This is a genomic window from Ancylobacter polymorphus (genome assembly GCF_022836935.1).
GTDB lineage: Bacteria > Pseudomonadota > Alphaproteobacteria > Rhizobiales > Xanthobacteraceae > Ancylobacter > Ancylobacter polymorphus_A.
Genome location: NZ_CP083239.1, coordinates 1,425,172 through 1,481,333, shown reverse-complemented (window position 1 = coordinate 1,481,333; position 56,162 = coordinate 1,425,172). Strand labels below are relative to the sequence as shown.

The window sequence follows — 56,162 nt, the reverse complement described above, 5'->3', positions numbered from 1 at the left end:
ATGACCGACGACGCCCTCACCGCGCTGGCCGACAAGGTGGCCAACCAGAAGGCCCTCAAGGCCGCGTGACGCGACGGACAGGAGGCGCCGGCTCGCCCGGCGCCTCGTGACCTCCCCGCCGGCCAAGGGCATTGATTGCCGGCAAATGAATCCGTTTATCCGAGAGGGGAATCCATGGCCCCAGCGCACCGCCCTGAGCTTCGCGCTCGGCCTGATCGCCGCCATAGCCGTGATCTGGTTCATCAACTCCTTCTTCGTGCTGGATGACGAGAATCCACGCAGCAGCCTGAGCCAGCCGCAGCCGGCCCTCACCCGGAGCGCCGCGCTTTAGCCAGCGGACGGCGCCCTTCGGCTTCACCCAGGCGGGAACGCATCGCCCGCTCGCCCGTTAGCCCGGCATCCGCGCCGCTCCGGCGACGCGGCCCCGTCGCGATGAGCGACGGCTCGGGCCGGTCTCGCCGTCCAGGGTCGGGCGCCTCGCACCCTTCTCCCGGACCGGAAGGCTGGCCGATGCGCGTTTCCCCCTCCTCCCTCGTCACCGCCCTGCTTCTGGGGCTGATCGGCCTGTTTCTGGCTGGGGGCGGAGGCTGGCTCGTAACCCTGGGCGGCAGCCCGTTCTACCTGGCACTCGGGCTCGGGCTGATCCTCTGCGCCGTGCTGGTCTGGCGGCAGCGGACAAGCGCGCGGCTGGTCTATGCGCTTCTGCTCGCAGGCACGCTCGGCTGGGCGTTATGGGAGGTGGGGCTCGATTGGTGGCCGCTGGCCACGCGCGGCGGGCTGCTGGTGCTGCTCGGCCTGTGGCTGCTCACGCCCTGGGCGGTGGGATCGCGCGGATGGAACGCCGGCCGCGCGGTGCTGGCGCTAGTCGTGGTGGGCTGCGTCGGTGTCGCTGGCGCGGCGCTGCTGCGCGACCCGCATGTCATTGAGGGCCAGTTGCGGGCACAGACCGGCGGCGCGACGGCGCCAGACGGGAACGTGCCCGCTGGCGAATGGCATCATTACGGCCGCACCCTCGCCGGCCAGCGCTACACGCCACTCGCTGAGGTGACACCGGCCAATGTCGAGGCGCTGGAAGTCGCCTGGACCTACCGCACCGGCGATGTGCGCGGCCCGGACGATGTCGACGAGACCACCTATCAGGTGACGCCGCTGAAGATCGGCAATCTGCTCTATCTCTGCACCCCGCACCATATCGCCATCGCCCTCGACGCCGAGACCGGCGCGGAACGCTGGCGCTTCGATGCCAAGGACGGGCTCGACCCCAACCGGCAGCACCAGACCTGCCGCGGGCTTTCCTATTACCGCGACAGCGCGGTGACCGAGGCCGACCTCGCCGCCGCCCCGGCCTGCACGGCGCGGGTGTTCCTGCCCACCTCGGACGCGCGGCTGATCGCGCTCGACGCGCTCACCGGCGCGACCTGCCCCGGCTTCGGGGAGAACGGCACCGTGAATCTGTGGGCGAACATGCCCAACCAGAAGAGCGGGTTCTACTATTCCACCTCGCCGCCCACCGTGGTGAACGACCTCGTCATCATCGGCGGTTCGGTCAACGATAATTACGACATGGAATCGCCTTCCGGCGTCATCCGCGCCTATGACGCGCGGAGCGGCACGCTGGTCTGGGCGTGGGATTCCGGCAATCCCGAACGCACCACCCTGCTGGGGCCGGACGAGACCTACACGGCCAACTCGCCCAATAGCTGGTCGGTGTTCAGCGCCGATCCCGCGCTCGGCCTCGTCTATATCCCGCTCGGCAATGCGACGCCGGACCAGTTCGGTGCGCATCGCAGCCCGGCGGTGGAGCGCTTCTCTTCCTCGGTCGTCGCGCTCGACATCGCCAGCGGCGCCGTGCGCTGGGTGTTCCAGACCGTGCATCACGACCTCTGGGACATGGACGTGCCGGCGCAGCCGGTGCTGATCGACCTCGCCACGGCCGAGGGCACCACGCCGGCGCTGGTTCAGCCGACCAAGCAGGGCGACATCTATGTGCTCGACCGTCGCAGCGGCACGCCGATCTTGCCCGTGAGCGAGGTGCCCGCGCCCGGCGGCGCCGTCGAGGGCGACTGGACCGCGCCGACCCAGCCGGTCTCGGCGCTGAGCTTCGCCCCCGAACCGCTGCGCGAGACCGACATGTGGGGCGCGAGCCTGCTCGACCAGCTCGCCTGTCGCATCAAGTTCCGCCAGCTGCGCTATGAGGGCCGCTACACGCCGCCCTCGCTGCAAGGCACGCTGGTCTATCCCGGCAATTTCGGCACGTTCAACTGGGGCTCGGTGGCGGTCGATCCGGTGCGGCAGGTGATGTTCGGCATGCCGACCTATCTCGCCTTCACCTCTCAGCTGGTGCCCTCTGACGAAATCGATGCCGACGAACAGGTGAATGCCGGCGAGGCCGGGCTGAACGTCAATGCGGGTGGCAAATACGGCGTGCGTATGGGCCCCTTCGTCTCGCCGCTCGGCCTGCCCTGCCAGGCGCCGCCCTGGGGCTATGTCGCGGGCGTCGACCTCCGAACCGGCGCGAAGATATGGATGCACAAGAACGGCACCATCCGCGATGCCGGACCGTTCCCGCTGCCGCCGATCCCGATGGGGGTGCCGGGCATTGGCGGGCCGCTGCTCACCGGCTCCGGCGTCGCCTTTCTCGCCGCCAGCATCGACGACTATATCCGCGCCTATGATGTCACCACCGGCGCCCAGCTCTGGCAGCAGCGCCTGCCGGCCGGCGGGCAGGCGACGCCGATGAGCTATGAGGCGGGCGGACGCCAGTTCATCGTGCAGGTGGCGGGCGGGCATGGCTCCATCGGGACAAAGGCGGGCGATTATGTCATCGCCTACACTTTGCCGCGCTAAGGTGCGGACCCGAGCGGTCAACCGGGGGAAGACGAGTGAGCGAGGCTGAGAAAAGCGCGGCGGCGCGCCCGCATGTCGTCATCGTCGGCGCCGGGTTCGGCGGGCTGGAGGCGGCGCGCGGGCTGGCCAAGGCGCCGGTGAATGTGACGCTGATCGACCGGCACAATTACCACTGCTTCCAGCCCCTGCTCTACCAGGTGGCGACCGCCACCCTCTCCCCGGCGGATATCGCCTGGCCGATCCGCCATATCCTCTCGCGCCAAGCCAACATCACCATGGTGATGGCGCGGGCGGAGGGCGTGGACCGCGCGCGCCGCGAACTCCTGACGAGTGAAGGCCCGATCCGCTTCGATTTCCTCGTGCTGGCCACCGGGGCGACGCACTCCTATTTCGGTCAGCCGGAATGGGCGCGCTTCGCGCCGGGGCTGAAGGACATCGAGGACGCCACCCAGCTACGCCGGCGCATCCTCCTCGCGTTCGAGCGGGCGGAGGTCGCCTCCGCGCCGGAAACCCGCCGGCGCCTGCTCACCTTCGCCATCATCGGCGGCGGGCCGACGGGCGTGGAACTGGCTGGCTCCATCGCCGAGATTTCCCGCCACGCGCTGGCGCCCGACTTCAAGCGCGTCGACCCACGCACCGCCCGCATCCTGCTGATCGAGGCCGGCCCGCGCCTGCTCCCCGCTCTGCCCGAGCGGCTTTCCGCCCATGCGCGCGAGCGGCTGGAAGCGATGGGGGTCGAGGTGATGACCGGGCGCCCGGTGGTCGATATGGGCGCCGACCATGTGACGCTGGAGGGCGGCGACACCATTGCCGCCGCGACCAAGATCTGGGCGGCCGGGGTGCGGGCCTCGCCGGCGGCGGAATGGGTCGGCGTCACCCCCGACCGCGCCGGACGCTGCCGCGTCGCGCCCGATCTCAGCGTGCCGGGCGCGCCCGATATCTTCGTCATCGGCGACACGGCGGCGGTCACGGATCGCGAGGGGCGGCCGGTGCCGGGCATCGCCCCGGCCGCGAAGCAGATGGGCGACCATGTCGCCGCCGTGGTCGCGGCGCGGCTTTCCGGCTACCCCGCGCCGGGCTTTCGCTACCGCCATGCCGGCGACCTCGCCACCATCGGCCGCAATGCGGCGGTGGTGAAGCTCGGGCGGATTGAATTGACCGGCTTTCTCGGCTGGATGTTCTGGGGCCTCGTCCACGTCTATTTTCTGGTCGGCGCGCGCAACCGCATCACCGTCGCCATGTCCTGGCTGTGGAACTACCTCACCTATCAGCGCGCCGCCCGGCTGATCACCGGCGATGTCGAACCCGCGCCGGTGCGCGAGATTGGGCCGGAGCCGGAACATCTGCACCCGCCGGGATGAGGCCGCCCGCGTCAGGCGAAACAGCGGTTGAGCGTCGCCTCGTCCTCCAGCACGCGGAAGGTCAGGCGGTTGCCGGACATCTCCAGCGGGCGGATGGCGATCCAGCGGCCGGCTTCCGTCACCAGATTGGCGCGGCCCGCCGCCTTGGCCTCGGTGAGGACGGCGAGTTCCGACCGCACTTCGCCGACGGCGCCGTCGCTTTCGAAGCGGATCTCGAAGCTGGCCGTCGCCGAGCCGAAGTCGCTGGCGCGCAGCCACCCCTTCGCCTGGATCGTACGGACCATTTCACGCCTCGTTTGACATAGACTTACGCACCTCAAGTGAAACACTACGTGCGAGGTAGCGATGTGGATCACATTCGCGCGTACATTGGCGGCATCACCTGATGGCAGGCGCAATGCCTCCTCTCTTACGGCCGGAGCGGGCGAAGGTTCCCGCATGATCGAAAGGTGTTAGCGGCGAGGGACGATGGCCGCGCATGCGTGCAACCCTGCCGGGCGCGCCCGCGGCCGAAGGCGACGCGATGGTATCCCTCGCCCGCCGGCGGGGCCGGAGCCGTGTTACAGTGGGACATCGTCGGTGATCACCAGCACGCCGGCGACTGGGAGAGTTCGGGCCTGTCTCGTCGCGCTTTCTCTGAACTCCCCCGGCAAGGAGACGGCGCATGTCGTTCGAGATGTCCGCGACCAACAGTCCGTTCGCCATCGACGAGGCGCTGGCCGGGGCCGCCTATGAGCCCGAGGATGTGGCGCTGCTCGACACCGCCTTCACCCGCGCCTGCCAGGAGGCTTCACAGCGCCTCGCCCTCGGCGAGGGCATTCGCAGCCTGCTCGCCTTCGCCGTCCTCGAAGGGGCGAAATCCGGGCTGCGCGATCCCGAGCATCTCACCTCTTTCGCCCTGCGCGCCCTGCCGAGTTTCCGCGCGCAGGAATCGCGCCGCTAGAGCCTGATCCGATCAGGTTGAATCAACCTGATCGGTGAATCAGTCTCTAAAGTATTGATAGAGAACGCGTTACCCGATCAGCTTGCGATGCAAGCTGATCGGCGCGTGCTCTAGCTCGTTTCCCCTGGATGAAGCCCAAGAAAAAGGGCCGCTTGCGCGGCCCTTTCATTGCACGCCCGAGGAGAAGGGCGCTCAGAACTTGTAGTTCAGGCCGGCCTTGACGGTGTGGAAGGTCGTCTTGGCATCCAGCGCGCCATAGACGCCCGGGGCCAGGAAACCGGCAATCGCCGTGTTCTCGCCGAGATCGACATAGAGATATTCGGTCTTCAGCGTCCAGTTGTTGTTGATGGCGTATTCGAAGCCACCACCGGCGGTCCAGCCCCAATTGGTGTCGTCAGCGGACTCGCTGAACAGGAGGCCCGGAGCGGTGATGCCGATGCTGTGCTTCACCTTGCCATAGGCCGCGCCGCCGGTGCCGTAGACCAGCAGATGGTCGAAGGCATAGCCGAGACGGGCGCGAATGGTGCCGAACCACTCGACTTCCGAGCCGGCCGAGACCGACGCGCTGGTCGGGATCAGCGGAACGGACAGGCCGGCATCCGCCTTGCCTTCAATGCCTGACCACTGGAAATCGGCCTCGACGCCGAGCACCACATTGTTCATGAACTGATAGTTGTAGCCGATCTGCGCGCCGCCGAAGAAGCCGCTCGAATCCACCGTCGCCGAACCGCTGGCGACGGGCAGCCCGTCAGCCGTGACCGAGAACGGGTAGTCGAAATCATTGCCGCCGAAGCCGACATTGGCGCCGAGATAGAAGCCGGTCCACGAGAACATCGGCTCGGCTACGATGACTTCGGCCTTGGTCGGATAGGGCAGATCCGCCGCCATCGCCGCCACCGGCATGGCGGCACTCATCAGGACGGCTCCCAGCAGTACATTCTTCATTTCGCTTCCCCCAGTGTGATTGCATTGCGGGAAATGTAACGAATTGACGGGATTCGCGTAGTGCAAATGAGCAACACTCGCCCAGATTGAAATGAAAATCGGAGCGATACCGTACCATGTTACGTCAATCACTACGATTACACCGTACATTTTAGATTGGCATTCGCACAGAATGACTCGGATACGGTATCATGATCTTTATCTTGCGAAGATTATTTTACCTTTCCTCAGCGGAAGCCGCGCAGTGTAGGTCCTAACGCTGCCGGCGCCCGGCATCACCCTGGCACTGGTTTTGCTAGCGTTGGCGTCCCGCCCGGCGCATGAAGGCCGGACGTCCGTACCAGCGTGAACAGGCCATCATGGGACCCCAGGTCGTACCCGTCGCTTCCGACCCCATCTGCCCGACCCATGCCGACGTGGTGATCGTCGGCGGCGGCATCATCGGCACCACCAGCGCGCTCTATCTCGCCGAGCGCGGCCTCAAAGTGGTCCTGTGCGAGAAGGGCCACATCGCCGGCGAGCAATCGAGCCGCAATTGGGGCTGGTGCCGCCAGGCCAAGCGCGACCCGCGCGAATTCGAGCTGATCCGCGAGGCGCTGCGGCTCTGGCGCGGCATGGACGCGCATATCGGCGCGGCCACCGGCTTCACCACGGCGGGCATCCTGTTCGCCGCCAATGACGCGAAGAAGGAAGCCTCCTTCGCCGACTGGGTGAAGGAGGCCGCCGGCGCCGGCATTCATGCCGAGATGCTCAGCGGGTCCCGGCTGGCGGAGCATATACCCGGCGATACGAAGCCGCCGCCGGCCGCGCTCTGGTGCGCGTCCGACGGGCGGGCCGAGCCGCAGAAGGCCGCCCCCGCCATTGCCGAGGCGGCGCGAAAGCGCGGGGCGGTGATCCTCACCGATTGCGCCGTGCGTGGCGTGGAGACCGGCGGCGGAAAGGTCATCGCCGCCGTGACCGAGCGCGGGCGCATCGTCACACCCAACGTCGTGGTGGCCGGCGGCGCCTGGACGCGACGCGTGCTGCGCGATGTCGGCATCGACCTGCCGCAATTGAAGGTGCGGGCCAGCGTGCTGCGCACCTCGCCGGTGGAAGGCGGCCCGACCCCGGCGCTGTGGGACCATGATTTCGCCTTCCGGCGCCGGGAAGATGGGGGTTACACCATCGCCAATGGCCATGTGAACGTGGTGCCGATCGTGCCGGACAGCTTCCGCTTCGCCCTGCCCTTCCTGCCCGCGCTGCAGATGGAATTCGCCTCGCTGCGGCTGCGGCTCGGGCCGCGCTTCGTCACCGAATGGCGCGAGAGCGCGCGGCGTCCCTTCGACGAGCCCTCGGTCTATGAGGCGGCGCGGGTGCTCGATCCCACGCCCGACCAGGGCTATCTCGACCAGGCTTTCGCCGCGCTGAAGCGGCGCTTTCCGGCCTTCGCGCAGGCGCGGATCGTGCAGAGCTGGGCCGGCTTCATCGATGCGACGCCGGACGCGGTGCCGGTGATTTCCCCGGCCGACACGGTGTCCGGCCTCATCGTCGCCACCGGCTTTTCCGGCCATGGCTTCGGCATCGGCCCGGGCGCCGGCCACCTCGTCGCCGATCTCGTCACCGGCGCCACGCCCATCGCCGATCCCGCGCCCTATCGCCTGTCGCGCTTCTTCGACGGCTCGCGGCCGCGCCCGATGGCGGGGCTCTGACCCGCCACCCGTCGAGCCGCCCACCCGCCGATCCGTCACCCCCAGCGGAACACGCCCATGGTCCAGACCCTCGCCCGCCGCCCCCTGCCGCGCTCGCTCTACCGGGAGACGGCCCCGCCCGCGCCGGAAACCGCCGCACTGGCGGGCGACACGGCCGCCCGGGTAGCGATCATCGGCGGCGGCTATACCGGCCTCTCCGCCGCGCTGCACCTCGCCGAGGCCGGCGTCGACACGCTGGTGCTGGAAGCGAGCCAGATCGGCTGGGGCGCCTCCGGCCGCAATGGCGGGCAGGTCAATCCCGGGCTGAAATGGGAGCCGGAGGAGTTGGAGCGCGGCTTCGGCGCCGAGCTCGGCGGGCGGATGGTGCGGCTCGGCGATGAGGCTCCCGGCCTCGTCTTCGACCTCATCGCCCGCCACCGCATCGACTGTGCGCCCAAGCGCGGCGGCACGCTGCGCGCGGCGCTGTCGGAGCGTGCCGCCAAGGGCGTGCGCGAATTCCAGCGGCAATGGGCGGCGCGCGGCGCCGATGTGGTGATCGCCGAGGGCACGGAGATGGCCCGCCTCACCGGCACGGGCTTCTATCCTCTCGGCGCGCATGACCGGCGCGGCGGACAGGTGAACCCGCTCGCCTATTGCCGCGGCCTCGCCCGGGCCGCCCTGAAAGCGGGGGCGCGCCTGTTCACCGACACGCCGGCGCTGCGGCTGGCGAAGGCGGGCAGCGGCTGGCTGATCGACACGCCGGGCGGCCGGGTCACGGCCGAGCGGGTGATACTCGCCACCAATGGCTATAGCGACGACCTCTGGCCCGGCCTGCGGCGCAGCGTGATCCCGGTCTATTCCTCCATCACCGCCACCGAGCCGCTGCCCCCGGCGCTCGCCGCGCCGATCATGCCGAACGGCGTGGTGCTGTACGAGATGTCGGCTTCTTATGCCTATTACCGGCTGGACGATGCCGGGCGCTTCGTCATGGGCGGGCGCAGCGTGCTGCGGCCAGCCACCGCGCCGGAGGATTTTCGCGCGCTCGTCGACCAGGCCACCCGGATGTTCCCGGTGCTCAGGTCAGTGGAATGGACGCATCGCTGGAACGGACAGGTGGCGGTGACCTGGGATCACCTGCCGCATCTGCACGAGCCGGAGCCGGGGCTCACCATCGGGCTTGGCTATAATGGCCGCGGTGTCGCCATGGCCACCGCCACCGGGCGCATGCTGGCCCGCCACGCCGCCGGGGGCGGGGCCGAGGCGCTCGACCTGCCCGTCACCCGCATCCGGCCGATCCTCGGCCATGCCGCCTGGCCGCTGGCGGTGAAGGCGCGGCTGAAATGGGACCGTCTGCGCGAGAGCTTCGGGAGCTGAGGAAAGGCGGCCCCGCCGCCCTTCCCATCGGTTGCCTCTTCTCAGCCGCCCGTGCCGCGCAGCCGCTCGGAGCGGCGGCGCAGCAGTTCCAGGGTCAGCATCAGCAGGGCCGCAAACACCACCAGCAGTGTCGCGGCGGCGGTGATGGTGGGGGAGATCTGCTCGCGTATGCCCGAGAACATCTGGCGCGGCAGGGTGCGCTGGTCCGGGCTGGCGAGGAACAGCGCCACCACCACCTCGTCCCAGGAGGTGACGAAGGCGAACAGCGCTCCCGAGGTGACCCCCGGCGCGATCAGGGGCAGCGTCACCGTGCGGAAAGTGGTCCAGGGCGAGGCGCCGAGCGAGGCGGCGGCGCGGGTGAGCGAGCGGTCGAAGCCGGTGAGCGTCGCCGTCACGGTGATGACCACGAAAGGCGTGCCGAGGATGGCGTGGGCGAGAACCAGCCCGAGATAGGTGTTGTTCAGCCCCACCGCCGCGAAGCCGAAGAACATCGCCACCGCGACGATGACCACCGGCACGATCATCGGCGAGATCAGGATCGAGAGGATGAGCCCGGCGAAGGGCACATTTCCGCGCGACAGGCCAAGCGCGGCGAGCGTGCCAAGCCCGGTGGCGATGAGGGTGGAGAAGACCGCGACGATGCCGCTGTTCTGCAGCGCGATGCGCCAGCGCTCATCGGTGAAGAAATCGATGTACCAGCGCAGGCTGAGCCCCGGTAGCGGATAGGTGAACCAGGGCTCGCTGGAGAAGGAGAGCGGCATGATCACCAGGATCGGGCCGACGAGGAACAGGAACACCAGCGTGCAGAACACGGCGAAGAGGAAATAGGCCAGTTTCTCGCGCGGGGTGGCGTAGGACGGTGCCAGCATGTCGATCAACCCAGCTTTACCTTGTCGATGCCGACCACGCGGTTGAACACCGCATAGAGCACCAGCGTGATCATCAGCAGGATGCCGCCGAGCGCCGAGGCCTGGCCCCAGTTCATCTCGCGGTTGGTGTAGAGCGCGACGAAATAGCTGACCATCTGGTCCTGCGGCCCGCCGACCAGCGCCGGGGTGATGTAGTAGCCGAGCGACAGGATGAAGGTGAGCAGGCAGCCGGCGCCCACGCCCGGCAGGGTCTGCGGCACATAGACCGAGACGAAGGCGGTGAGCGGCCCGGCGCCCAGAGACCGCGCCGCCCGCAGATGCGAGGGCGGGATCGACTTCATCACCGAATAGATCGGCAGGATGGTGAAGGGCAGCTGGATATGGGTCATCGCCAGCACCGTGCCGAAACGGTTGAAGATCAGCTGCACCCGCTCCGTCGTCAGGTGCAGCGCCAGCAGGATGTCGTTGAGCACGCCATTGCTCTGCAGGAGCACGATCCACGCCGTGGTGCGCACCAGAATGGAGGTGGTGAAGGGAAGCAGCACCAGGATCATCAGCACATTGGCGTGGCGAGGCGGCAGGATCGCCAGCAGATGCGCGACGGGATAGCCGAGCACGAGCGTCGCCAGCGTCACCACCAGGCTGATGGAGAGGGTGCGGATGAAGATGTCGATGAAGATGGACTGGTCGGCGAAATTCGTCGTCACCGCCCCGGTGGCGTCCTGCCGGAGGTCGACCGAGGTGAGGAGATAATAGGGGGTGAATGTCTGCCCCGCCCGCTTCATGATCGCCCAGAACTCGACCGAGCCCCATTCGGCGTCGCTGGCGAGGAACTTCTCCTTCCACGGCCCGCCACCGCCGGCATCGACGAGACGGCCGGCCTTGAGAAAGCGCGAGCGGGCGCCCGGCACCTCGTAATTGATGCGCTTGCCCACCAGCGCGGTCGTGCGGTCCTTCTGCGTCTGCACGAGATCGGCGGCGAAGGCGGCAAACACCTCTTCGCCCGGCGTCTCCCGCCCGTCCCACGCGTCGAGCGCGGCGATGGTGCGGGGCATGGTCTCGCGCACCTCGGTGTTCTCCACCGCGCGCACCAGCATCAGCCCGATCGGCAGCGCGAACACCGCCAGCACGAACAGCAGCAGCGGGGCGACAAGAGAGAAGGAGCGCAGGCGGTTCACCCGCTCGGCGCGCCGGAGCTTGGTCTTGAGCGAGGTGCGGTCCCCAGCGGGTCCGGCCTCGCCCGGAAGGGCGGCCACGGCCATGTCGAGAAATCCCCCTCGGTTGCTGCCGCGGCCTTGCCCCGGAGGGCGGCGCGGTCGGTGAGCGGCCGGGGCACCGAGAGCCCCGGCCCGCCTTCCGCCCGCCCCCAAAGGGAGCGGGCGCGTGGTCAGGACGCGCGGCGGCTAGCCGCCGGCGCGCCCGGGGTCACTGGGCGATCCAGGTGTTGAAGCGCTTCAGCAGTTCTTCCTTGTTGTCACCCCAGAAGACGGGATCGTTGGCGAGCGCGGTCTTGGCGTTCTCCGGCGCGGTCGGCAGGTCCTTGAGGATGTCGGGCGCGACCAGCGGCGTGGCGGCGAGCAGCGCCGGGCCATAGGAGATGTACTTGGTCTGCGCGGCCTGCGCCTCCGGGCTGGAGGCGAACTGGATGAACTTGTAGACCGCGTCGAGGTCCTTCACTCCCTTGGGGATCGCCCAGAGGTCATAGTCCATCAGCTGGCCGTCCCAGACGATCTTGAAGTTCTTCTTGTCGACCTTGTTGGCGTTGAAGATGCGGCCGTTCCAGGCGGTCGCCATCACCACTTCGCCGGAGGCAAGCAGCTGCGGCGGCTGGGCGCCGGCTTCCCACCAGACGATGTCCTTCTTGATGGTGTCGAGCTTCTTGAAGGCGCGGTCGACGCCTTCCTTGGTCTTCAGCGTCTCATAAACCTTGTCGGCCGGCACGCCGTCCGCCATCAGCGCGAATTCGAGATTGCCGAAGGGAGTCTTCTGCAGCGCGCGCTTGCCCGGCCAGGTCTTGGTGTCGAACAGGCCGGCAATGGTCTTCGGGCCGTCCTTAATCTTGTCGGCGTCATAAGCGTAGATGGTGGAATAGATGATGGTCGGGATGCCGCATTCGAAGGTGGAGCCCTTCACGAAGGCACCCTCGCCGCCGAATTTGGAATAGTCGATCGGCGTCAGGAACCCCTCGTCGCAGCCCTGCTGCGCGGTGGCGGCGTCAACATCGACGGCATCCCAGGTGGTGTTGCCGGATTCGACCATGGCGCGGATGCGCGCCGCCTCGCCATTATACTCTTCCTGGGTGATCTTGGTGCCGGTCTTGGCGGTGTAGGGCTTGTAATAGGCCTCGTCCTGGCTGGTCTGATAGGCGCCGCCCCAGGAGGTGATGGTGAGGCCGTCCGCCGCGAAGGCGGTGCCGCAGGTCGCCGCGAGGGCGAGCGCGGAGAGGGTCATCGTCAGCGACTTCAACTGCATGGTCATTCCCTTTGGGTCTAGGGGGGCGAAGGTCTGGGGGCGGAGGTCTCAGGCCGCGTCGAGGGCGCGGCAATCCTGCGCGCGCCATGCCAGCGGGATGCGGGAGCCGACGGTGAGGACCGGGCGGTCCTCGACATTGCCGACCTTGACGACCATTTCGGCGCCGCTATCGAGCACGCAGCGCACGCGCACATGGTCGCCGAGATAGATCGTCTCGGCGATCACGGCCTCGAAATGATTGTCGAGCGAACCACCGGGCGGGGCGATCTTCACCCGCTCGGGCCGGATGGAGAGCAGGCAGTTCTCGCCCACCCCGGCCGCTTCGGTCAGGGTGGCGGTGACGACATCGCCATTGGCGAGCACCACCGAGCACAGCGCGCCATTGGCGGCCTCGATGCGGCCGGGCAGCCGGTTGTTCTCGCCGATGAACTGGGCGACGAAGGAATTGGCGGGGTATTCATAGAGTTCGGAGGGCGGCGCCACCTGCTGGATGATGCCGGCATTGAACACGGCGACGCGGTCCGACATGGTCAGCGCCTCGCTCTGGTCGTGGGTGACATAGACCACGGTGATGCCGAGCCGCTCGTGCAGATGGCGGATTTCCATCTGCATGTGTTCGCGCAGCTGCTTGTCGAGCGCGCCGAGCGGCTCGTCCATCAGCACCAGCTTGGGCTCGAACACCAGCGCCCGCGCCAGCGCGACGCGCTGCTGCTGACCGCCGGACAGCTGGCCCGGCATGCGCGCGGCGAAGCTGCCGAGATGCACCATGTCGAGCGCCTTGGCGACGCGGTCGGCGATCTCCGCCTTCGGCCGGCCCCGCACCTTGAGGGGATAGCCGACATTCTGCGCCACGCTCATATGCGGAAACAGCGCGTAGTTCTGGAACACCATGCCGATATTGCGCTTTTCCGGCGGCAGCGCGTCGATACGGGCGCCGTCGAGCATAATGTCGCCGGAGGTCGGCGTCTCGAAGCCGGCGAGCATCATCAGCGTCGTCGTCTTGCCCGAGCCGGACGGGCCCAGCATGGTGAGAAATTCGCCGCGGCGAATGCGCAGGCTGAGGTCCTTCACGACAAGCGTTTCGCCGTCATAGCTCTTCTGCACGCCGGCGAACTCGACGAAACTGTCATTGGCGCTGACCGCAAGCTTCATGCTTCCTCCTCGGACGAGCCGCGCGGAACGGCCCGGAACGGCGAACTTCCATCGCCGACCCGGGCTTCCGCCTGCCTCTGCTTCCGCAAAGGTCGTGCCAAGCGGAAGGGGAAGGACACCGGAGGCGGCGAAGACGATTTTTTGCTGCATTTCCCGTTGCTTAGCGCGGCCGCGTCGTGCTTGACGCTGCGGCAGCCAGAGGGGCCGGCGACCCCACGGCAGCGCGCCGCATTGCCGCCGGTGCCGGGATGGGGAAGGGCGAAAGACGGCGCCGTGCGGCGCGCGGACGCCGCGATTGATGCGCAATTAGGCACGCCTCTTTTGCAGCCTTCACCTCAGGCGACAGGCGGCGAAAGGTCGGTCTTTAAACACCTTCCGCCCCGGCGGGCGCAGCATCCGCCATGGAATGTCGGGCGCATGAGCCCGGCGACGCGCATGCCCGATTCGTCATGCGGACTGAACGTAGGCGACCTTCGCCTAAGCCGGCGGCGGGCCGCGATGAAGAATGAGCCTTTTCGCGGGCAGTCGCGTCGCCCTCCGGCGCGAACGAGACCGCAGGGGCGGGCGGGGCTCAGCGCCCGGCGCCAGAAGGCCCGCGCCCGCCCCCGCCTCGCATCTTCTGCATACAATGCGACCTATTCTGCTTACAGGCTTGGCGGCTGGAAATGGCCTGCCTATTATGACGCCCTCTCTCTTCCGGGAACCAGCCTATGCCGCGTGATCTTGCCTTCACCCTTGCCGGGCTCCGGGCCGCCTATGCGCGGGGGCTGCAACCGGAAGCGGTGATCGCGGAAGCCTTCCGTCGGCTCGACGCGCTGGGCGATCCCGGCATCTTCCTGCACGAGGCGCGCGCGCAGGCGCTGGCCGAGGCAAGGGCGCTGGGCGCGCCGGACGGCCGACCGCTCTGGGGCATTCCCTATGCGGTGAAGGACAATATCGACGTGGCCGGCATGCCGACCACCGCCGCCTGCCCCGATTTCGCCTATGAGGCGACCGCCGACGCCTTCGTGGTGGCGCGGCTGCGGGCCTTGGGCGCGATCTGCCTCGGCAAGACCAATCTCGACCAGTTCGCCACCGGGCTGGTGGGGGTGCGCACGCCCTATCCCGTGCCGCGCAACGCCATCGACCCGGCGCTGGTGCCGGGAGGCTCCTCCTCCGGCTCGGCGGTGGCGGTGGCGCAGGGTCTGGTGGCGTTCAGTCTCGGCACCGACACCGCCGGCTCCGGCCGGGTGCCGGCGGCGCTCAACGACATTGTCGGGCTGAAGCCGAGCCTTGGCGCGCTCTCCTCCGCCGGCATGGTGCCGGCCTGCCGCACGCTCGACACCATTTCGATCTTCGCCGAGAGCGTCGCCGCGGCATGGGAGCTGTTCACGCTGACCGCCGGCGTCGATCCCGCAGACGCCTGGTCGCGTCCTCTGCCGCCCCCGCGCCTCGCATCCCTGCCAGAGGCGGTGACCGTGGCGGTGCCCGATGCGGCCAGTCTGCGCACCTTTGGCGACGAGGCGCAGGCGGCGCATTTCCACGCCACGGTCGAGCGGCTGCGCGCCCAGGGGGCGCGGGTGCGCGCGATCGACCTCTCGCCCTTCTACGCCGTGGCGGAGCTGCTCTATTCCGGCCCCTGGGTCGCCGAGCGCGTGGCGGCAGTGGGAAGCCGGCTAACCACCGCTCCGGAAACCCTGCATGAGGTCACCCGCGCCATCCTCGCGCCGGGGCTTTCTCTCTCCGCCGTCGATGCTTTCAACGGCCTGTACCGGCTGCAGGAGTTGCGGCGGGTCTGCGCGCAGGCGCTGGAGGGCGCGGATTTCCTCTGCGTGCCGACGATTCCCTGCTTCGTCACGCTGGACGAAATTGCCGCCGACCCGTTCGGGCCGAACAGCCGGCTCGGCACCTATACCAATTTCGTCAATCTGCTCGATCTCTGCGGCATCGCCGTGCCGACCGGGCCGCGTGCCGACGGGCGCCCGGGCAGCCTGACGATACTGGCGCGCAAAGGGGAGGACGGGCGCGCCGCCGCGCTGGCGCTTCGGGTCGAGCGGGGTGGCGGGGCGGTGCCGCTCCCCACCGATGCCCCCGGCCACGCGCCCGCCGGCGACGAAATCGCCCTCGCCGTCTGCGGCGCCCACATGGCCGGGTTGCCGCTCAATGGCGAACTGACCGCCCGCGGCGGCCGCCTGCTGCGTCCGGCGCGCACGGCGCCGCATTACCGGCTCTTCGCCCTGCCCGGCGGCCCGCCAGCGCGGCCGGGGCTGCAGCGCGCCACCGAAGGCGGCGCCGCGATCGCGCTGGAAGTGTGGGCGCTGCCGCGCACCGCGCTGGGCGATTTTCTTGCCGGCATCCCCGCTCCACTCGTCATCGGCACGGTGGAACTGGAGGATGGAAGCACGGTGAAGGGCTTCCTGTGCGAGCCGCACGGGCTCACGGGCGCGCGCGACATCACCGCCAGCGGCGGCTGGCGCGCGGCGCTGGCGGAGGCGTAGCGGCACCGCTGCGCGTTCTATCCCTTGGCGCCCTGCCCGCGGGCATAGACATCCTCGTAGCGGATGATGTCGTCCTCGCCGAGATAGGTGCCGGTCTGCACCTCGATCAGCACCATCGGCACCTTGCCGGGGTTCTCCATGCGGTGGACCGCGCCCAAGGGAATATAGACTGACTGGTTCTCGGTGAGCAGCTGCGGCGTGCCGTCAATGGTAACGCGGGCGGTGCCGGAGACGACGATCCAGTGCTCGGAGCGGTGATAATGGCTCTGCAGCGACAGCGCCGCGCCGGGATGGACGACGATGCGCTTGACCTGGAAACGCTCGCCCAGCGCCAGCGTCTCAAACCAGCCCCAGGGCCGGTGATCCCTCGGGAAATGCTCCGCCTGCCGCGCGCCGCGCGCTTTCAGCGCCGTCACTGCCTGCTTCACCTCCTGCGAGCGTGAACGGTCGGCCACCAGCACCGCATCCGGCATGGCGACGACGAGCATGTCCTTGAGCCCGATGCCGACCAGTTCCAGCCCTTCCGCCTCCGAGCGCAGCAGCGAATCGGCGCAGTCGATGGCAGTGACGGGACCATGGGCGACGACATTGGCGGCATCCGCCTCGCCCTCGCGCATGACCGAGGCCCAGTCGCCGAGATCCGACCAGTCGCCGGCGAAGGGCACCACGTCGAGATTGTCCGAGCGCTCCATGATGGCATAGTCGATGGAGATGTCTTCCGCCTTCTGCCATGGGCCGGGAGCGAGGCGCAGGAAATCGAGGTCGCTAGCCGCCTCGTCCAGCGCCTGCCGCACCGGGGCAAGCATGCCGGGGGCATGGGCCTCGAACGCCTTCAGCGCGGTCTCCACCGAGAACAGGAAGATGCCGGCGTTCCAGAGATAATGGCCGTCGGCGAGCAGGGCGGCGGCGCGCGCCGCGTCGGGTTTCTCGACGAAGCGGCGGAGCGGCACCGGCGCGGGCGCGGCGCCCTCCGGGGCATGGGCGAGTTCTAGCCAGCCATAGCCGGTTTCCGGCCGGGTCGGACGGATGCCGAAAGTGACGATGCGCCCGGCTTCCGCCGCCGGCAGGCCGGCACGCACCGCCTCGGAAAATGCGGCGCTGTCCGGCACCACCTGGTCGGACGGCATGACGAGGAGCAGCGCCTGCGGGTCGCGTGCCGCCAGATACTGCACGGCGGCGAGAATGGCCGGTGCGGTGTTGCGCGCGCTCGGCTCGATCAGCACGGCGCCGGCCGGAATGCCGGCTTCGGCGAGCTGTTCAGTGACGATGAAGCGGAAATCGGCATTGGTGACGATGACCGGCGGGCGCACATCCGGCCCGGAAAGGCGACGGGCGGCGGCCTGGAACAGGGTCTCGCCTTCGCCAAGGGTGACGAACTGCTTGGGGAAACTCTTGCGCGACAGCGGCCACAGGCGCGTGCCGGAGCCGCCGCAGAGAAGAACGGGATAGAGATGAGCCATGGAGCCTTGGATGTCGCAGTGCGCCCTGTGGGCGCGGTGGGCCGTGCCGAGGCGCGAAGTGTGGGCGGGGCACGGCGGAAAGGCAAGGCGGCGCAAGCACCTTGATCTCTTCTCCCGGAATCCGTATCGCCGCGCAAGCGGGTCCGCTTCCCGCGCCCGCGCGCATGAAAGGCCCGGCCATGCTCACCTGCTTCAAGGCATACGACATTCGCGGCCGGCTCGGCGAGGAGCTGAACGAGGCCATCGCCCGCCGCATCGGCCGCGCCTTTGCCGAGGGTCTCGGGGCGAAGCGGGTGGTGATCGGGCGCGACTGCCGCGCCTCCTCGGAAGCGCTGGCGGCGGCCTGCAGCGCGGGGCTGGTGGCCGGCGGGGTGGAAGTGCTCGACCTCGGCCTGTGCGGCACCGAGGAGATGTATGCCGCCGTGACCGATCTCAATGCCGATGGCGGCATCGAGGTGACGGCCTCGCACAACCCGATGGACTATAACGGGATGAAACTGGTGCGCGCCGGCTCCGCCCCGCTCGATACCGCGACCGGGCTGGCGGCGATCCAGAAGCTGGCGGAAGGGCCCGACCTGCCGGACCGGCCGGGCGGACGCGTCACCCCGGCCGATGGCGCCCGTGCCGCCTATGTCGAGCGCGTGCTCTCCTTCGTCGACACGTCCGCGCTGCGCCCGCTCACGATTCTCGTCAATGCCGGCAATGGCGCGGCGGGGCCGACCTTCGACGCGCTGGCGCAGGCGCTGGAAGCACGCGGGGCGCCGCTCACCTTCATCCGCCTGCACCACGAACCCGACGGGCGCTTTCCCAACGGCATTCCCAACCCGCTGCTCACCGAGAACCAGCCGGTGACATCGCAGGCGGTGGTAGCGGCCGGTGCCGATATGGGCGTCGCCTGGGACGGGGATTTCGACCGCTGCTTCCTGTTCGACGAGACCGGCCGCTTCATCCCCGGCGAATACATCGTCGGCCTGCTGGCGCAGGTGTTTCTCGCCAAGGAAGCGGGCGCCACCATCGTCCACGACCCGCGGGTAGTGTGGAACACGCAGGACCAGGTGGCCCGCGCCGGCGGCCGGGCGGTGCAGGCGCGCACCGGCCACGCCTTCCTCAAGCAGGCGCTGCGCGACACCGGCGCGGTCTATGGCGGGGAAATGTCGGCGCACCACTATTTCCGCGACTTCATGTGCTGCGATTCCGGCATGATTCCGTGGCTGCTGGTGGCCGAGCTGATGGGGCGCAGCGGGCAAAAGCTGAGCGACCTCGTTTCGGCGCGCATGGCCGCCTTTCCCTCCTCCGGCGAGATCAATTTCCGCCTCGAAGATCCCGCCGGCGCGGTGGCGCGGGTGGAAGCGGCCTTCGCCGGACTCAAGCCGGCGCGTGACGAGACGGACGGACTCTCGCTGGATTTCGGCGACTGGCGGCTCAATCTGCGCCGTTCCAACACCGAGCCGCTGCTGCGGCTGAATGTCGAGGCCAAGGGCGCGCCCGAATTGGTGGCACGGCGTGTGGCCGAGATCACCACCCTGATCAGGGGATGAGCCCCCGAAGCCCGGCGGCTTACACCCGGCTCCAGCCGAGGCAGCCGGCGGGCAGCCCCGCGCCGCCGACCAGCCACGCACCTTCGGCATAAAGGCGGAGCGCGCGCCCCGGCGGCGTCTCGACCACGACCACGCCCATCGCCGGATCGGCCCAGACGAGCCGGGCGTCCTGCCGCGCCAGCGCCTGCGCGACTTGCGCCGGGGCAAGGCCCGGCCGGAAGACGACGGTGGTGAAGGGCTGGTCGGCCGGCGGGCGCAGCGACCATATAGCGGCGCCGAGCGTGCCTAATGTGAGCGCGACCAGAGCGAGCCGCCCGGTCATGCGCCCTCCGCCGCCATTCCCGCGCAGCAGCCAGCCCGCGAGCAGCAGCGGCGCCACCCCGAAGCCGAAGAACCAGACGAGGTCCCAGAACAGCGGATTGGGGCTGTCCACCCGGATACGGTGGATGCCGAGCAGCCAATGCGAGAGCACGCTATCGACGACGTGCCACAGGCCGAAGCCCATGAGCAGGGCGGCAGCGAGCGCGGCCCCGGCCGCTCGCGCGCCGCGCCGGTGCGCCCGCCACAGGCCGACCAGCGCCAGAGCGGCGAGGCCATACATCAAGGCGTGAAAATAGCCGTCCCACAGAACCTGCAGGCGCAGATCGTCCATACCCGGCACCAGGCTGAGCAAGTGATGCCATTGCAGAATCTGGTGCAGAAGAATGCCGTCGAAGAACCCGCCCAGGGCAAAGCCGAGCACGGCGCCCCAGCGCGGAAGGGGTGATGACCCCATGGCGCGCCTCCCTTTCCGGTCTCAACCCCGCGCGGCTGACGACGTTCCCGCCGCATGCCGCGCGGGCTCAGCGAGAGGGGCGCTCCGGCCAGGTTTTCACCACATGCTCCGGCCACGGATTGCGCCCCTCGCGCAGGAAGGCGAGCGTGTCGCGCCAGAAGCCTTCGGCGTGGCTGTCATGGAACAGGCTGAAATGGCCGATCGTCTCCTTTCCGTAATCATCGGGGGCAAGGCCAACCAGCGTGCGCCGGGCGCCGGTGTAGTAGCCGAGCGTGCGGGAGAGCGCCGGGACGGTGCCGAGCGGATCGTCGCTCATCGCCACGGCGAGGATCTCGGCGCGCACCGACGCCATACGCGCGCGCACCTCTTCCCGCGCGGCCGGCGGATGGCTGGTCTCGAAACGCGGCCCGCGAAAGCTCCATTCATGGGCGACGCCGGCCGGCAGATCCTCCAGCCAGCCCAGCCGCTTGCCGGGGAAATAGCCGCACAGGGCGGTGAGCGCCGGCATGGCGACATGCCATTTCAGGAACAGGCTGGCGCGCTGACGCGGCGCGTAATCGCCCCACCACGCATATTGCGCGCCCATGGTGAGCAGCCGCGCGATCCGCGCCCCATTCTCGGCCAGACCGGGCAGGAAGCCGCCGATGGAATGACCGACGACCATGAGCGACGCCGCCGTGCGCGCCGCCAGAAAGCCCAGCGCCGCGTCGACATCGCGCTCGCCCCAGTCGCGCCAGCGATAGCGGCAGCCGCGCAGCCGCGCCGGCCGCGACAGCCCGATGCCGCGATAATCGAAGGTGAGCACCTGGAATCCTTGGCCGGCGAGAAAGCGGGCATAGCGATGATAGTAACGCGCCGCGACGCCTGTGGCGGGATTGATCACCACCGCGCCCTGCACCCGGCCGGGCGCTGCCGCCCAGATGTGCCCGCCAAGCCTCACGCCATCCCGGCAGGTGATCGCCACCGCCTGGGGTTCTATGCCGTCCATGCTCCTGTCTCCCGCCCCCCCCAGGCAGCAGGCGGACGGTTCACAGCCGCCCCCGATTTTGCGGCAGTATAGCTGCCCGACGGCCCCCGAAGGAAATCTCAATGACGGCACGCCACGGGGAGGGAAAAAAGCGTTCGGCCCGGTCAGGGACCGGGCCGACGGTATCAGTAGCGTCGCACCCTGCTCAGTGGGTGGAGCGCATATTGCCCTCGGCCTGCTCGCGGATCGCGGCGGCGCCGTTCTGGGCGGCGAAGCTCTCGGTCATGTTGCGGCCTTCGACCACCGTCTGGGCGGAAGCGGCCGGACGGGTCGCCGCCGCTTCAGCCGAGACGGCGCCGAGCACGAGCGCGGTGGACAGAACGGCGAGGGTGAGGAACTTGTTCATGGCGGTTCTCCTGATTTGCGGCCCGCTCCATGCGGTGCCGATGACCAGGAAAGGGTAGGCCCGCACCCCGCCGGCCTCTATCACGCCTGCGCTTAGCCGGATCACCATTGAATGTGGCCGACCCCATCCCTTGGGATGATCTTCCCCACCCTCAGCGCCACAGCCGCTCCAGCCCGCGCCGCACCTCGCGCACGCGGCGGCGCAGCGCCTGCTTGAGCCGATCGAGGCGCAGCGCCGTCACGACCCGGTCGCGAAGGTTGGTAAGGGTCACGATCACCCATGCCATCCACGGCACGGTCATCAGCTTGGCCCGGCCGGCGGAATAGATGCGCTCGATGATGACGAAGCTGACGAGATAGGCGAGCAGGAAAAGTACGGTGCCCGCCCTGGCCCAGCCATCGGCGATCCACACCAGCGCGACGATTTTCAGCGGCTCGATGGTGACATAGGGAACGACCAGAAGCACGAGGATCGTCGTCACCGAGCGGGCGGCGATCCAGCGCTCGAACGCGTGCATGATCCGGAGCGCGGCGAGGCGGGCAATGAGCGGCCGATAGAGCGGACGCACCAGCTCGTCGAGCAGGATCAGCGGCGTGCAGAGCAGGCGGAAAAGAAAGCCGAGAACCCGCCAGAGCGGAGACGCGCGGCGGGCGGCGCGGGCACGCACGCGGCGGGAAGGCGGCAGGGAAGGCGGCGTGGGGGATGGGACGGGAGGCACCATTCCCTCCATATCGGCGACCCGCAGGGCGATGGCTAGAGAACCTTTTACCGATCTCCGGCGGAGCGGTGGCGTTAGAGGTCGAGCAGAAAGCGCTGGCGCGCACGGCCGCGCAGATGGAAGCCGACGCCCTTGACGCGCATTTCAGTCATGATGTCGGCCGTGCGGCCTTCCGCGCCGACAATGTTCAGCAAGCTCTCGATCTCATGCAGATGGTACTGCAGGCGGAACAGAAGATCGCGTTTGATCACCGGCGCCCCGAGGAAGCGGCGGTAGAGAAAACCGCCGCTATGAATCTGCGAGCGGGCGACGACCGCGTCCATCAGCTGGCGCATCACGGTTTCCTGCCGCAGCTGCGGGCCACCGGGCTCCGGCCGCAGGTCGATCGGCAGATGGCCGAAGAGATCCTGCAGGCCCACGGAATCAACGTCGGCCAGCGCCTCGCGCAGCTTGACCGGGTTGAACAGAACTTCGCTGGAGCGGGCGAGGCTCACCATAAGGCGCGAACTGCCGACCTCGCCCTTGTTGATGGCCCAGGGCCGGGCATTCACCGGAAGATAGTCGCGCCAAAACTGCCGGAACGCCGGCTGCTCCAGCATGTAGCGCGAGATCGAATAGCAGAAGGACTGGAAATGGTGATGATATTCCCAGTTCTCATACGTCGCGCAGACATCGCAGGGGGAGGTGGCGAGCCTCTGCACCATCTCGGTCAGACCGGCGCGGAAGTAATAGACGCTGTCGTTCATCAGCAGCAGCCGCTCCGGCTCCCGCCCGGCAAAGGACAGGATGGCGTCGCGGTAGCCCCCCATGTCGCGGCCGGAATTGTCGCGCAGCATGATCCGATCGGCAAAGGGCCTTAGCTCCGCCAGCCGCGCCTCGCTGAGCGGGTGATTGACCACGAGGGTCACATTGATCCCCGCCTCGGCCAGCGCTTCCAGCGCGTTGGTCACATACCAGGCGGTCGCCTGCGGCTGCCAGATGAGGAAAACAGCATGCACATTGCCGGGATGACGCCGTTCGCCGGGTATAATGACCGGCTTGGATTCGCGACCGAACCTGCGGGCGAGGCGGGCGCGCAGGATCGGCATCCGGTATTCAGCCAGGTACACATAGGTCTTGCCGAACCGGATCTTCATGAATCATCCGTCTAGAGGCTCACGCCAGCGTCTCCTTCTCGCAGGATAGGCCGGCGGACGGAGGGCTTGGCAAGCCACTTGGGCCGAAGAATGTCCGCCTCTCTTGCGCACGACATACCTACCGTCAAGAAGCCAGGCGGTCGCGGCGGACACTCATCCGCAGATTGTGCCGGCGTGCGGCACTTGCATCACCCCCTTGCTGTCGCCTGCTCCGCCTCAAGGCAGGTCAGGCTCGTCGTGGGGAACACCTCTTCCGGTGTGGCGCACAGGCCGGTTCGGCCCAGCCATCGGCCGAGTGCCGGCTCGGCGGTGAGCACCGCGAAGGGCACGGCGGCGAGCAGGGCGACCAGCACCGGCAGCGCCCAGGGCAACGCACCCGGCGCGAAGCCGGCAAGCAGTGCGGCCAGCGACGCACCGAACAGGAATTGCGGCCACAGCCCGGCAAGTGCGGTGCGCCAGGACAGGCGCTCGGCATCGCGCGCCTGCGCCTCCCAGGTCACGGTGCGGCCGAAGGCCAGGCCGATCATGAACAGCGCGATGCGGAAGGCCACGACCGGCCCCAGCAGCACGGAAAAGACGAACTCGGCCAGCGCGCCCCCGGCCAGCCGGGCGCTGCCGCCATAGCGCGCACGCTCGCCGGCCCGCAGCAGCACGTCGAGCAGACCCGCGACCTTCGGCGCGAGGCTCATCGCGAACATGGTGGCGAACAGGGTGAGCCCCAGCGCGGCGGGAAAAGGCGCGTCCGCCCGCTCGGTATCGAACACCTTCAGCGCGGCGAGGGCGACGAAGGCCATCCAGGCGAAGGCGCCGAGATACATCAGGATCGCCCAGGCGATCTGGAATCGGCTCATCGGCTTCAGGCCGGGCAGAGCGAGCAGGCGCCAATACTGCATGTTGCCCTGGCACCAGCGCAGATCACGCCGGGTGAATTCCGTGAGGTGCGGCGGGTTTTCCTCGAAACTGTCCATCTCCTCCGGCAGCACCCGCACCTCGAAGCCCGCGCGACGCATCAGCACCGCCTCGATCTGGTCGTGCGAGAGTACATGACCGGCCAGCGGCCCCTTGCCCGGCAGGACGGGGAGCTGGCAGTGCGCCTTGAACGGGGCGATGCGGATGACGGCGTTGTGCCCCCAATAGGGCCCGCAATCGCCCGCCCACCAGGAGGCGCCCATGGTGTAGGAGCGCATGCCGTGGCGCATGCCGAACTGGAAGATGCGGGCGAAGGGCGAGCGGGAGGGCAGGCCGACCACCAGGCTTTGCAGGATGCCGAGGCGCGGATGCGCCTGCATGATGCGCACGAGGCGCAGCGTTGCGTCGGCGCCGAGGAAGCTGTCGGCATCGAGTACCAGCATGAAGTCATGCGCGTCGCCCCAGCGCTCCAGGAAATCGCGGATATTGCCGGCCTTGAAACCCTCATTGCTGGTGCGGCGGCGGTAGTGAAGCGACGCCCCTTCGCTGCGTTCCGCCTGCCACGCGGCGAACAGGTTCTCCTCCTGCGCCGCGATCTCCGGCCGGGTGGTGTCGGACAACACGAACCAGGCGAAGGCCTCGCCCGCACCGCTGGCGGCGAGTTCGCTCTCCATGGCACGCAGCCGGGCGAAAGCCCGGGCGGGGTCCTCGTTGCGCAGCGTCATGACCATGGCGACGCGGGCGGTGATCGGCGCCTCCTCTGCCGCCCGCGTGGCATAGGGATAGACCGAGCGGCGGGCGTCGCCGGGCCCGTGCAGGAGCCAGAGCCCGATGAGGGCGTTCCAGAAGCCGAGAATGGTCCAGGGCGTGGAGAGACAGAAGGCCGCCAGCAGCAATCCATCCAGCAGGGAGAACCCGCCATGGGCGAGGAGATGGGCGAACAGCGCCACCAGCACGGCATAGGTCGCCGCGATGAGGGTGAAGACCACCACGCGGCGGCGCGTGAGCTGCCGGGCGGACTGCACGCCGGTGGGCGTGCGGCACTCGGCGCGACCGGCGGAAATGAAGCGTCCTTCGGCGAGATTCTCGTCCAGACTCATGCGATCCTCGGCTCGGCGCGGGCGCGCGGCCACCATGGCCGCACCCGGGGCTTGTACGCGCCCCGTCGTGGGCGGTTCACGCGCATGTGGGATCTAACCGCACCGTGATGCTGTTATGCACGCGAATAAGGGCAGGGGGTGACGGTTGATGGGCGGCACGGCGGAGATGGCCACACAGCTCTGGTGCGTGGCGCCGGGGCGCTATGAACTGCGCCATATGCCGCTGCCCCCGCCGGGCGAGGACGGGCTCCTCATTCGCAGCCTCGTTTCGGCAGTGAGCCGGGGGACGGAACGGCTGGTGCTGGAAGGTGCGGTGCCGCCAAGCGAGCACGAGCGCATGCGCGGCCCGTTCCAGAACGGGGATTTCCCGTTTCCGGTGCACTATGGCTATCAGAGCGTCGGGCTGGTCGAGGCTGGGCCGGCGGAATGGGTCGGCCGCACCGTCTTCGCGCTCTTTCCCCATCAGGACCGCTACAGCCTGCCCGTGGCGGCGGCGATGCCGGTGCCGGAGAGCCTGCCGCCGGAGCGCGCCGCTCTCGCCGCCAATATGGAAACGGCGCTGAACGCGATCTGGGATTCCGGCGCCGGGCCGGGAGACCGGATCACCGTCGTCGGCGGCGGGGTGGTCGGCCTGCTACTGACCGCGCTCGCCGCCCGGCTGCCCGGCGCGGAGGTGACGCTGGTGGATGTGAACCCGGCCCGGGCCGACATGGCGCGCGCGCTCGGCGCCGCCTTCGCCCTGCCCGACGCCGTGACCGACGAGGCCGATATCGTGCTGCATACCAGCGCCACCGCGCAGGGCCTTGCCACCGCGCTGGCGGCGGCCGCGTTCGAGGCGAAGGTGGTGGAGGTGAGTTGGTATGGCGGCCACGCTCCCGCCGTGCCGCTGGGCGAGGCTTTTCACAGCCGGCGCCTGCAACTGATCGGCTCGCAGGTGGGTTCCGTATCTCCATCACGGCGTCCGCGCTGGCCGCATGCGCGCCGGCTGGCCAAGGCGATTACCCTGCTCGACGATGCGCGGCTCGACCCGCTGGTCACGCATGTCGTCGCTTTCGATACGGCGCCGCAACGGCTGCCGCCACTTCTGACCGGGGGCGAGGACGCGCTGGCGATCCTGCTCGATTACCGATGAGGAATGCCATGTACTCTGTCGAAGTCCGCGATCGCATCATGATCGCCCATTCGCTGCCCGACCCGTTCTTCGGCCCTGCGCAGGGCCTGCACGGCGCGACCTTCGTGGTCGATGTCGCCTTTTTCCGCGAGACGCTGACGGCGCAGAATGTCGTGGTCGATATCGGCGCCGCGCTCGACGTGCTGAAAAAGACGCTGGCGCCGCTCGCCTATCAGAATCTCGACACGCTGCCGAAATTTGCCGGCACGCTGACCACCACGGAATTTCTCGCCCGGTATATTTTCGACGCCATCGCCGACGCTGCGAAGGCCGGCGCGCTGGGCGAGGACGGGCAGGGGCTGGCGAAGATCCGCGTGACCCTGCACGAGACCGACCTTGCGCGCGCCAGCTTCGAATCCGGCCTCGGCTGAGGCGCGGGCGTGAACGACTTCGCCTTTGCCATACCCGGCGACCTCGACCTGCCGACCGGCGGCTATGCCTATGACCGCCGGGTGATCGCCGAGGCGCCCGGCGCCGGGGGCATGCTGACCCATGTCGCGCTGCCCGGCGGCTTTCCCTTCCCCTCGCCGGCGGAGCTGGAGGCCAGCGCCGCGCGGCTGCGCGCCTTGCCGCCGGGCCAGCCCGTGCTGATCGATGGTCTCGCCCTCGGCGCCCTGCCGGCACCGCTCTTGCGCGGGCTCGGACGGCGGGTGGCGGCGCTGGTGCATCATCCGCTGGCGCTGGAAGCCGGGCTGAACGACGACCAGCGGGCGCAGCTTCACGCCAGCGAAAAGGCGGCGCTGGCGGAGGCTGCGGCGGTGATCACCACCAGCCCCGCAACCGCCCGTGACCTCGTGCGCGACTACGGCGTGCCGGAAAGCCGGCTCCGCATTGCCCTGCCCGGCACGGACCCCGCCCCGCGCGCCACCGGCACGGGCCGGCCGCTGCGGCTGCTCGCCGTCGGCTCGGTGATTCCGCGCAAGGCGCATGGCGTGCTGGTGGAGACGCTGGCGGGCCTCGCCGCGCAGGATTGGCAGTGCCATATCGTCGGCGCCACCGACCGTGACCCCGCCGAGACCGAGCGGGTCGCGGCGCTCATCGCCGCCCATGGGCTCGGCGCCCGTGTCCGCCTGGCCGGCGCGCTGTCGGCCGAGGCGCTGGCCGGCGAATTCGATGCCGCCGACCTGTTCGTGACCGCCTCGCTGTTCGAGGGCTATGGCATGGGGCTGACCGAGGCGCTGGCGCGCGCCCTGCCCATTCTTGCCACCCGCGCCGGCGCCATTCCCGATACCGTGCCGGCGGAGGCCGCGCTGCTGGCGGAGCCCGGCGATGTGCGGAGCCTGCGCGACGCGCTGCGTGTTCTGCTCGCGGATGCCCCCCGGCGCCGGCAGCTCGCCGACGCGGCATGGCGCCACGCCCAAACCCTGCCAAGCTGGACCGAGACCGCCGCGGCGCTGCTCGCCGCCCTGAAGGAGATGCCCCGATGAGCGGCTTCGCTGCCGACTGGCTCGCTCTGCGCGAACCGGTGGACCACGCCTCCCGCAACCCCACGCTCGCCGCGCGGGTGCGGGCGCATTTCGCCGGGCGTGACGCGCTCACCATTGTCGATCTCGGCTGCGGCACCGGCTCAAACCTGCGCGGCCTTGCCGCCGACCTGCCGCCGCGCCAGCACTGGCACCTGATCGACGGCGATGCGGCGCTGCTGCAGCGGGCACGCGAGAGCCTCGCCGACTGGGCGGAAGAGGCGCAAGCCGATGGCGAGCGGCTGCGGCTGAGGCGCGACGGGCGGGAAATCGTGGTGAGCTTCGAACGCGCCGACCTCACCCGCCGCGACCTCGATTTCACCGCTGTCGGTGCGGAGCTGGTGACCGCCGCCGCCCTGCTCGATCTCGTGTCGGAAAGCTGGCTGGAGCGCCTCGTCGCGGCGCTGGCGGCGGTCAAGCTGCCGCTTTATGCCGTGCTGAACTATGATGGCGAGGCGGAATGGCAGCCCGCCGACCCGCTGGACGGGCGGGTGATTGCCGCCTTCAACCGCCACCAGCGCGGCGACAAGGGGTTCGGGCCGGCGCTCGGCCCGGCCTCAAGCGAAGCTTTGGCGCAGCTGCTGCGCCAGCACGGCTACCGTTATGGCTCGCTGCCCAGCCCGTGGGTGCTCGGCCCCACCGAGGCCGAACTCATCCGCGCGCTGACCGATGGCTTTGCCCAGGCGGCGGGCGAGATTGAGGCTGAGCGACAGGCCGCCTTCGCCGCCTGGGCGAAGGTGCAGGCGGGGGCGCACATGGTGCGGATCGGCCATCGCGACGTGTTCGGCCATCCCTAGATCATTTCACTGTTTCGTGGACACGGTGAAATGATCTAATTCTTTGTTTTGTCGCGTTTTTTCACGCGAACCGGAATCCACTTCGCTCGAAAACGCTCTGACGGCGCGGCGCCGCTCAGAAGGGCGGCCACATCCGCGCCATCACCCCGTCGCGCTTGAGAAAACGGTGGTAGAGCGCGGCGGCGATATGCGCGAGCGCCAAGACGCCGAGAAGCTGCGCCAGCAGCCCGTGCAGGCCGAGAATCCGCTTGGCCAGCGCCTCGTCCGGTCCGATGAGCGCCGGCAGATCGAACAGGCCGAACACGTTGAGCGCAGGATAGGCCGACACCCCGGCCCAGCCGAGCAGCGGCACGACGAGCAGCAGCAGATAGAGCGCGGCATGCACGGCGGCGGAGGCGATCCGCTCGAACGGCGTCAGCGGCGCCACCCGTGCGGGCTCCCCCCGGCGCAGCCGCACCAGCACCCGCAGCACGACGAGCCACAGGACGAGGAAGCCGACAAATTTGTGCAGGCTGTAAAGGGAGCCGGTCAGCGCATCGAAGCCGGTCGCTTCCCCGCGCTCCACCATATAGAGCCCGAGCGGGATGAGGCCGACCACCAGAAGGCCGATCACCCAGTGCAGGGCGCGGGCGGTGGGGCCGTAGCGAAAGCGCGCCTCAGGCAGGTTCCGATCCGAAGCCGACATACGTCCCTCCCTCGCCGGTTCCGCGCAGGTCACAGTCGCAGAGAATATTGCCGTCGTCGAGAAGATAGGTATCGACGCGCGGGCGCAGCGCCCCTTCCAGCCCATCAATGGGCCGCAACGCGAGGCCCGGCCGACCGGAGCCGAGAATGATCGGCGCCACGCACACATGCAGCCGGTCGACCAGCCCGTCATCGATGAAGCGCGAGACCGTGGAGGCGCCGCCCTCGACCAGAATGGTGCGATGGCCCCGCGCCGCCAGCGCGGCAACGAGCTTAGCCGGCTCGAAGATGTCAGGTTCGTCCGGCGGGCCGATGCGCTCGACTGCCTCCGGCCAGCCGGCTTCATTTTGGGTGAACACGATTCTGTGACAGCCGTCCGCGTCGAGCCATTTCGCATCACGCGGCGAGCGGCCGCTGCGGTCGATCACCGCCCGCGCCGGGCTGCGGCCGGGCACGCGGCGGGTGGTGAGGCGGGGGTTGTCGGCCACCACCGTGCCGACGCCGACCACCACCACATCGACGAGGGCGCGCAGGCGGTGGAGATGGTCAAGGCCACTCAGACCGTTGATATCGCGCGATTTTCCCGTCGGCGTCGCAATCCGCCCGTCCAGGGACTGGCCGAGCTGGGCGATGACATAGGGCGTGGCGCGGGGCCGCAACAGCGGCTCATAAAGCGCCGCCAGCGGGTCGATCGGTGTTTCGCGACGATTCACGCAAGGCCCCCCGCTCTGTGCATCTCGATCCTCTGAACGATCAAGGGCGACCGGCGTTGCTGGTCCGTTGGCGCCCTATATCCGTAGCTACTACGTCCAAGACACGGAAATGGTGCAGCGGGAGAGATTTCAATGAGCAGAAGCGCGACGACCGCCGGCACGATTGCGAGCCTCTTCGGCGACGCCACCCTGACAGAGGCGGAGCGCGCCATCGCCGAGATGCGCGCCGGGCGTCCCGTCATCCTCGCCGAAGGCGGCCGGCTTTTCCTGGCGGCGAGCGCGGAATTCGCCGATGCGGAGCGGCTCGCGGCGCTGGACGCGCTCGTCGGCGGCGCGCTGCAATTGGTGCTCACCCCCGCCCGGTTGCGGGCGCTCGGGCGGCCGGAGGAAGCGCGCCCCATGGCGCTGCCCGTGTCGGAACTCGGAAGCGCGCGGGTGCGGGCCTTGAGCGCGCAGGATCTGTCCGGCGCCAAGGGGGAGACACTCGGCGCCGAACTCGTTGAGGCGCACGCGGCCGGCGCGGCGGCGCTGCATCTTGCCACCCTCGCTTTGATGCTGCCCGCCGTGCTCGTCGGGCCCCTTGCACCGGCGGCACTCACCCTGCCGGCGCTGACCGTGCGCGCCGAGGCGATCACGCGCTATGGCGAGGACCGCGCGACGCGGGTGGAGATCGTCTCCCGTGCCCCAGTGCCGCTGCTCACCGCGCGTAATTGCGAATTCGTGGTGTTCCGTGGCGGCGAGGGCATGCGCGAGCAGGTGGCGGTGGTGGTCGGCACGCCGGACCCGGCGCGGCCGGTGCTGGTGCGGCTGCATTCCGCCTGCCTTACCGGCGACCTGTTCGGCTCGCTGCGCTGCGACTGTGGCGACCAGCTGCGCACGACAGTCGCCACCATGGCGCAGGCGGGCGGCGGCGTGCTGCTCTATCTCGATCAGGAAGGACGCGGCAACGGCATCGCCAACAAGATGCGCGCCTACCGCCTGCAGAGCGACGGGCTCGACACGTATGAGGCGGACGAGACGCTCGGCTTCGGGCTCGACGCGCGCCGCTTCGACTTTGCCGCCGCCATGCTGCGCCAGCTTGGCTACGAGCATGTGGTGCTGATGACCAACAACCCCGAAAAGATCGCGGCGCTGAGCCGGGCGGGGCTCCAGGTCTCCGGCGTCGAGCGGCTCTATGGGCGGCGCGGTGCCGACAATATCCGCTACCTCGCTGCCAAGCGCGACCGTGCCGGTCATTTCCTTGATCTCGACGCGCTGGACCATCACGCCCCCGCCTCCTGCGGCTGAGGCACTTCCCGTTCCCCAAGGCCTTCGGCCCCGAAGGCCTCCCCTCGACCCCGGCGCCCGCGCTGGGGTCTTTTTTTGCGCGCGGGGGAGACTACATGTCGAATGCAGTATGGCGACATTAAATTGTTGACACTTTGAACGAGGGGCGTAGGCTCTGTTCATGACCTCTTCCGCTGCCCATGATGTCAGCTTCCTGCGCCTCACCTCGCTGCCCATGCTGCTGGAGCGCGAGATCGAGAGCATGATCCTCGATGGCCGGCTGACCGAGGGCGGGCGGATCAACGAGAACCAGCTCGCGGCCACCTTCGGTGTCAGCCGCGGCCCGGTGCGCGAGGCTCTGCGCTCGCTGGAAGCGCTGGGGCTGGTGGAGCTGCTGCCCAATCGCGGCGTGTTCATCCGCAGCCTCGACATCACCCAGGTGGTGGAGATGTATGGCGTGCGCGCCGCCCTGTTCGGCTATGCCGCGCAGCTTCTCGCCGCCCGCGCCGAGCCGGAGGTGATCGCCCGGCTGCGCGCCCTGCTGGATGAAATGGCCGACGCCGCGCAGGCGCATGATTTCGACCGCTACTACCCGCTCAATTTCGCCTTTCACGATTTCATCGTCGAGCGCACCGGCAATGGCGTGCTCACCACCCAGTATCGCGGACTGGTGAAACAGCTGAGGCTCTACCGGGCCGGCAATCTGATGACCGGCAACACGCTGGAGCTGTCCAACGAGGAACATGCCCGCATCGTCGCGGCCATAGAGGGCCGGGACGCTGCGCGCGCCTACCAGACGAGCTTCGACCATGTCGAGCGCGGCAAGGAGCGGCTTCTCGCCCGCTCCGCGTCCGCCGGCCGGGCCGAAGAGCAAAGCGCCTGACCTGAAGCGTTCAAGGAGAGGCGCCCAGTCAAGGGCGCCCGAAGCCCGGCGACGCACGCCCGCGCCAAGGGGCGCGTGCCGCCGCAACCGTCACATCATCATCGGGAGATCGCCCGGCAGAGGCGGCCCCGCACTCCTGGGAGGAAGTCCATGCGAAAGACCCTGACCGGCTTTCTGAGCGCCGTGCTGGCCGTCGGGCTCGGCACGCTCAGCCTCAAGGCCGAACCCCTCGCCTATCCGCACAAGGTCGTCACCCTCGTCACCCATTCCAGCCCGGGCGGCGGCAGCGACGTGTTCCTGCGCGAATTGTCGAAATATCTCGGCAAATATATCGGCGCCACCTTCATCGTCGAGAACGTGCAGGGCGGCAGCGGCGCCAAGGCGGTGGCACGCGTCGCCGCCGCGCCGGCCGATGGCAGCGTGTTCTACGCCACCACGCCGACCTACATCTATACGTCGCTGCTCTCCAAGCCCTCCGCCACCTATAAGGACCTGGAGCCGCTGGTGAATCTGTTCGCCGACAGCGAGGTGATCTACACCCGCGCCGACGGCCCGTTCAAAACCCTGCAGGACGTGATCGACAAGGCCAAGAAGGAGCGCGGCCGCTGGGGCGCCGCCAACCCGGCCTCGCTGGAGCGCCAGGCCGCCGAGCAGCTCAAGCGCGCCGCCGGCGTCAACGCCGCCATCGTCACCCATGAGGGCGGCGGCGACATGATGCTGAACGTGCTCAACGGCACGCTCGACATCGGCATCGGCGAAATCCAGGAACTGCGGTCGCAGATCGACGCCGGGAAGATCCGCCTGCTGGCCACCTTCAACCCCGCGCGCATTCCGGAAAAGCCCGATGTCCCGACGGTGAAGGAAAGCGGCTTCGACGTGACACTGGTGAAGTTCCGCGGCCTCGCCGGCCCCAAGGGCCTGCCGGACAATGTCACCAAGGTGTGGGACGAGGCGATCAAGAACGTGCTCGCCGACCCCGACTACAAGGCGCGCTACACCGAAGAAGTTCTGGTGCCGAACTACATCCCGCACGCGCAGTACCAGGCCTTCATCACAAACTTCGCCGACACGACCGAGGCGTTCCTGAAGGAAACCGGCGCGGTGAAGTAGCCGCCAAGACGATGCCGGCCGCCCCCGCGTGCCGGCGTCGCCCCCTGCCGACGCGCCCGCCCCGCTCCCTGGCCGGTGCCGGCGGCACCTTCCGCCCCCCAAGGAACGGATCATGAGACAGGATTATCTCAGCGGCGGCGTGCTTCTCGCCCTCGCCGCCGGCTATTACGCCGCGACCGGCACCATCGCCGAGAGCACGCTGTCGGACGAGATCGGCGCCACCGGCCTGCCCCGCCTGCTGGCCCTGCTGCTCGCCTTCATCGGGCTGGCGCTGCTGGTGCGCACCGCCCTCGCTGACCTCGCCGCCCGGCGCACGCGCGTGCCTCAGGTCGCGGCCGAGGAAGAGGAAGGCGCCTCGCTTCCGCGCGCCATCGGCCTGCTGCTGATTGGCGGCGCCTATGTGCTGCTGCTGCCGTTCCTCGGCTATTTCCTTTCCGTGGCCCTGCTGATCGGCGCGGTGGCCTTCTATGAGGGCGCCGCCCGCAGCTGGGTGCTGCCGACCGCCGCGCTCGGCGGGGCGACGCTCTACTGGGCGATCTTCGTCAAGCTGCTGGGGGTGCACCAGCCCGCCGGCTCCCTCTTTCAGGGATGGCTGTCGTGACCACCTTCTGGGATATCCTGCATCTTCTCACCGCCACGCCGCTGGTGCCGGTCGCCATACTCGGGCTGACCTGGGGCATTCTCGGCGGCGCGCTGCCGGGCATTTCCGCCTCGATCACCATGGCGCTGGTGCTGCCCTTCACCTACACGATGGACCCGGCGATGGCGATCGCGCTGCTCGCCTGCGTCTATATCGGCGCGGAATATGGCGGCTCGATCCCGGCGATCCTGATCCGCACCCCCGGCACCAATTCCTCCGCCGCCACCGTGATCGACGGCTATGAATTGAACCGCCAGGGCCGCGCCGGCGAGGCGCTCGGCATCTCGCTGATGTCCGGCGTGGTGGGCAGCCTGTTCGGCCTCGCCATGCTGGCGCTGCTGACCGAGCCACTGTCCTGGCTGGCGCTGGCCTTCCGCCCCACCTCCTATTTCGCGCTCGGCATTCTCGGCCTCAGCGTCATCGCCTCGATGAGCGGCGACTCGCTGCTCAAGGGCCTCGCCTCGACGGTGGTCGGGCTGATGATCGCCACCGTCGGCACCGACCCGATCTCCGGCGTCACCCGTTTCACCTTTGATGTGGCGGACCTCTTGAGCGGCGTCGAACCCGTGGTGGTCATGGTCGGGCTGTTCGCCCTGACCGAATTGATGAGCCAGTCCGGCTCCACCTCCGTCACCCAGCTCGGCAATTCGATCCGCATCCGGCTTCCCAGCTGGGACATGATGGGCCGGCTGCGCCGCTCACAGATCATCGGCTGCATTCTCGGCCTGTTCGAGGGACTGACGCCGGGCGGGGGCGGATCGGTCGCCGCTTTCATGTCCTATAATGAGGCGCGCCGCTGGTCGAAGACGCCGGAGAAGTTCGGCAAGGGCTCGGAAGAAGGCATCGCCGCGCCGGAGGCCGCCAACAACACCGTCGCCTCCACCGCGCTGATCCCGCTGCTGAGCTTCGGAATTCCCAGCTCCAACTCCACCGCCGTTCTGCTGGGCGGGCTGCTGATGCACGGGCTGCTGCCCGGCCCGCGCCTGTTCGAGCAGAACCCGCAGGTGATCGACAGCCTCTATGTCGGTTCCTTCATCGCCATCATCGCCCAGATCGGCGTCGGCGTGCTGATCCTGCCGGCCTGCGTGTGGCTGGTGAACCGGCCGCGACCCTACCGCGCCGGCTTCATCCTCGCCCTCATCCTCTCCGGCCTGTTCACGCTCAACAACAGCCCGTTCGATCTCGGCCTTGCTCTCGCGCTCGGTTTGGTCGGCTATCTCATGCGCATCGCCCGCTTCCCGGTGCTGCCGATGATTCTGGGCGTGGTGCTCGGCCAATTGGTGGAATCGAGCTATCGCCGCTCGCTGGTGCTCTCCGGCGGCGACCATCACATCTTCCTCGAAGACCCGATCGCCGTCGGCCTGCTCGGCGCCGCTTTGTTCTTCATCGTCTTCTCCCTGGCGCGCGAATACCGCGACGCGCGCCGGACCCAGTTGCAGGAAACCCATTCGTGAACCAGCACCGCCCGCTCTCCGAAGACACCGTCGCCGGCCGGCTGGCACGCTTTGCCGCCAGCGCCGCCCCTCCCCCGGCCGCCGAGGCGGTGAGCCGGCGCCTGCTGCTCGACATTTGCGGCCTCGCCTTCGCCGCCCGGCACGAGCCCTACACAAGGGCCGCGCTGGCGAGCGCCGCCGGGACGGGACCCTGCACCGCCATCGGCCATGCGCAGGGGCTGAACCTCTACGACGCCGCGCTGGTCAACGGCACGGCGGCGCATGGCGAGGATTATGACGACACCTTCGAGGGCGGGCCGGTGCATGCCGGCGTGGTGGTGGTGCCGGCCGCGCTCGCCCTCGCCCAGCATCGCGGCCTCGACGGCACGGCGGTCATGCGCGCCATCGCCATCGGCGCCGAATTGATGAGCCGGCTCAGCCTCGTCGCGCCGCAGGCGATCCACAAGGCCGGTTTCCACCCCACCGCGGTGATCGGCGCCATGGCGGCGGCAGCAGCGGCGGGGGCGGTCCTAGGGCTGGACCGGGCAAAGCTGGCCCATGCGCTGGGTACGGCGGGCAGCCTCGCCTCCGGCATCATCGAATATCTCGCCGACGGGTCCTGGACCAAGCGACTGCACCCCGGCGCCGCGGCCCAGGCCGGGCTGCGCGCGGCCCTGCTGGCGGAAGGAGGCTTTGTCGGCCCGGCCACGGTATTTGAGGGCGACCACGGCTTTTTCCGCGCCTTCGCCCCCTCGAAGACGGCGAATTTCGCCCCATTGCTGGACGGGTTGGGCGAGGACTGGATCATGCCGACCATCGCCTTCAAGCCCTATGCCTGCGGAACCATGACGCAGCCCTTCATCGACTGCGCCATCGCCCTCGCCCGCCAGGGCGTGCGGGCGGAGGAGATCGTCTCCATCGTGTGCAAGGTCGGCGAGGGCACGGTGCATCGTCTCTGGGAACCGCTCGCCGCCAAGCAGGCGGTGCCGAACGGCTATGCCGGCAAATTCTCCACCCCCTTCTGCATGGCGGTCGGCTTTCTCGACGGCGCGGCGGGGCTGGTGCAGTTCACCGACGCGCAGACTGCGCGCGCCGACGTGCGGGCGCTGGCGGCGAAGATTTCCTACGAGATCGACCCTGACGACGAATATCCAAGCAACTTCACCGGCCATCTGCGGGCGACGCTGACCGACGGTTCGGTGCGCGAGATCCGCCAGCCGCATATGCGCGGGGGCGCGCGCGAGCCGCTCTCGGACGCCGAACTGCTCGCCAAGTTCAACGCCAACATCGCCTATGGTGGCGGGGACACGGCGGCGGCGGCGGCGTTGCACGCCGCTATTGACGCCATCGCCGCCGGCGGGAAGGTGCAGCTGGGAGAGAGCGCATGAACGGTTCAACCGCTGCGGGCGCTTCCCGCCCCGTGGCCATCGTCACCGGCGGCTCGCGCAATATCGGCCGCGCCATCGCCCATGCGCTGGGGGCGGCGGGCATGGCGGTGGTCATCGTCGCCCGCAGCGACCGTGACGCGGCCGAGAAGGTGGTGCATGAGCTGGAGGCGCTGGGCACGCCGGCGACGTCGGTGCTGGCCGATGTCGCCCGCGAATCCTCCGCCGATCTCATCGTCGAGCATGCACTGGAGCGCTTCGGCCGGCTGGACGTTCTGGTCAACAACGCCGCCCTCCGCCGGGAAAAGCCGGTGGAGGCGATGAGCCTTGCGGAATGGCGCGAGATCACCGGCATCTGCCTCGACGGCGCCTTCCTGCTCTGCCGCGCCGCCATCCCGCATCTGGCGGCCTCCCCCGCCGGCAGCATCGTTAATATTGGCGGCCTCACCGCCTATACCGGCGCCCCGAACCGCGCCCATGTCGTCGCCGCCAAGGCGGGGCTGGACGGGTTGACCAAGGCGCTGGCGGTGGAGCTGGCGCCGCGCGGTATCACCGTCAATCTCGTCTCGCCCGGCCGCATCGGCACCGACCGCAGCCATGCGGGCGCGGAGAAAAGCCCGGCCCACCATGCCCGCAACCAGACCCTGCTGGGCCGCGAGGGCACGGCGGAGGAAGTCGCCGCTATGGTGGCCTATCTCGCCGGCCCGCAGGCACGCTTCGTCACCGGGCAGACGGTGCACGTCAATGGCGGCGCCTTCCTGCCGTGATCCGGGCGACCCGCCCCCAATCGAGTGGCCGCCGCCATGCTCGGTGATGTGAGCCTGTGGCACTATCTTCTGGTTGCCGCCGTCGCCTTTGTCGCCGGCGTGGCCGGCGGGGTCACCGGCTATGGCCCCGGCCTGCTGATGCCGCCGATCCTGCTGCCGATCATCGGCGCCGAGGCGGTGGTGCCGGTCATCGCCGTTTCCGCCATGCTCTCCAATACCAGCCGGCTCATCGCCTTCTGCCGCGCCTTTGACCCGCGCCGCGCCGCGCTCATCGTCGCCGCGGCGCTGCCGACGGCGGCGCTGGGCGCCTATGGCTATACGCGCCTTTCCGGCGCCGGGGTATCGGTGGTGATCGGCACCGTGCTGATGCTGGCGATCCCCACCCGCCACTGGCTGGCGCGGGTGAAGGGCCATCTCTCGGGCTCCGGCCTCGCGGTCGCGGGCGCCGGCTTCGGCCTCCTGATGGGCGGTACGGCGGGAACCGGCGTCGTGCTGCTCTCCATCCTGCTAGCGGCGGGGCTGAACGGGGCGGCGGTCATCGCCACCGATGCCGGCATCTCGCTGGTGCTCGGCTTGGTGAAGGTGGGCGTGTTCCAGGCAGCAGGGGCGCTTCCCCTCGCCTCCTGGCTAATGGCGGTGCTGATCGGGGCGGCGGCGACGCCGGGCGTGTTCCTCGCCAAAAGGCTTGTCGGCACCCTGTCCGAAGGCGCACATCTGCGCGTGCTCGACGCCGTGGTGGTGCTCGGCGGGTTGGTGCTGATCGCCCAGGGGCTGCGGGCGCTGGCGCTTTAACGGCGGGGCACGAGGGAACTGGCTGTCCGGCGTCCGATCGGCTATTCACTCCGGCCCGCTGCGGGCGAAGGCCTGCGGCACAGTGCCGGGCAGGACCACACCATGACGCTTGCGACATCACCCTCGCTTCACCGCGCCCGCCCGCGCGATTGGGTGGCGCTTGGCGTCATCGCCCTGCCCTGCGCGGTCTATGCGATGGACCTCACGGTGCTGAACCTCGCCGTGCCGCATCTCGCGCTCGACCTCGCGCCCTCGGCGGCGCAGCTTTTGTGGATCATCGACATTTACGGCTTCATGGTCGCCGGCGCGCTGATGCTGATGGGCACGCTGGGTGACCGCATCGGCCGACGCAAGCTGCTGCTGATCGGCGCGGCGGCCTTCGCGCTCGCCTCGATCGCCGCCGCCATGGCGCGCAGCGCCGAGCAGCTCATCCTTGCCCGCGCGGTGCTCGGCCTCGCCGGGGCGACGCTGGCGCCCTCGACGCTTTCGCTCATCCGCAACATCTTCCTCGACGACCGCGAGCGGACCTTCGCCATCGGGGTGTGGATCGCCTGCTTCTCCGCCGGCGCGGCGCTGGGGCCGCTGGTGGGCGGGGTGATCCTCACCTATTTCGGCTGGGGCGCGGTGTTTCTCGCCGCTGTTCCCATCATGCTCGCCCTGCTGGTCGCCGGGCCGCTTCTGCTGCCGGAATATCGCGACGAGAAGGCGGGCCGGCTCGACATCGTCAGCGCCGCCCAGTCGGTGATCGCCGTGCTGGCGCTGGTCTATGGCATGAAGCGCGTCGCCGAACATGGGCCGGGGCTTGAGCCGGCTGCGGCGCTGGCGCTGGGGCTCGTCGTCGTCGGCTTCTTCCTCGCCCGGCAGAAGCGCCTCGCCGACCCGATGATCGACCTCGCTCTGTTCGCCCATCCCGGCATTGGCGCGGCGCTGGCGATCAATGTGCTGGCGATGATGGGGGTGATGGGCATCTTCGTCTTCATCTCACAATATCTGCAGTTCGTGCTCGGCATGAGCCCGCTCGAGGCGGGGCTGTGGACCGCGCCCTCCGGCCTGTGCTTCGCCCTCGGCTCCATGGCGACGCCGCGCCTGGTGCGGCGCTGGCGGCCGGTGGACGTGCTCTCGGTGGGGCTGGTCTGCGCCATTGCCGGCTTCCTGCTGCTCACGCAGCTGCGGGCGGAGCCCTCCATGGGGCTGCTGATGGGCGCCATCGTGCTGATGTGCCTCGGCCTTTCGCCGGCCGGCACCCTCACCACCGATCTGGTGATGCGTCTCGCCCCGCCCGAGCGCGCGGGGGCGGCCTCCGGCATCTCGGAGACCAGCTTCGAATTCGGCGGCGCCATGGGCATCGCGGTGCTCGGCAGCCTGGTGGCGGCAAGCTACCGGCTGGGCATGGAGGCCGCGCCGCTGCCGGAAGGCATTCCCCTGGCGTTGCTGGAGCCGGCGCAGCGCACGCTGGACGCCGCCGTGTTCGGCGCGGCCAAGCTGCCCGAGCCACTGGCCACGCCTTTGCTGCAGGCCGCTTTCGGCGCCTTCTCCCACGCCGTCGACCTCGCGGCGCTCACCTGCGCCGCCTCGGCGCTGCTGGCGCTCCTCGTCGCCCGCGCCCGGCTGACGCGGGTGCGGTAGGCGCCCCGAAGCGCCCGCTCAGGCGCTGATCTCGTCGACGAGGCGGGCCAGCATCACCTGGCAGCGGGCGAGCTGGTCGCGGCTGACATATTCGTCCGGCTTGTGCGCGTCGCGAATGTCGCCGGGGCCGCACACCACCGTGGGAATGCCGAGCTTCTCCCGGAAAAGGCCGCCCTCGGTGCCGAAGGCGATCTTGCGCAGCGGGCCGGGACCGTTGAGCCGGCGCAGCAGCGCCACCACCTCGGCCTCGGGCGGCGTTTCCAGCCCGGGATAGGCGTTGACGATGTCGACGGAGACACCCGTGCCGGGAAAGCGCGCCTGCGCTGCCTGCGTCAGCTCCGCCGCCTTGTCGAACAGCCGGTCCAGCAAAAGCGCGGGATCGTCGGTCGGCAGGTTGCGGATCTCGAACTCCATCGTGCAGGCGTTCGGCACGATGTTGAGCGCGGTGCCGCCCTGGATGGTGCCGGCATGGACGGTGGTGAAGGGCACGGCATAGGCGTCGTCCTGCGGGCCGGCGGCGAGTTCGTCCTGCAGCGTCCGCATCTCGCCCAGCATGTCGGCGGCGAGGTGGATGGCGTTCAGCCCTTCCGGGGCGTGGCTGGAATGGCATTCCCGCCCCCGGCAGGTGAGCCGCGCCGCCAGCTTGCCCTTATGCGCGACCACGGTTTCCAGCATCGTCGGCTCGCCGATGACGCACAGTGCCGGCAGGTCGGGCGCGCCGACGAGCCGCTCGATCAGCCCGCGCACGCCGACGCAGCCGATCTCCTCGTCATAGCTGAAGGCCAGGTGCAGCGGCCGTTCGAGCCGCCGCGTCGCCGCCCGCTCGGCCGCCGCGAGCGCGCAGGCGAGAAAGCCCTTCATGTCGCAACTACCACGCCCGAGCAGATCATCGCCGCGCGCGGTGAGGCGGAACGGGTCGGTGCTCCACGCCTGCCCCTCGACGGGAACCACATCGGTGTGGCCGGAGAGCAATATCCCGCCGCCGCCCGACGGGCCGAGCACGGCGTGGAGATTGGCCTTGGTGCCGGCCGCATTGTGCACGAGCGTCAGCCGGGCGCCGAGCGGCGCCAGCAGCGTACGGACATAGTCGATGAGCGCGAGATTGGACTCGCGGCTGATGGTGGGAAAGGCGATCAGCCGTTCCAGAATCTCGATCGGGCGTGAAGCGTTCATCGGCGGCCGGCGCAAGCAAGACGGGACGCCGGCAGGGTGACGCCTCGGCGCCGCGCGGCAAAGCAGGAATTTCCAAGCCGCTGGATAGGAAAAACCGAAGCCGGCGCCCTCACTCAGCGGCAGCGGCGAAACGGCGCTCGAAGCCGGCGGTGCACGCGGCGATGTACTGCATGAAATCGTAGATCGGCCGTTCGAGATAGGAGAGATGGCCGGCGCGGGCGCGGTCCGCCTTCATGCCGCGAAACACCTTCTCCGTGCAGCCGCGGTCCTCGACATTAACCTCGTCGAGCAGACCCTTCAGCGTTGCGACATACTCGTCCGCGCGGGGATCGACCATGAACTCCGGCGAGAGCCCGCCGCCGAACAGCAGCGACACCTTGTCCGGCCCCTGCGGGTGCAGCGACAGATACCAGAAATAGCCCGGCGTCAGGGTGATGAGGTGGCTGGGATAGAGCGCCAGCAGCGCCGTGGTCTTGCGCCAGCGTCCCTCCAGCCGCGTATTGGTGGGGTGAGCATTACCGATCGGCAGCGAGGCTTCCTTGGTGATCCAGTGATAGTTGAACGCCGGCAGGCCCGGCGGACACTCCATCTCCTCCAGCTTGGAATGGCCGCCCACAGTGGCGGCGTGGCAGACCGGCAGGTGGTAGCTCTCCATGAAATTCTCGGCGAGGACCTTCCAGTTGGTGTCCCACACATGGGTCTCGCGAAAGCACTCGACATAGTTCTGCATCTGGTAGGGCGCGATCATCGCTTCCAGCGCGCCGAGGCTTGCCGCGACGCCGGGCCGGCCTTCGTCCAGCGTGACATAGATCCAGCCGAGCCATTCCTCGCAGCGAATGGAGGGGAGAGAATAGTCCTCCTTACAGAAGCCGGTGGTCTCAGCCATGAACGGCGCCCCGCGCAGCCGGCCGTCGAGACCGTAGGTCCAGGCGTGGTAGGGGCAGACGATGGCGCGGCGGTTGCCCGTTCCTTCCAGCAAGGTCGACATGCGGTGCAGGCAGACATTGGAGAAGGCGCACAGCCGGCCTTCGCCGTCGCGCAGCACCATCACCGGCTGGCCGGCCAACTCATAGGTCAGATAGTCGCCGGGCTTCGCCAATGAACTCGCCCGCCCGACGCACATCCATTCACGGGCGAAGATGGTCTCCAACTCGCGGGCGAGAAAATCCGCGCTGGTATAAACGCTCGGCGGCATGGCGACCGCGTCCTCGAAAGGGCGGGCGGCGGCGGCAAGCAGCGCGGCGGCGGGCGACGTGGCAACAGGTGATGTGGCAGCGGACGGCTGAAGGCTCATGCGTGTCATCCTCGGCTGGCGTTCGGCTCCGCTCCGCCGCGACGGCGGCGGCCGGCCGCGTCAAAGCCTTGAACCCGAGGGTGCAACGCTCCTAACATAGATAAAAGCTCAATTATCCGATCATCGAGACAGCTGGAATATGGTTCGCTACACGCTCCGCCAGATCGCCTATTTCCGCGCGGTGGCCGAGCAGGGCGGCATCGCGCAGGCGGCGCGGGCGCTGAACATCTCCCAACCCTCCATCGCGCAGGCGCTGGCGAAGCTGGAGCAGATGCTGGGCCTCACCTTGTTCGAGCGCCACCATGCCCGCGGGCTGACACTGACTCTGCAGGGGCGGAGTTTTCTCGGCCACGCCACCGCGCTGGCGCTGGCCGCCGAGCAGGTGGAGCGCGAGGCGCGGGCGCTGGCGGCCGAGACCACGGGCGAGATCCGGCTCGGCGTGTTCTCGACGCTGGCGCCGTTCTATGCCGCCGACCTGATGCGGGATTTCGCGCGGCAGGCGCCGGGCGTCGTCATCCGTCAGCAGGAAATGGCGCTGACCCCGCTTGCCGAGGCGTTGCGCAGCGGCGAGATCGACCTCGTGCTGACCTATGATCGCGGCGCCGATCTGTCCGACCTTCCCCAGCTCGAACTCGCCGCGCTCCAGCCGAGCGTGGTGGTAGCGGCCGACCACCGGCTGGCGGGGCGCCGTGCGGTCTCCTGGCACGAGCTGGCGGACGAACCCTATGTGATGCTCGATGGCCCGGGCAGCCGGGCCTATTTCGAGGAATTGCTGGCGGAAGGGGGCATCGCCCCACCCATCGCCCATGTCTCGACCTCGCTGGAGGCGGTGCGCAGCGCGGTCGCGGCGGGCTTCGGCTTCACCCTGCTGGTGATGCGCCCGCCCTCCGCCACCACCTATGACGGGCGCCGGGTGAAGACGTTGCGGCTTGCCGGGCCGGTGCGGCCGCTGCGCATCGTGCTCGCCTCGCGCTATGGCGCCCGCGACGGCCTGCTGCGGCGTTTCGCCGACCATGCCGCCGCCTATTTTCAGCGCGCCAATGGGCGCGAAGCCGGCTATGAGCCAGACGACAGACCGCATCCGCGCAACGGGAGACCACCAGCATGAACCAGCAGACCGGCAATATGCGCGTCGATGGCGGGCGGCTGTGGGACAGCCTGATGGCGATGGCTGAGATCGGCCCCGGCATTGCCGGCGGCAATAACCGCCAGGCGCTGACCGATGCCGACCGCGAGGGGCGCCTGCTGTTCCAGCGCTGGTGCGAGGAGGCCGGAATGGTGGTCGGCATCGACGCCATGGGCTCGATGTTCGCCCGCCGCGAGGGCACGGATGCGCAGGCGCTGCCCATCCTCATCGGCTCGCATCTCGATACCCAGCCGACGGGCGGCAAGTTCGACGGCGTGCTCGGCGTGCTCGCCGCGCTGGAAGTGGTGCGCACGCTGAACGATCTCGGCATTCGCACCCGCCGGCCGGTGGAGGTGGTGAACTGGACCAATGAGGAAGGCTCGCGCTTCCCCCCCGCCATGGTCGCCTCCGGCGTCTATGCCGGCGTCCACACGCTGGAATGGGCCTATGATCGCACGGATGCCCAGGGCCTGCGCTTCGGCGATGAACTGGAGCGTATCGGCTTCAAGGGCGAGGAACCGGTCGGCCAGCGCAAGGGCCACGCCTATTTCGAGCTGCATATCGAGCAGGGGCCGATCCTGGAACAAGAAGGCGTCGATATCGGCATCGTCACCCATGGCCAGGGGCTGCGCTGGGTGGAGGTGACGCTCACCGGGCGCGAGGCCCATACCGGCACCACGCCGATGGACCGCCGGCTCAACGCCAGCCTCGGCGCGGCGCGCATCATCGAGCGCATCGAGACCATCACCCGCGCCCACGGGCCGAAGGCCGTCGGCGCGGTGGGTCAGCTGGTGTTCGCGCCGAACTCGCGCAACATCCTGCCGGGCAAGGTGGTGTTCACCGCCGATCTGCGCCATCCGGAGCTGGCGACGCTGAACTCCATGGCGGAGCAGGTGAAAGAGGCGGCGCGGGAGGTGGCGGCCGATCTCGGCATCGGGGTGGCGATCGCGGAGGTCGGCGCCTTCGACCCCACCGCCTTCGACGAGGATTTGCTGGCGGGCCTGCGCGCGGCGGCGGAGCGGCTCGGCTATTCCCACCGCGACATGGTGTCGGGCGCCGGGCACGACGCGTGCTGGGTGGCCAAGACCATGCCGTCGGCCATGATCTTCTGTCCCTGCGTCGACGGGCTCAGCCACAACGAGGCGGAGGACATCACGCCGGCATGGGCCGGCGCCGGCACCGATGTGCTGCTGCAGGCCGTGCTGCAAGCGGCGGAAGTGGCGGAATAGGGGGCACGCCCCGCCCTATCCCCGGGTCACGCCCGGGGATAGGGTGTGCGGACTGCGGGGCGCTCAGCCCTTGCGCCAGAGCGCGGCGCCGCCGGTGAGGCCGGCATCGTTGCTGGCGAGGCTGACATTGGCCGGCAGCTCGATCTCGACATGCTTGGCATTGCCGCCGCCGAGATAGAGATGGTCATAGTGCAGCAGCACGTAAAGCAGCTCGATCACCCGTTTCACATGGTGATTCCAGTGGTGCTTACCATGTGATTCATAGGCGGCCACGCCGAGATATTCGTCATAGGTCAGGTTGTCGTGCACCGGGTGGTGCGCCAGCTCCATATGCGGCATGAGATCGCCGTCGCGGAACAGAGCGGTGCCGCAGCCGGTGCCGAGCGTCATCACCAGTTCCAGCCCCTTGCCGGAGATGATGCCATAGCCCTGCATCTCGGCATCGTTGATCAGCCGTGCCGGCGCCTTGAGCCGTGCCGCCATGGCGTCCGCCAATGCGAAGCCCGCCCACAGCTCGGTGCCGAGGTTCGGCGCGGTGAGCACCTTTCCGTTGCGCACCACGCCGGGGAAGCCGATGGAGATACGGTCGAAGGCCGGCAGCTTGGCCGCCATGCCGGCATAGGCGTCGAGCAGCGCCTCCGGGTGGCAGGGATGGGGCGTGTCGACCTTCTCGCGTTCGGACAGCATGGTGCCGTGATCGTCGATGACCGCGCATTTCAGCCCGGTGCCGCCGATATCCGCCGCCAGAATGCCGGGCTTTGCCGCCACGCTTGCCGTGCTCGTTGCGTCCGTCATGCCTGCCCTCCCTCGACATCGCTGCGCGCGGGCTCCGCGACCCGCCGGCTCACTTCCGGCTCGTCCGCCGCCGCGTGGAACAGCGTCCCGTCGCCGTCGACGACGACGCTGTAATCCTCGCCTTCCCACTTGTCCGCTTCAGGCCAGAAGAAGGTGAAGCGCAGATGACGGCCGTGATGGCGCAGCGTGGTCGGCAGATCCACGATGTGCAGGCCAAAGCTGGTGGGCTGCGTCGGCGTGTCCTGGCTGGTCGTCCAGCCGTCGAGCGACCAGTGGATGACGGCCGGCGCCGGCAGCTCGATGCGCAAGACAAGGCCGGCCGGCAGCGAGCGGAGCTTCTGGTTGAAGTGCCAGAGCCGGCGCGGCGACGTGACCTTGTCGACGAGATAGCGCTGCACCGTCTGCGGCGGGGTGTCGAACACCTTGCCGTCATGCAGCGAGCGCATCAGCTTGATGTGCTCGGCATGGGCCCAGACCAGCGGCATGGCGCTGCCCGAGGGCCGGCCCTTATAGAGCTCGCGCTCGGGAATGTCATCCTGGTCCCATACCTGCTCCGGCAGCAGGCCGCCCGGGCCGGCGCAATCCTCCAGCGTCACCAGAAGCTGGCCGGCGCGCACCAGATTGCCGGCGGCGATCTCGTAATGCGCCCGCTCGCCGGTGAGCAGCGGCCAGGCACGGCCGATGCCGGTGCCGTCGAAGGGCGAGCCGTCCTCGTGCTCGCCATAGCCATCGCCATTGTAGCGGTACCAGACCGGCCCCTGCGGCAGTTCCACCTTGAGAATGGCGTCGATGGCCTTGATGGTGTCGAGAATGCGCGGATCGTCCGCTGCGCGCAGGCCGAAGCGCACCAGCGCCAGCGCGTCCGGCGAGATCAGCTGCGCAGCCGGCCGGTCGGTATCGGCGGGCGGGCGGTTCTTCACCGGCACGAAGCCGTCGAGCGGGGAGGCCGCGTCCGCCGTCTCCGGCGGGGCGATGCGCACATAATAGCCCTCGACGCCGAGCCGGTCGGCGAGGTCGGTGCCGGTGGCGAAGGTCCAGTGCTCGATGGAGTCGTTCCAGGCATCGGCCTTCTCGCGCAGATAGCGCGCATCCGCCTTTCGGCCGGCGATATCCATCATGTCGGCGGCGGCAAGCAGCGCGGAGATTTCCGCCGCAAGGGTGAAGGGCGAATAGCCGGCATCCTCCTCCCAGCGGTCCTGGCCGGTGACGGGGCCGTTGAGGACGATGAACCGCGCGGCGCGCGTGATCATGTCCATGTAGCTGTCGAGTTCGCCATGGGCAAAATGGCCGCTGCGGCGGATCATGTCGGCGAGCAGGATGGGGAAGGCGCATTCGTCCATCTGCACGCCGCCCCAATAGGGCACGCCGTCCAGCCAGACATTCTGCGACCAGTGGCCATCCGCCTCCTGTATGGCGCGGAGATAGCCGAGCACGGACTTGGCCTCGTCATAGGCGCCCGCCGCCAGCAGGCCGCCGGCATTCTCGACGAGATCGCGCGGCCAGACGAGGTGATAGCCGCCGAGATCCTCATCGCCCTTGTTGAAGCCCCAGGGGATGGAGAGGCTGGCGATGATGGCGCCCGGCATGGAATAGGGCTGGTGGGTGGCAAGCACGATGGTGCTGGCGCGGTAGGCATTGATGTTGGAGCGCCCCTGCGGATGGTCGAGCGGCATGAGCGTGCTCTGCCAGTTGCGCCAGCCCTGCACATAGGTGCGGCGCAGTTCCTCGAAGCCTTCCTGCAGGCTGCACACGGCACGGAAGCCGGCTTCCTCCGGCCGGGCGCCGAAGCCCAGCGCCACCAGCATCTCGCCATTGCAGGCGGCAAGGTCGATCTCGGCGCTGAGCGCGACATTGCCGGACTCGGCGCGGCGGTAGCGCTCTTCCAGCTCGCCGTGGCGGCTGAGCTGCTGCCAGCCGTCGGAGGTGCCGACATAGCCGACCGAACGCGCCTTCCACGGCACCGAGCAGGCAAGCGCCAGCGACTGGCCGCGCCGGCCGGAGGCGAACAGCATCGACGTGCCCTTGTAGTCACCGACCCAGCCGGTGTTGTCCGCCCCGGCATTGATGAGATGCGGCGCCAGCAAAGCAAACAGGCGATACTCCGAGATGTCGCCGATCAGCGCCTCGAAGGTCACCTTCTGGATCAGCACCTCGCGGCGCGGATCGGTGAGGATCTGCTTCTGGATGCGCCAGCGCCCGTCACGGGCGGTGTTGAGCAGGTGGTAGGCCGGCACGCCATGTTCGAGCACGCCGACCTCATGGTCGGCGTCGCGCTTCTCCTCGGCGAAATAGCCGTCCGGCCCGGTGACGAGGAAGCCGAAATCGCGGGTGCAGGCGGTGTCGACGCGGGGATAATAGATCTCGTTGAGAATGCCGTGGCTGAGGGTGAACCACAGCCGGCTCGCCGCCGTGCGCGCCGTGCCGACGCCCACCTTGGCGCTCGAAGTCCAGCGTGCCGGGCCGCCGGGGCCACCGGGCGGTATCAGTTCTCCATCGTCGCTCATGGCGTACCCCCCAACTCACGTCCCTTGAGGGACGCATCTTCCTTCGGGCGCGCCGGGCCAACCCGCCGCGCATGCCTCCCGTGCCCCACCGGGGAACCTGCGGGGAATTTCCGGTCCGGTCAATCGCCATGGTCGGCGTGGCACGGGCCGCCGCCTAGAAGCGCAACCGCAGGCTGGCCTGAAAGCCGTTGTCGCGCAGCCCGTCGCCGAATTGGCCGGTGTAGCGCAGGCCGAGCTGCAGGTCGGTGCGGGCCTGGGCGACCAGCCCGGTCTCCAGCAGCGCCGTGTCCTGGGCCAGCGGTGCCCCGGTGACGACGAAAGCCGGCCCGCCGGCGAGGCCGCCGGACGGCGCCCCGGCAAAGGCGACGCCGAGCGTCGGGGTACCGCCCCACACATGCTGCCAGGCGGCGGAGGCGTCCATCCGCAGCCTCACTCCCGCCGGCGCGGCGAGAGGCAGCGAGAGGCGCGCGCCGAGGGTGCCGAAGCTGGCCTCGGCGTCCATCCCAGACATTGCCAGCGCCGCCGCGCCGCCCGTCTCGCGAAAGCGGCCGCCCTCCAGCGCGACATAGGCGAGACCGGCGAAAGGCTCCAGCCGCGCCCCGGCGAGCGCGATCTCATAGCCGATCTCGCCGAAAAACTGCGCCGCGCCGGTACTGAAATCGGCGGTCAGCGTCTGCGGGAGGCCGGGCAGGGCAAGGCTGCGGCTGGCGGATACCTCGTTCCAGCCATAGGCGCCGCCCAGGCTGAGCGCGAGCGGCCCCCACCGGCGCCCGCCATAGAGGCCGAGCGTGTAGGTATCGACCCCCCAGGAGTCGGCGAAGCCCCCGGCGCCGAGCGCGCTGTGGCTGTAGCCGCCAAAGGCACCGATCCGCCACGTGTCGAAGAACAGCCGATCAAGGCCGGCATAAAAGCCGCCAACGTCGCGCGACAGGCCGGCGCCGGCGCTATCGAGCCTGCCGAAGGCACCGAAACCCTGCAGCCACAGCGCCGTCCCGGTGCCCGATGCCGCATCGGCGAGCCGCGTGCCGTCATCGGCAAAGCTCGCCACCTGCGTCCCCGACCCGCCGCCTCCGGCGCCGGAAGCTGCCCGCAGCCGGTCGAGCGCCGCCGCGCGGGCGAAGCGGGTATCCTGCAGCAGCAGCGTTTCCAGCGAGGCATAGCTTTGGCCCGACAACCCGTCGAAAGCCTCGCGCGCGGCGGAAAGGCTCGGCAGCCAGGCGGCCGAGGCGACCAAGGGCGCGGCGGGATCGAGCGCGTCGAGCGCGGCGCCGAGCGCGCGCTGATTGGCGGTGAGGCCGCCGGAAGTGAAGGAGCGAGACTGGGTTACCACCAGACGGAGTTCATGCGGCGCGGGCACCGCGCTGACGGCGGCGAAGGCCGAGGCCGGCCCCTCCAGCGTGGCGAATGCGCCCTTGATCCCCTCGCCAGCGGTGAGCACGGTGTAGCTGCCGAAGGGCGCGGGATCGAACAGGCGATAGGCGAGCGTCCCGTCGAGGCTGGCCGTGCCGCTCACCGCCAGCCGGTCGGCGCCCGCCGCGCCGAGCCGCACATCGAGCCGGGCGGCGGCATCCGCCGCATAGTCGCCGGTGAGGGTCAGGGTGCCGAGCGCACCTGAAGCACCCGGCGCCAGCGTGCCGCCGGTGTGGACATAGCCGCCAGCCGCGTCGAGCGTTCCGGTGCCGGAGACCACGCCGCCGGCTTGCAGCAGGCGGGCCGTCGTCAGCGCACCGTCAATATGCAGCCCTCCGCCGGCGAACACCGTGTCGAGCAGCACGTCCAGCCGATACCCCGCCGCGATATCGAGGCCGGCGCCGGCATGGGCAACGGTCAGCCGGTCAAGGGTCGGCGACATGTCGAGGCGAATCTGCGAAGGCTGCGCGAGCACTACCTCATAATAGCGGCCGAGCGTTCCATAGCCGGCGAAGGCGCCATCCGCATTGTCCGGCGTCTCGTGGCGGCCGAGCGTGTCGGTCCAGCGGGCCGCCTCGCTCCAGGCGAAGGCGCCAGCGGCGGCGGTGGTGGTGCGCAGCGGGTTGGCGGCGGCGAGCCAGTCCGCATGGTCGGCAACGGCGCCATAGGTGGCGAAGGTTCCATAGGTGTAGACGTACTGATCGGGGTTGTCCGGGTCCAGGATCCCTCCTGTCGAGGTTACGCCGATCTGGATCAACCCGCCATCCGACCCGACCATGAACAGCGGTCCGCCGCTGTCACCCGCCGCGGTGATGCCCTGCCAGGCCGGAACCGGAGCGTCGAGATTGAAGTAGTTCGGATCGTCCGGGTTCAGCGGGTCGCGAAACTGGAGGTTGAGCAGATAGCCGCCATCCGGCAGCGGCTCAATCTCGCCCAGTGTATTGGTCACGGCGCGGCGGCGGTCGTCATAGCCGAGATTGCTCTGGGTGCCGGTTCCGATCTCACCATAGCCGGCCACCCAGACTAACTCGCCGATGCCGGGCAACTGGTCGGGCGAGGTGGCCAGCGTCACCGGCGCAACCTCGGATACCGGCCGGGCCAGCGAGATCAGCGCGACGTCATTATAGGGATAGCCGGCGGGAGCATAGGCAGGATTGACCGCGACACCGCTGAGGGCGCGGTCATTGGCAGTCGGCTGTGTCGAGTCGGGGGAAAAGCGGACCTCAACCTCATCGAACCAGCTGAGCACCACGCCTGTCACGTCGCTCAGCGCGCAGTGGCCGGCGGTGAGCACGGTGCGGGAATTGATGAGCGTGCCGGAACAATGCGAGAGGCCGTCAATCGAGACCGCGACGACATTGGAAAACTGGTTTTCGCTGTCGTACCAGTTCTGCACCCCTCCGACGGCCTCGGCATCCACGTCGTTGAGATAGATCGCGCCCGCCGGCGCGGCGGCGAGCGAGGCACAGCCCAAGGTGAGCAGAGCCGCAAGGCGCCTCCCGGTCCGTCCCGTCCGGTCACCAGAACGCCGCCGGAAGTGGGTTTTCGCCGCCGATCGCCCGCCTTTTGTCCCCACGCCGCCTCCCCTCGCCGTGACACCTTCCGTAGCGATAGCCCGGATTCCGCGGCGCTCACAAGCGCGCCGGGCCCGCCTCGTGGCTCTTTATGGCAGGGGTGGTAACGGGCGGGGCGGTGCTGGCGCGCAGCACCAGTTCGGTCGGCAGCACGATGTCGCCCTCCGGCGCTTCGCCACCGATCATCGCCAGCAGGCACTCCGCCGCCCGACGGCCGATCGCCTCGCGCGGCTGGCGGATGGTGGAGAGGGCAGGCGTCATGTGCGAGACCAGCTCGATATCGTCGAAGCCCATGACAGACACGTCGCGCGGCACGGCGAGGCCGCGATGCTGCACCTCGCCGATGAAGCCGCAGGCCATGGCGTCGCTGGCGAGGAACACCGCCGTGGGGCGCTGCTCCGCCGGCAGAGCGAGCCAGGTTTCGCCGGCGAGGCGGCCGGAATCGAGGCTGAAATCGCCGGAAAAGACCTGCGGCGCCGGCAGGCCGCGCGCCGCCAGCGCCTGCTCGGTGCCGGCAAGGCGCGCCTCGCTCAGCACATTGCCGGGCGGGCCCGCGACATGGCCGATGCGCCGGTGGCCGAGGCCGATCAGGTGCTCCACCGCCACCCGCGCCGCCGCGCGATTGTCGATCTTCACCCGCGGCGCCTGGATGCCCGGTATCCATTCGCAGGCGAGCACCACGGGCACGCGGCGCTTCAGCCCTTCGGCGGGAAGCGAGCCATCGAGCACGATCAGCCCGTCGGCACGGCTCGGCTCGGCATAGGCCAGCAGCGCCTCCCCGCCCATGACGCAGCTGTCGGCGATGAGCAGATTATAGCCCGCCCCCGCCAACACCGCCGCCATGCCGGCGAGGATCTGCGAGAAGAACGGGTTGGAAAGGTTCGGTACCAGCGCCACCACGCCGCCGGTGCGCCGGTGACGCAAATTGCGCGCCGCGTGGTTGAGGCGGTAGCCGGTCTGGCGGATGGCTTCCTCGACGCTGCGGCGCGTCTCGGCGCTCACCACGTCGGGGTTGGAGAGCACGCGGCTGACCGTGGCGGTGGAAACGCCGGCGAGCCGCGCCACGTCCACGATCTTCGGTCTCTGGTGCTGCATGGCCACTCCATAGACGCGCTGGGCCCCCGCTGGCAATCGCCTCGCGATGCCGTTACGGAAACCCTCCTCGACCCCCCTTGCAATCGATTACAGGCCTCCGTTAGGCTGAATGCAACCGATTACAAAAACCAACGGTTGGCCGGCATGCCGGTCGGGAGGAAACCATGCGGACCATCAAGGGACCGGGCCTGTTTCTGGCCCAGTTCATCGGCACAGACGCGCCCTTCGACAGCTGGCACAACATCACCCGCTGGGCCGCCGACTGCGGCTATGCCGGCGTGCAGGTGCCGACCAACGACCCGCGCATCCTCGATCTCGACCAGGCGGCGGCCTCGCGCGACTGGTGTTCGGAATGGGCGGGAAAAGGCTCGCAGAACGGCGTCGTCGTCACCGAGCTGTCCACCCATCTGCAGGGCCAGCTCGTCGCGGTGCATCCCGCCTATGACGCCATGTTCGACGGCTTCGCCGCGCCTACCGTGCGCGGCAACCCCAAGGCGCGGCAGGAATGGGCGGTGGATCAGATGCGGAAGGCGCTCACTGCCTCCAGGCATCTCGGCCTCTCCGCCATGGTGACCTTCTCCGGCGCGCTCGCCTGGCCCTATGTCTACCCCTGGCCGCAGCGCCCCGCCGGGCTGGTGGAAGAGGCCTTCGACGAGCTGGCCCGCCGCTGGCGCCCGCTGCTCGACTATGCGGATGAGTGCGGCGTCGATCTGTGCTTCGAGATCCATCCGGGTGAAGATTTGCACGACGGCGATACGTTCGAGATGTTCCTGGAGCGGGTGGACAACCACCCGCGCGCCAAGATGCTCTACGATCCCTCGCACTATGTGCTGCAGCAGCTCGACTATCTCGACCATCTCGACATCTATGCCGAGCGCATCGGCATGTTTCACGTCAAGGACGCCGAGTTCAACCCGACCGGGCGCAAGGGCGTGTATGGCGGTTACCAGCCCTGGCTGAAGCGTGCCGGGCGCTTCCGTAGCCCGGGCGACGGGCAGGTGGATTTCGGCGCCATCTTCTCCAAGCTCGCGGCGATGGATTTCGACGGCTGGGCGGTGGTCGAGTGGGAATGCTGCCTCAAGCACCCCGAGGATGGGGCGCGCGAGGGCGCGCAATTCGTCAAGAACCACATCATCCGCGTCACCGAGAAGGCGTTTGACGACTTCGCCGCCGGTGCCACCGACCGCGCCGCCAACCGCGCCTTGCTGGGGTTGGAGCGATGAGCACCGCCTCCGCACACGCCCCGCTGAAGCTCGGCATGGTCGGCGGCGGCTCCGGCGCCTTCATCGGCGCCGTGCACCGCATCGCCGCCCGGCTCGACGGCGAATACACCCTCATCGCCGGCGCCCTCTCCTCCACGCCGGAGAAATCCCGCGCCTCCGGCGAGGCGCTCGGCCTCTCCCGCGTCTATGACGACTATCTCGCGATGGCGAAGGGCGAAGCCCGGCGCAAGGACGGCATCGAGGCGGTGGCGATCGTCACGCCCAACCACATGCATGCCGGCCCGGCGATCGAGTTCCTCAAGCGCGGCATCCACGTCATCTGCGACAAGCCGCTGACCGCGACTATGGCCGAGGCAAAGAAGCTCGCGGCAGCGGCGGCGAAGGCCGATGCCCTGTTCGTGCTGACCCATAACTACACCGGCTACCCCATGATCCGGCAGGCCCGTGCCATGGTCGCGGCGGGCGAGATCGGCCGCGTCCGCCTCGTGCAGGTGGAATATGTGCAGGACTGGCTGACCGAGGCGGCGGAGAAATCCGGCTCCAAGCAGGCGGAATGGCGCACCGACCCGGAACGCTCCGGCGCGGGCGGGGCGACGGGCGACATCGGCACCCATGCCTACAACCTCGCCTGCTTCGTCTCCGGCCTGACGCCGGAAGCCCTGGCGGCGGATCTTTCCATCTTCGTGCCGGGCCGGGCGCTCGACGACAACGCCCATGTGTTGCTGCGCTTCGAGGGCGGGGCGCGGGGCATGCTGTGGGCAAGCCAGGTGGCGCCGGGCAACGAGAACGGCCTGCGCCTGCGCGTCTATGGTGACAAGGGCGGGCTGGAATGGGCGCAGGAGGACCCGAATTATCTCTGGTTCACCCCCTTCGGCGAGCCCAAACGCCGCATCACCCGCAACGGGGCGGGGGCGGGGCCGGAGGCAGGCCGCGTCTCGCGCATCCCGCCGGGCCACCCCGAGGGCTATCTCGAAGGTTTCGCCAATATCTATGCCGAGGCAGCACGCGCCATCCGCGCGCACAAGGCCGGCGAGAAGGTGCCTGAGGGGGTGCTCTACCCGACCCTGGCGGACGGGCTGGCCGGCATGCGTTTCGTCGAGGCCTGCGTGCAGTCCTCGCGCCGCAATGCCGGCTGGGTAAGCCTATGAGTGCCGCCCCGGAGCGCGCGACCGCCCCGGTGCTCGAACTCGTCGATGTCCGCAAGAGTTTCGGCCCGATCGAAATCCTGCACGGCATCGACTTCGCGCTCCACGCCGGCGAGGTCCACGCACTGATCGGCGAGAATGGCGCCGGCAAGTCGACGATCATGAAGATCCTCGGCGGCTTCCTCGCGCCGTCCTCCGGCGCGGTGCGCCTCGACGGGGCGCCGGCGCCCTACACGACCGGCGCGCAGGCGGAAGCTTCGGGCGTGGTGGTGATCCACCAGGAGTTCAACCTCGCCCCCGACCTCACCGTCACCGAGAACATCTGGCTGGGCCGCGAGAAGGGCGGGTTGTTTCTCGACCACCGCGCCATGCGCGCGGGCACGCAGGCGCTGCTCGACGAACTCGGCAGCACGATCCGCCCGGAAGCCCGCATCCGCGACCTGCCCGTCTCCGACCGGCAGATGGTGGAGATCGCCAAAGCCCTGTCGCGTAACGCGCGGGTGCTGATCATGGACGAGCCCTCCGCCGTGCTGACGCACAGGGAGGTGGAGGTGCTGTTCCGGCAGATCGAGCGGCTGCGGGCGCAGGGCGTGGCGCTGCTCTACACCTCGCACCGGCTGGAGGAGATCACCCGGCTTGCCGACCGCGTCACCGTGCTGCGCGACGGCGCGGTGGTGCGCCGGGCGATGCGTGGCGAACTGACCGAGGACGGCATGGCCACCGCCATGGTCGGTCGCAAGCTGGAGGACATCTATCCGTCCAAGCGCCACCATGCCGGCACGGTGGCACTGGAGGTGCGCGGCTTCTGCGTGCCGCCGCTGGTGACGGACATCTCCTTCACCCTGCGGCGCGGCGAGGTGCTGGGCATTTCCGGCCTCGTCGGCTCCGGCCGCACCGAACTTGCCGAGGGGCTGGTCGGCCTGCGGCCGGCGACGGGGGAGATTTTACGCCATGGCATCCCGGTCGCCATCGGATCGGTGCGCGACGCTGCCGCCAGCGGCATCGCCTATCTCACCGAGGACCGGAAGGAACGCGGCCTGCTGCTCGACAAGAGCCTGACCGAGAACCTCACCCTCTCCACCCTCGCCCGCTTTGGCGCCCTGTTCATCGATGGCCGGCGCGAGGAGGCGGCGCTCTCCCGTGCCATCACCGAGTTCGACATCCGCGCCCCGCGCCGCGACATGAAGGTGGGCAATCTCTCCGGCGGCAACCAGCAGAAACTGCTGCTGGCCAAGACCATGCTGGGGGACCCGGAGATCGTCATCATCGACGAGCCGACACGCGGCATCGATGTCGGCACCAAGAGCCAGATCTACGCCTTCATCGACGCGCTCGCGGCCGAGGGGCGCAGCGTCATCGTCATCTCCTCCGACATGCCGGAAATCCTCGGCCTGTCCGACCGCGTGCTGGTGATGCGCCATGGACGGATCGCCGGCGAGCTGGAAGGCGCGCGGGTGACGGAGACCGATGTGGTGCGCCTCGTCATGGGCACCAATGAACAGCCGACAGGGAGCGCCTCGCATGTCTGATCTCACGCGCCCTGACCTCACGCGCTCCGATGCCCCGCGCCTGTCCCTCGCCGCACGTCTGCCGGGCCTCTCCGCGCTCGGCCCGCTGCTGGCGCTGATCCTGCTGGTGGCGCTGGGGGCGTATCTCAACGAGAATTTCCTCTCCGCCGGCAACATCACCAATGTGCTGGCCCGCTCCGCCTTCATCGGCATGATCGCGGTGGGGATGACCTTCGTCAT

The 56,162-nt window shown here is 69.1% G+C and carries 49 protein-coding genes (2 of these 49 only partly in view); 28 read left to right on the top strand and 21 right to left on the bottom strand.

Features of this window, described 5'->3' with window-relative positions; all coding sequences use genetic code 11:
• The 4 genes from K9D25_RS06920 to K9D25_RS06905 all read left to right on the top strand — a co-directional run.
• Positions 1–69: the 3' end of a ferritin-like domain-containing protein gene (locus K9D25_RS06920; RefSeq protein WP_244450126.1), read on the top strand. It extends 429 nt beyond the left edge of the window; only the last 69 of its 498 coding nucleotides appear in the window; the start codon falls outside the window, past its left edge; its stop codon occupies positions 67–69.
• A 76-nt stretch (positions 70–145) separates the two neighbouring features.
• Positions 146–331, top strand: a complete 186-nt coding sequence (locus K9D25_RS06915) for a hypothetical protein (protein ID WP_244450125.1) — start codon at positions 146–148, stop codon at positions 329–331.
• 179 nt (positions 332–510) lie between these two features.
• On the top strand, positions 511–2,847 hold the full coding sequence (locus tag K9D25_RS06910; protein ID WP_244450124.1) for a glucose/quinate/shikimate family membrane-bound PQQ-dependent dehydrogenase: 2,337 nt from the start codon (positions 511–513) through the stop codon (positions 2,845–2,847).
• A 35-nt stretch (positions 2,848–2,882) separates the two neighbouring features.
• A complete protein-coding gene (locus tag K9D25_RS06905; protein WP_244450123.1) occupies positions 2,883–4,208 on the top strand; it encodes an NAD(P)/FAD-dependent oxidoreductase in 1,326 nt (441 codons plus the stop codon).
• An 11-nt stretch (positions 4,209–4,219) separates the two neighbouring features.
• Here the strand turns inward: K9D25_RS06905 and K9D25_RS06900 are convergent, their stop codons facing one another.
• Positions 4,220–4,492 carry a hypothetical protein gene (locus K9D25_RS06900; protein WP_244450122.1) on the bottom strand — a complete coding sequence of 91 codons (273 nt, stop codon included), beginning with the start codon at positions 4,490–4,492 and terminating at the stop codon, positions 4,220–4,222.
• Positions 4,493–4,872: 380 nt separating this feature from the next.
• On the opposite strand from K9D25_RS06900, the gene K9D25_RS06895 reads away from it, so the two are divergent.
• Complete coding sequence (locus tag K9D25_RS06895; RefSeq protein WP_244450121.1) at positions 4,873–5,151, top strand: hypothetical protein; 279 nt, start codon at positions 4,873–4,875, stop codon at positions 5,149–5,151.
• A gap of 192 nt (positions 5,152–5,343) precedes the next feature.
• On the opposite strand, the gene K9D25_RS06890 is transcribed toward K9D25_RS06895, so the two are convergent.
• Positions 5,344–6,096: an outer membrane protein gene (locus K9D25_RS06890; RefSeq protein ID WP_244450120.1), complete on the bottom strand. Its 753-nt coding sequence runs from the start codon at positions 6,094–6,096 to the stop codon at positions 5,344–5,346.
• 359 nt (positions 6,097–6,455) lie between these two features.
• Here K9D25_RS06890 and K9D25_RS06885 point away from each other — a divergent pair, with 359 nt between their 5' ends.
• Together K9D25_RS06885 and K9D25_RS06880 are read left to right on the top strand one after the other, a co-directional pair.
• A complete protein-coding gene (locus K9D25_RS06885; protein ID WP_244450119.1) occupies positions 6,456–7,784 on the top strand; it encodes an NAD(P)/FAD-dependent oxidoreductase in 1,329 nt (442 codons plus the stop codon).
• A gap of 57 nt (positions 7,785–7,841) precedes the next feature.
• Entirely contained in the window at positions 7,842–9,137 is a 1,296-nt protein-coding gene (locus K9D25_RS06880; protein WP_244450118.1) for an NAD(P)/FAD-dependent oxidoreductase, read from the top strand.
• Between the two features lie 41 nt (positions 9,138–9,178).
• Here the strand turns inward: K9D25_RS06880 and K9D25_RS06875 are convergent, their stop codons facing one another.
• The 4 genes from K9D25_RS06875 to K9D25_RS06860 all read right to left on the bottom strand — a co-directional run bounded on the left by K9D25_RS06875 (position 9,179) and on the right by K9D25_RS06860 (position 13,630).
• The gene (locus K9D25_RS06875) at positions 9,179–10,006 is read right to left on the bottom strand and encodes an ABC transporter permease (protein WP_244450815.1); all 828 of its coding nucleotides are present in this window, start codon (positions 10,004–10,006) and stop codon (positions 9,179–9,181) included.
• Positions 10,007–10,011: 5 nt separating this feature from the next.
• A complete protein-coding gene (locus K9D25_RS06870; RefSeq protein ID WP_244450117.1) occupies positions 10,012–11,268 on the bottom strand; it encodes an ABC transporter permease in 1,257 nt (418 codons plus the stop codon).
• A 163-nt stretch (positions 11,269–11,431) separates the two neighbouring features.
• Positions 11,432–12,478, bottom strand: a complete 1,047-nt coding sequence (locus K9D25_RS06865) for an ABC transporter substrate-binding protein (protein WP_244450116.1) — start codon at positions 12,476–12,478, stop codon at positions 11,432–11,434.
• 48 nt (positions 12,479–12,526) lie between these two features.
• Positions 12,527–13,630, bottom strand: a complete 1,104-nt coding sequence (locus K9D25_RS06860) for an ABC transporter ATP-binding protein (protein ID WP_244450115.1) — start codon at positions 13,628–13,630, stop codon at positions 12,527–12,529.
• 710 nt (positions 13,631–14,340) lie between these two features.
• Between K9D25_RS06860 and atzF the strand changes: the two genes are divergently transcribed.
• Complete coding sequence (gene atzF, locus K9D25_RS06855) at positions 14,341–16,107, top strand: allophanate hydrolase (RefSeq protein ID WP_244450114.1); 1,767 nt, start codon at positions 14,341–14,343, stop codon at positions 16,105–16,107.
• 17 nt (positions 16,108–16,124) lie between these two features.
• Here the strand turns inward: atzF and K9D25_RS06850 are convergent, their stop codons facing one another.
• A complete protein-coding gene (locus K9D25_RS06850) occupies positions 16,125–17,567 on the bottom strand; it encodes a mannose-1-phosphate guanylyltransferase/mannose-6-phosphate isomerase (protein ID WP_244450113.1) in 1,443 nt (480 codons plus the stop codon).
• Between the two features lie 179 nt (positions 17,568–17,746).
• Between K9D25_RS06850 and K9D25_RS06845 the strand changes: the two genes are divergently transcribed.
• The gene (locus K9D25_RS06845; protein WP_244450112.1) at positions 17,747–19,105 is read left to right on the top strand and encodes a phosphomannomutase; all 1,359 of its coding nucleotides are present in this window, start codon (positions 17,747–17,749) and stop codon (positions 19,103–19,105) included.
• A 19-nt stretch (positions 19,106–19,124) separates the two neighbouring features.
• On the opposite strand, the gene K9D25_RS06840 is transcribed toward K9D25_RS06845, so the two are convergent.
• The 6 genes from K9D25_RS06840 to mdoH all read right to left on the bottom strand — a co-directional run bounded on the left by K9D25_RS06840 (position 19,125) and on the right by mdoH (position 25,116).
• A complete protein-coding gene (locus K9D25_RS06840) occupies positions 19,125–19,880 on the bottom strand; it encodes a DUF2243 domain-containing protein (RefSeq protein WP_244450111.1) in 756 nt (251 codons plus the stop codon).
• Between the two features lie 67 nt (positions 19,881–19,947).
• The gene (locus K9D25_RS06835; RefSeq protein ID WP_244450110.1) at positions 19,948–20,868 is read right to left on the bottom strand and encodes an alpha/beta hydrolase family protein; all 921 of its coding nucleotides are present in this window, start codon (positions 20,866–20,868) and stop codon (positions 19,948–19,950) included.
• 184 nt (positions 20,869–21,052) lie between these two features.
• The gene (locus tag K9D25_RS06830; protein WP_244450109.1) at positions 21,053–21,253 is read right to left on the bottom strand and encodes a hypothetical protein; all 201 of its coding nucleotides are present in this window, start codon (positions 21,251–21,253) and stop codon (positions 21,053–21,055) included.
• A gap of 151 nt (positions 21,254–21,404) precedes the next feature.
• Positions 21,405–21,974, bottom strand: coding sequence for a hypothetical protein (locus K9D25_RS06825; RefSeq protein ID WP_244450108.1), 570 nt, complete (start codon positions 21,972–21,974; stop codon positions 21,405–21,407).
• A 71-nt stretch (positions 21,975–22,045) separates the two neighbouring features.
• Entirely contained in the window at positions 22,046–23,107 is a 1,062-nt protein-coding gene (locus K9D25_RS06820) for a rhamnan synthesis F family protein (RefSeq protein WP_244450107.1), read from the bottom strand.
• Positions 23,108–23,295: 188 nt separating this feature from the next.
• Positions 23,296–25,116 carry a glucans biosynthesis glucosyltransferase MdoH gene (gene mdoH / locus K9D25_RS06815; protein ID WP_244450106.1) on the bottom strand — a complete coding sequence of 607 codons (1,821 nt, stop codon included), beginning with the start codon at positions 25,114–25,116 and terminating at the stop codon, positions 23,296–23,298.
• A 166-nt stretch (positions 25,117–25,282) separates the two neighbouring features.
• Here mdoH and K9D25_RS06810 point away from each other — a divergent pair, with 166 nt between their 5' ends.
• From K9D25_RS06810 to K9D25_RS06795, 4 genes are read left to right on the top strand one after another with little or no spacing between them, the layout of a single operon-like run.
• Positions 25,283–26,248, top strand: coding sequence for a zinc-dependent alcohol dehydrogenase (locus K9D25_RS06810; protein ID WP_244450105.1), 966 nt, complete (start codon positions 25,283–25,285; stop codon positions 26,246–26,248).
• An 8-nt stretch (positions 26,249–26,256) separates the two neighbouring features.
• Positions 26,257–26,658 carry a 6-pyruvoyl trahydropterin synthase family protein gene (locus K9D25_RS06805; protein ID WP_244450104.1) on the top strand — a complete coding sequence of 134 codons (402 nt, stop codon included), beginning with the start codon at positions 26,257–26,259 and terminating at the stop codon, positions 26,656–26,658.
• 9 nt (positions 26,659–26,667) lie between these two features.
• Positions 26,668–27,714, top strand: coding sequence for a glycosyltransferase family 4 protein (locus K9D25_RS06800; protein ID WP_244450103.1), 1,047 nt, complete (start codon positions 26,668–26,670; stop codon positions 27,712–27,714).
• Positions 27,711–28,547 carry a methyltransferase domain-containing protein gene (locus tag K9D25_RS06795; RefSeq protein ID WP_244450102.1) on the top strand — a complete coding sequence of 279 codons (837 nt, stop codon included), beginning with the start codon at positions 27,711–27,713 and terminating at the stop codon, positions 28,545–28,547. Before K9D25_RS06800 ends, K9D25_RS06795 begins: the two co-directional genes overlap by 4 nt.
• Positions 28,548–28,662: 115 nt before the next feature.
• Here the strand turns inward: K9D25_RS06795 and K9D25_RS06790 are convergent, their stop codons facing one another.
• Both K9D25_RS06790 and K9D25_RS06785 read right to left on the bottom strand, forming a co-directional pair.
• On the bottom strand, positions 28,663–29,232 hold the full coding sequence (locus K9D25_RS06790) for a cytochrome b (RefSeq protein WP_244450101.1): 570 nt from the start codon (positions 29,230–29,232) through the stop codon (positions 28,663–28,665).
• Positions 29,204–29,944, bottom strand: coding sequence for a RibD family protein (locus tag K9D25_RS06785; RefSeq protein WP_244450100.1), 741 nt, complete (start codon positions 29,942–29,944; stop codon positions 29,204–29,206). The genes K9D25_RS06790 and K9D25_RS06785 overlap by 29 nt, the downstream gene beginning before the upstream one ends.
• A gap of 132 nt (positions 29,945–30,076) precedes the next feature.
• Between K9D25_RS06785 and ribA the strand changes: the two genes are divergently transcribed.
• The 9 genes from ribA (at position 30,077) to K9D25_RS06740 (ending at position 39,846) form a co-directional block, all read left to right on the top strand.
• Positions 30,077–31,231 carry a GTP cyclohydrolase II RibA gene (gene ribA / locus K9D25_RS06780; protein WP_244450099.1) on the top strand — a complete coding sequence of 385 codons (1,155 nt, stop codon included), beginning with the start codon at positions 30,077–30,079 and terminating at the stop codon, positions 31,229–31,231.
• A 160-nt stretch (positions 31,232–31,391) separates the two neighbouring features.
• Positions 31,392–32,093 carry an FCD domain-containing protein gene (locus K9D25_RS06775; RefSeq protein ID WP_244450098.1) on the top strand — a complete coding sequence of 234 codons (702 nt, stop codon included), beginning with the start codon at positions 31,392–31,394 and terminating at the stop codon, positions 32,091–32,093.
• 150 nt (positions 32,094–32,243) lie between these two features.
• Positions 32,244–33,203 carry a tripartite tricarboxylate transporter substrate binding protein gene (locus K9D25_RS06770; RefSeq protein WP_244450097.1) on the top strand — a complete coding sequence of 320 codons (960 nt, stop codon included), beginning with the start codon at positions 32,244–32,246 and terminating at the stop codon, positions 33,201–33,203.
• Between the two features lie 112 nt (positions 33,204–33,315).
• The gene (locus K9D25_RS06765) at positions 33,316–33,804 is read left to right on the top strand and encodes a tripartite tricarboxylate transporter TctB family protein (protein ID WP_244450096.1); all 489 of its coding nucleotides are present in this window, start codon (positions 33,316–33,318) and stop codon (positions 33,802–33,804) included.
• Complete coding sequence (locus K9D25_RS06760; protein ID WP_244450095.1) at positions 33,801–35,297, top strand: tripartite tricarboxylate transporter permease; 1,497 nt, start codon at positions 33,801–33,803, stop codon at positions 35,295–35,297. Before K9D25_RS06765 ends, K9D25_RS06760 begins: the two co-directional genes overlap by 4 nt.
• Positions 35,294–36,664 carry an MmgE/PrpD family protein gene (locus K9D25_RS06755; RefSeq protein ID WP_244450094.1) on the top strand — a complete coding sequence of 457 codons (1,371 nt, stop codon included), beginning with the start codon at positions 35,294–35,296 and terminating at the stop codon, positions 36,662–36,664. Before K9D25_RS06760 ends, K9D25_RS06755 begins: the two co-directional genes overlap by 4 nt.
• On the top strand, positions 36,661–37,428 hold the full coding sequence (locus K9D25_RS06750) for an SDR family NAD(P)-dependent oxidoreductase (protein ID WP_244450093.1): 768 nt from the start codon (positions 36,661–36,663) through the stop codon (positions 37,426–37,428). Before K9D25_RS06755 ends, K9D25_RS06750 begins: the two co-directional genes overlap by 4 nt.
• Before the next feature lie 36 nt (positions 37,429–37,464).
• The gene (locus tag K9D25_RS06745) at positions 37,465–38,220 is read left to right on the top strand and encodes a sulfite exporter TauE/SafE family protein (protein ID WP_244450092.1); all 756 of its coding nucleotides are present in this window, start codon (positions 37,465–37,467) and stop codon (positions 38,218–38,220) included.
• 102 nt (positions 38,221–38,322) lie between these two features.
• Positions 38,323–39,846, top strand: a complete 1,524-nt coding sequence (locus tag K9D25_RS06740; RefSeq protein WP_244450091.1) for an MFS transporter — start codon at positions 38,323–38,325, stop codon at positions 39,844–39,846.
• Between the two features lie 18 nt (positions 39,847–39,864).
• On the opposite strand, the gene argE is transcribed toward K9D25_RS06740, so the two are convergent.
• Positions 39,865–41,019, bottom strand: coding sequence for an acetylornithine deacetylase (argE, locus tag K9D25_RS06735; RefSeq protein ID WP_244450090.1), 1,155 nt, complete (start codon positions 41,017–41,019; stop codon positions 39,865–39,867).
• A gap of 109 nt (positions 41,020–41,128) precedes the next feature.
• Positions 41,129–42,313, bottom strand: a complete 1,185-nt coding sequence (locus K9D25_RS06730) for an aromatic ring-hydroxylating oxygenase subunit alpha (RefSeq protein WP_244450089.1) — start codon at positions 42,311–42,313, stop codon at positions 41,129–41,131.
• A gap of 139 nt (positions 42,314–42,452) precedes the next feature.
• Between K9D25_RS06730 and K9D25_RS06725 the strand changes: the two genes are divergently transcribed.
• Positions 42,453–43,421, top strand: a complete 969-nt coding sequence (locus tag K9D25_RS06725; RefSeq protein WP_244450088.1) for a LysR family transcriptional regulator — start codon at positions 42,453–42,455, stop codon at positions 43,419–43,421.
• Entirely contained in the window at positions 43,418–44,668 is a 1,251-nt protein-coding gene (locus K9D25_RS06720) for a Zn-dependent hydrolase (protein ID WP_244450087.1), read from the top strand. The genes K9D25_RS06725 and K9D25_RS06720 overlap by 4 nt, the downstream gene beginning before the upstream one ends.
• Positions 44,669–44,731: 63 nt before the next feature.
• On the opposite strand, the gene K9D25_RS06715 is transcribed toward K9D25_RS06720, so the two are convergent.
• From K9D25_RS06715 to K9D25_RS06700, 4 genes are all read right to left on the bottom strand, one after another.
• The gene (locus tag K9D25_RS06715; RefSeq protein ID WP_244450086.1) at positions 44,732–45,463 is read right to left on the bottom strand and encodes an ROK family protein; all 732 of its coding nucleotides are present in this window, start codon (positions 45,461–45,463) and stop codon (positions 44,732–44,734) included.
• Positions 45,460–47,967, bottom strand: coding sequence for a glucan 1,4-alpha-glucosidase (locus K9D25_RS06710; protein ID WP_244450085.1), 2,508 nt, complete (start codon positions 47,965–47,967; stop codon positions 45,460–45,462). Before K9D25_RS06710 ends, K9D25_RS06715 begins: the two co-directional genes overlap by 4 nt.
• Before the next feature lie 154 nt (positions 47,968–48,121).
• The gene (locus K9D25_RS06705) at positions 48,122–50,851 is read right to left on the bottom strand and encodes an autotransporter domain-containing protein (protein WP_244450084.1); all 2,730 of its coding nucleotides are present in this window, start codon (positions 50,849–50,851) and stop codon (positions 48,122–48,124) included.
• A 157-nt stretch (positions 50,852–51,008) separates the two neighbouring features.
• Positions 51,009–52,046, bottom strand: a complete 1,038-nt coding sequence (locus tag K9D25_RS06700) for a LacI family DNA-binding transcriptional regulator (RefSeq protein WP_244450083.1) — start codon at positions 52,044–52,046, stop codon at positions 51,009–51,011.
• Positions 52,047–52,210: 164 nt separating this feature from the next.
• Here K9D25_RS06700 and K9D25_RS06695 point away from each other — a divergent pair, with 164 nt between their 5' ends.
• The 4 genes in view from K9D25_RS06695 to K9D25_RS06680 are tightly spaced (each overlapping or abutting the next) and all read left to right on the top strand, a layout consistent with a single transcriptional unit that may run on beyond the window.
• Positions 52,211–53,269, top strand: coding sequence for a sugar phosphate isomerase/epimerase family protein (locus K9D25_RS06695; protein WP_244450082.1), 1,059 nt, complete (start codon positions 52,211–52,213; stop codon positions 53,267–53,269).
• Complete coding sequence (locus tag K9D25_RS06690; RefSeq protein ID WP_244450081.1) at positions 53,266–54,417, top strand: Gfo/Idh/MocA family protein; 1,152 nt, start codon at positions 53,266–53,268, stop codon at positions 54,415–54,417. Before K9D25_RS06695 ends, K9D25_RS06690 begins: the two co-directional genes overlap by 4 nt.
• On the top strand, positions 54,414–55,943 hold the full coding sequence (locus K9D25_RS06685) for a sugar ABC transporter ATP-binding protein (RefSeq protein ID WP_244450080.1): 1,530 nt from the start codon (positions 54,414–54,416) through the stop codon (positions 55,941–55,943). Before K9D25_RS06690 ends, K9D25_RS06685 begins: the two co-directional genes overlap by 4 nt.
• Positions 55,936–56,162 carry the start of an ABC transporter permease gene (locus K9D25_RS06680; protein WP_244450079.1) on the top strand. It continues 799 nt past the right edge of the window, so only the first 227 of its 1,026 coding nucleotides appear in the window; the start codon lies at positions 55,936–55,938; its stop codon lies beyond the right edge, outside the window. The genes K9D25_RS06685 and K9D25_RS06680 overlap by 8 nt, the downstream gene beginning before the upstream one ends.

Bases quoted from the DNA above. Each gene is read 5' to 3' on its own strand.
- K9D25_RS06740 (WP_244450091.1), top strand. From the start codon at position 38,323: ATGACGCTTGCGACATCACCCTCGCTTCACCGCGCCCGCCCGCGCGAT.
- K9D25_RS06845 (WP_244450112.1), top strand. From the start codon at position 17,747: ATGCTCACCTGCTTCAAGGCATACGACATTCGCGGCCGGCTCGGCGAG.
- ribA (WP_244450099.1), top strand. From the start codon at position 30,077: ATGAGCAGAAGCGCGACGACCGCCGGCACGATTGCGAGCCTCTTCGGC.
- K9D25_RS06880 (WP_244450118.1), top strand. From the start codon at position 7,842: ATGGTCCAGACCCTCGCCCGCCGCCCCCTGCCGCGCTCGCTCTACCGG.
- K9D25_RS06750 (WP_244450093.1), top strand. From the start codon at position 36,661: ATGAACGGTTCAACCGCTGCGGGCGCTTCCCGCCCCGTGGCCATCGTC.
- K9D25_RS06720 (WP_244450087.1), top strand. From the start codon at position 43,418: ATGAACCAGCAGACCGGCAATATGCGCGTCGATGGCGGGCGGCTGTGG.
- K9D25_RS06810 (WP_244450105.1), top strand. From the start codon at position 25,283: ATGGCCACACAGCTCTGGTGCGTGGCGCCGGGGCGCTATGAACTGCGC.
- K9D25_RS06860 (WP_244450115.1), bottom strand. From the start codon at position 13,630: ATGAAGCTTGCGGTCAGCGCCAATGACAGTTTCGTCGAGTTCGCCGGC.
- K9D25_RS06870 (WP_244450117.1), bottom strand. From the start codon at position 11,268: ATGGCCGTGGCCGCCCTTCCGGGCGAGGCCGGACCCGCTGGGGACCGC.
- K9D25_RS06825 (WP_244450108.1), bottom strand. From the start codon at position 21,974: ATGGTGCCTCCCGTCCCATCCCCCACGCCGCCTTCCCTGCCGCCTTCC.
- K9D25_RS06830 (WP_244450109.1), bottom strand. From the start codon at position 21,253: ATGAACAAGTTCCTCACCCTCGCCGTTCTGTCCACCGCGCTCGTGCTC.
- K9D25_RS06715 (WP_244450086.1), bottom strand. From the start codon at position 45,463: ATGACGGACGCAACGAGCACGGCAAGCGTGGCGGCAAAGCCCGGCATT.
- K9D25_RS06685 (WP_244450080.1), top strand. From the start codon at position 54,414: ATGAGTGCCGCCCCGGAGCGCGCGACCGCCCCGGTGCTCGAACTCGTC.
- K9D25_RS06910 (WP_244450124.1), top strand. From the start codon at position 511: ATGCGCGTTTCCCCCTCCTCCCTCGTCACCGCCCTGCTTCTGGGGCTG.
- K9D25_RS06820 (WP_244450107.1), bottom strand. From the start codon at position 23,107: ATGAAGATCCGGTTCGGCAAGACCTATGTGTACCTGGCTGAATACCGG.
- K9D25_RS06795 (WP_244450102.1), top strand. From the start codon at position 27,711: ATGAGCGGCTTCGCTGCCGACTGGCTCGCTCTGCGCGAACCGGTGGAC.
- K9D25_RS06695 (WP_244450082.1), top strand. From the start codon at position 52,211: ATGCGGACCATCAAGGGACCGGGCCTGTTTCTGGCCCAGTTCATCGGC.
- mdoH (WP_244450106.1), bottom strand. From the start codon at position 25,116: ATGAGTCTGGACGAGAATCTCGCCGAAGGACGCTTCATTTCCGCCGGT.
- K9D25_RS06730 (WP_244450089.1), bottom strand. From the start codon at position 42,313: ATGAGCCTTCAGCCGTCCGCTGCCACATCACCTGTTGCCACGTCGCCC.
- K9D25_RS06890 (WP_244450120.1), bottom strand. From the start codon at position 6,096: ATGAAGAATGTACTGCTGGGAGCCGTCCTGATGAGTGCCGCCATGCCG.
- K9D25_RS06700 (WP_244450083.1), bottom strand. From the start codon at position 52,046: ATGCAGCACCAGAGACCGAAGATCGTGGACGTGGCGCGGCTCGCCGGC.
- K9D25_RS06850 (WP_244450113.1), bottom strand. From the start codon at position 17,567: ATGGCTCATCTCTATCCCGTTCTTCTCTGCGGCGGCTCCGGCACGCGC.
- K9D25_RS06915 (WP_244450125.1), top strand. From the start codon at position 146: ATGAATCCGTTTATCCGAGAGGGGAATCCATGGCCCCAGCGCACCGCC.
- K9D25_RS06710 (WP_244450085.1), bottom strand. From the start codon at position 47,967: ATGAGCGACGATGGAGAACTGATACCGCCCGGTGGCCCCGGCGGCCCG.
- K9D25_RS06875 (WP_244450815.1), bottom strand. From the start codon at position 10,006: ATGCTGGCACCGTCCTACGCCACCCCGCGCGAGAAACTGGCCTATTTC.
- atzF (WP_244450114.1), top strand. From the start codon at position 14,341: ATGCCGCGTGATCTTGCCTTCACCCTTGCCGGGCTCCGGGCCGCCTAT.
- K9D25_RS06770 (WP_244450097.1), top strand. From the start codon at position 32,244: ATGCGAAAGACCCTGACCGGCTTTCTGAGCGCCGTGCTGGCCGTCGGG.
- K9D25_RS06790 (WP_244450101.1), bottom strand. From the start codon at position 29,232: ATGTCGGCTTCGGATCGGAACCTGCCTGAGGCGCGCTTTCGCTACGGC.
- K9D25_RS06840 (WP_244450111.1), bottom strand. From the start codon at position 19,880: ATGGGGTCATCACCCCTTCCGCGCTGGGGCGCCGTGCTCGGCTTTGCC.
- K9D25_RS06805 (WP_244450104.1), top strand. From the start codon at position 26,257: ATGTACTCTGTCGAAGTCCGCGATCGCATCATGATCGCCCATTCGCTG.
- K9D25_RS06900 (WP_244450122.1), bottom strand. From the start codon at position 4,492: ATGGTCCGTACGATCCAGGCGAAGGGGTGGCTGCGCGCCAGCGACTTC.
- K9D25_RS06775 (WP_244450098.1), top strand. From the start codon at position 31,392: ATGACCTCTTCCGCTGCCCATGATGTCAGCTTCCTGCGCCTCACCTCG.
- K9D25_RS06690 (WP_244450081.1), top strand. From the start codon at position 53,266: ATGAGCACCGCCTCCGCACACGCCCCGCTGAAGCTCGGCATGGTCGGC.
- K9D25_RS06885 (WP_244450119.1), top strand. From the start codon at position 6,456: ATGGGACCCCAGGTCGTACCCGTCGCTTCCGACCCCATCTGCCCGACC.
- K9D25_RS06745 (WP_244450092.1), top strand. From the start codon at position 37,465: ATGCTCGGTGATGTGAGCCTGTGGCACTATCTTCTGGTTGCCGCCGTC.
- K9D25_RS06865 (WP_244450116.1), bottom strand. From the start codon at position 12,478: ATGCAGTTGAAGTCGCTGACGATGACCCTCTCCGCGCTCGCCCTCGCG.
- K9D25_RS06725 (WP_244450088.1), top strand. From the start codon at position 42,453: ATGGTTCGCTACACGCTCCGCCAGATCGCCTATTTCCGCGCGGTGGCC.
- K9D25_RS06765 (WP_244450096.1), top strand. From the start codon at position 33,316: ATGAGACAGGATTATCTCAGCGGCGGCGTGCTTCTCGCCCTCGCCGCC.
- argE (WP_244450090.1), bottom strand. From the start codon at position 41,019: ATGAACGCTTCACGCCCGATCGAGATTCTGGAACGGCTGATCGCCTTT.
- K9D25_RS06895 (WP_244450121.1), top strand. From the start codon at position 4,873: ATGTCGTTCGAGATGTCCGCGACCAACAGTCCGTTCGCCATCGACGAG.
- K9D25_RS06835 (WP_244450110.1), bottom strand. From the start codon at position 20,868: ATGGACGGCATAGAACCCCAGGCGGTGGCGATCACCTGCCGGGATGGC.